36 protein-coding genes and 2 pseudogenes are annotated in these 45,106 nt (G+C 63.9%); 15 read left to right on the forward strand and 23 right to left on the reverse strand.

Annotated elements, in window-relative coordinates:
• From ABIC21_RS18375 to ABIC21_RS18395, 5 genes and pseudogenes are all read right to left on the reverse strand, one after another.
• Positions 1–179 (reverse strand): annotated as a pseudogene (locus tag ABIC21_RS18375) (cupin domain-containing protein); the annotation flags it as partial.
• A 10-nt stretch (positions 180–189) separates the two neighbouring features.
• Positions 190–1,863: a (2,3-dihydroxybenzoyl)adenylate synthase gene (locus ABIC21_RS18380; RefSeq protein ID WP_354351816.1), complete on the reverse strand. Its 1,674-nt coding sequence runs from the start codon at positions 1,861–1,863 to the stop codon at positions 190–192.
• Positions 1,860–3,896, reverse strand: a complete 2,037-nt coding sequence (locus ABIC21_RS18385) for an acetate--CoA ligase family protein (protein ID WP_354351817.1) — start codon at positions 3,894–3,896, stop codon at positions 1,860–1,862. Before ABIC21_RS18385 ends, ABIC21_RS18380 begins: the two co-directional genes overlap by 4 nt.
• Entirely contained in the window at positions 3,889–5,463 is a 1,575-nt protein-coding gene (locus ABIC21_RS18390) for an FAD-dependent monooxygenase (protein ID WP_354351818.1), read from the reverse strand. The genes ABIC21_RS18385 and ABIC21_RS18390 overlap by 8 nt, the downstream gene beginning before the upstream one ends.
• Before the next feature lie 135 nt (positions 5,464–5,598).
• Positions 5,599–6,432, reverse strand: a complete 834-nt coding sequence (locus tag ABIC21_RS18395) for a PaaX family transcriptional regulator (RefSeq protein ID WP_354351819.1) — start codon at positions 6,430–6,432, stop codon at positions 5,599–5,601.
• 170 nt (positions 6,433–6,602) lie between these two features.
• On the opposite strand from ABIC21_RS18395, the gene ABIC21_RS18400 reads away from it, so the two are divergent.
• The 3 genes from ABIC21_RS18400 to ABIC21_RS18410 all read left to right on the forward strand — a co-directional run bounded on the left by ABIC21_RS18400 (position 6,603) and on the right by ABIC21_RS18410 (position 10,615).
• Complete coding sequence (locus tag ABIC21_RS18400; RefSeq protein WP_354351820.1) at positions 6,603–7,961, forward strand: MFS transporter; 1,359 nt, start codon at positions 6,603–6,605, stop codon at positions 7,959–7,961.
• Positions 7,962–8,022: 61 nt separating this feature from the next.
• Entirely contained in the window at positions 8,023–9,474 is a 1,452-nt protein-coding gene (locus tag ABIC21_RS18405) for an aldehyde dehydrogenase (protein ID WP_354351821.1), read from the forward strand.
• A 40-nt stretch (positions 9,475–9,514) separates the two neighbouring features.
• Positions 9,515–10,615 carry an NAD(P)-dependent alcohol dehydrogenase gene (locus tag ABIC21_RS18410; protein WP_354351822.1) on the forward strand — a complete coding sequence of 367 codons (1,101 nt, stop codon included), beginning with the start codon at positions 9,515–9,517 and terminating at the stop codon, positions 10,613–10,615.
• 138 nt (positions 10,616–10,753) lie between these two features.
• Here ABIC21_RS18410 and ABIC21_RS18415 read toward each other — a convergent pair whose 3' ends face one another.
• Complete coding sequence (locus ABIC21_RS18415; RefSeq protein ID WP_354351823.1) at positions 10,754–11,437, reverse strand: NADPH-dependent F420 reductase; 684 nt, start codon at positions 11,435–11,437, stop codon at positions 10,754–10,756.
• 276 nt (positions 11,438–11,713) lie between these two features.
• Between ABIC21_RS18415 and ABIC21_RS18420 the strand changes: the two genes are divergently transcribed.
• Entirely contained in the window at positions 11,714–12,328 is a 615-nt protein-coding gene (locus ABIC21_RS18420; protein ID WP_354351851.1) for a cysteine hydrolase family protein, read from the forward strand.
• Positions 12,329–12,400: 72 nt separating this feature from the next.
• On the opposite strand, the gene ABIC21_RS18425 is transcribed toward ABIC21_RS18420, so the two are convergent.
• Positions 12,401–12,991, reverse strand: a complete 591-nt coding sequence (locus tag ABIC21_RS18425; protein WP_354351824.1) for a TetR/AcrR family transcriptional regulator — start codon at positions 12,989–12,991, stop codon at positions 12,401–12,403.
• An 86-nt stretch (positions 12,992–13,077) separates the two neighbouring features.
• Here ABIC21_RS18425 and ABIC21_RS18430 point away from each other — a divergent pair, with 86 nt between their 5' ends.
• Both ABIC21_RS18430 and ABIC21_RS18435 read left to right on the forward strand, forming a co-directional pair.
• Entirely contained in the window at positions 13,078–13,368 is a 291-nt protein-coding gene (locus tag ABIC21_RS18430; protein ID WP_354351825.1) for a putative antibiotic biosynthesis monooxygenase, read from the forward strand.
• Positions 13,369–13,416: 48 nt separating this feature from the next.
• Positions 13,417–14,517, forward strand: a complete 1,101-nt coding sequence (locus ABIC21_RS18435) for an NAD(P)-dependent alcohol dehydrogenase (RefSeq protein ID WP_354351826.1) — start codon at positions 13,417–13,419, stop codon at positions 14,515–14,517.
• Between the two features lie 134 nt (positions 14,518–14,651).
• Here ABIC21_RS18435 and ABIC21_RS18440 read toward each other — a convergent pair whose 3' ends face one another.
• The 5 genes from ABIC21_RS18440 to ABIC21_RS18460 all read right to left on the reverse strand — a co-directional run bounded on the left by ABIC21_RS18440 (position 14,652) and on the right by ABIC21_RS18460 (position 19,925).
• Positions 14,652–15,317 carry an alpha/beta hydrolase gene (locus tag ABIC21_RS18440; protein ID WP_354351827.1) on the reverse strand — a complete coding sequence of 222 codons (666 nt, stop codon included), beginning with the start codon at positions 15,315–15,317 and terminating at the stop codon, positions 14,652–14,654.
• 284 nt (positions 15,318–15,601) lie between these two features.
• Positions 15,602–16,585, reverse strand: coding sequence for a zinc-binding alcohol dehydrogenase family protein (locus ABIC21_RS18445; protein WP_354351828.1), 984 nt, complete (start codon positions 16,583–16,585; stop codon positions 15,602–15,604).
• Positions 16,582–17,055: a MarR family winged helix-turn-helix transcriptional regulator gene (locus ABIC21_RS18450; RefSeq protein WP_354351829.1), complete on the reverse strand. Its 474-nt coding sequence runs from the start codon at positions 17,053–17,055 to the stop codon at positions 16,582–16,584. The genes ABIC21_RS18445 and ABIC21_RS18450 overlap by 4 nt, the downstream gene beginning before the upstream one ends.
• 64 nt (positions 17,056–17,119) lie before the next feature.
• The gene (locus ABIC21_RS18455; RefSeq protein WP_354351830.1) at positions 17,120–18,169 is read right to left on the reverse strand and encodes a 2,3-butanediol dehydrogenase; all 1,050 of its coding nucleotides are present in this window, start codon (positions 18,167–18,169) and stop codon (positions 17,120–17,122) included.
• A 124-nt stretch (positions 18,170–18,293) separates the two neighbouring features.
• Positions 18,294–19,925, reverse strand: a complete 1,632-nt coding sequence (locus ABIC21_RS18460; RefSeq protein ID WP_354351831.1) for a flavin-containing monooxygenase — start codon at positions 19,923–19,925, stop codon at positions 18,294–18,296.
• 216 nt (positions 19,926–20,141) lie between these two features.
• On the opposite strand from ABIC21_RS18460, the gene ABIC21_RS18465 reads away from it, so the two are divergent.
• Entirely contained in the window at positions 20,142–21,881 is a 1,740-nt protein-coding gene (locus ABIC21_RS18465) for a helix-turn-helix domain-containing protein (RefSeq protein WP_354351832.1), read from the forward strand.
• 29 nt (positions 21,882–21,910) lie between these two features.
• Here ABIC21_RS18465 and ABIC21_RS18470 read toward each other — a convergent pair whose 3' ends face one another.
• Positions 21,911–22,810 (reverse strand): LysR substrate-binding domain-containing protein, encoded by a 900-nt coding sequence (locus tag ABIC21_RS18470; protein ID WP_354351833.1) that lies wholly within the window; start codon positions 22,808–22,810, stop codon positions 21,911–21,913.
• A 436-nt stretch (positions 22,811–23,246) separates the two neighbouring features.
• On the opposite strand from ABIC21_RS18470, the gene ABIC21_RS18475 reads away from it, so the two are divergent.
• Positions 23,247–24,035 (forward strand): SDR family oxidoreductase, encoded by a 789-nt coding sequence (locus tag ABIC21_RS18475; protein ID WP_354351834.1) that lies wholly within the window; start codon positions 23,247–23,249, stop codon positions 24,033–24,035.
• 734 nt (positions 24,036–24,769) lie between these two features.
• Here the strand turns inward: ABIC21_RS18475 and ABIC21_RS18480 are convergent.
• The 4 genes from ABIC21_RS18480 to ABIC21_RS18495 all read right to left on the reverse strand — a co-directional run bounded on the left by ABIC21_RS18480 (position 24,770) and on the right by ABIC21_RS18495 (position 29,524).
• Complete coding sequence (locus ABIC21_RS18480) at positions 24,770–25,750, reverse strand: ABC transporter permease (protein WP_354351835.1); 981 nt, start codon at positions 25,748–25,750, stop codon at positions 24,770–24,772.
• Entirely contained in the window at positions 25,747–26,736 is a 990-nt protein-coding gene (locus tag ABIC21_RS18485; protein ID WP_354351836.1) for an ABC transporter permease, read from the reverse strand. Before ABIC21_RS18485 ends, ABIC21_RS18480 begins: the two co-directional genes overlap by 4 nt.
• Entirely contained in the window at positions 26,729–28,240 is a 1,512-nt protein-coding gene (locus ABIC21_RS18490) for a sugar ABC transporter ATP-binding protein (protein ID WP_354351837.1), read from the reverse strand. The genes ABIC21_RS18485 and ABIC21_RS18490 overlap by 8 nt, the downstream gene beginning before the upstream one ends.
• Positions 28,241–28,369: 129 nt before the next feature.
• Positions 28,370–29,524, reverse strand: a complete 1,155-nt coding sequence (locus tag ABIC21_RS18495; RefSeq protein WP_354351838.1) for a sugar ABC transporter substrate-binding protein — start codon at positions 29,522–29,524, stop codon at positions 28,370–28,372.
• A gap of 475 nt (positions 29,525–29,999) precedes the next feature.
• Here ABIC21_RS18495 and ABIC21_RS18500 point away from each other — a divergent pair, with 475 nt between their 5' ends.
• A complete protein-coding gene (locus ABIC21_RS18500; RefSeq protein ID WP_354351839.1) occupies positions 30,000–31,028 on the forward strand; it encodes a helix-turn-helix domain-containing protein in 1,029 nt (342 codons plus the stop codon).
• A 199-nt stretch (positions 31,029–31,227) separates the two neighbouring features.
• Here ABIC21_RS18500 and ABIC21_RS18505 read toward each other — a convergent pair whose 3' ends face one another.
• Both ABIC21_RS18505 and ABIC21_RS18510 read right to left on the reverse strand, forming a co-directional pair.
• Positions 31,228–32,427 (reverse strand): acyl-CoA dehydrogenase family protein, encoded by a 1,200-nt coding sequence (locus tag ABIC21_RS18505; protein WP_354351840.1) that lies wholly within the window; start codon positions 32,425–32,427, stop codon positions 31,228–31,230.
• The gene (locus ABIC21_RS18510) at positions 32,427–33,674 is read right to left on the reverse strand and encodes a CaiB/BaiF CoA transferase family protein (RefSeq protein ID WP_354351841.1); all 1,248 of its coding nucleotides are present in this window, start codon (positions 33,672–33,674) and stop codon (positions 32,427–32,429) included. Before ABIC21_RS18510 ends, ABIC21_RS18505 begins: the two co-directional genes overlap by 1 nt.
• Before the next feature lie 111 nt (positions 33,675–33,785).
• Here ABIC21_RS18510 and ABIC21_RS18515 point away from each other — a divergent pair, with 111 nt between their 5' ends.
• Positions 33,786–34,682, forward strand: a complete 897-nt coding sequence (locus ABIC21_RS18515; RefSeq protein WP_354351842.1) for a LysR family transcriptional regulator — start codon at positions 33,786–33,788, stop codon at positions 34,680–34,682.
• A gap of 61 nt (positions 34,683–34,743) precedes the next feature.
• On the opposite strand, the gene ABIC21_RS18520 is transcribed toward ABIC21_RS18515, so the two are convergent.
• Positions 34,744–36,576 carry a sigma-54-dependent Fis family transcriptional regulator gene (locus tag ABIC21_RS18520; protein ID WP_354351843.1) on the reverse strand — a complete coding sequence of 611 codons (1,833 nt, stop codon included), beginning with the start codon at positions 36,574–36,576 and terminating at the stop codon, positions 34,744–34,746.
• Positions 36,577–36,582: 6 nt separating this feature from the next.
• Complete coding sequence (locus ABIC21_RS18525) at positions 36,583–37,659, reverse strand: alcohol dehydrogenase (RefSeq protein WP_354351844.1); 1,077 nt, start codon at positions 37,657–37,659, stop codon at positions 36,583–36,585.
• Positions 37,660–37,918: 259 nt separating this feature from the next.
• On the opposite strand from ABIC21_RS18525, the gene ABIC21_RS18530 reads away from it, so the two are divergent.
• The 3 genes from ABIC21_RS18530 (at position 37,919) to ABIC21_RS18540 (ending at position 41,463) form a co-directional block, all read left to right on the forward strand.
• Complete coding sequence (locus tag ABIC21_RS18530) at positions 37,919–38,674, forward strand: glucose 1-dehydrogenase (RefSeq protein WP_354351845.1); 756 nt, start codon at positions 37,919–37,921, stop codon at positions 38,672–38,674.
• Positions 38,675–38,833: 159 nt separating this feature from the next.
• Positions 38,834–39,760: an alpha/beta hydrolase gene (locus ABIC21_RS18535; RefSeq protein WP_354351846.1), complete on the forward strand. Its 927-nt coding sequence runs from the start codon at positions 38,834–38,836 to the stop codon at positions 39,758–39,760.
• Positions 39,761–39,810: 50 nt separating this feature from the next.
• Complete coding sequence (locus ABIC21_RS18540; protein WP_354351847.1) at positions 39,811–41,463, forward strand: flavin-containing monooxygenase; 1,653 nt, start codon at positions 39,811–39,813, stop codon at positions 41,461–41,463.
• 163 nt (positions 41,464–41,626) lie between these two features.
• Here the strand turns inward: ABIC21_RS18540 and ABIC21_RS18545 are convergent, their stop codons facing one another.
• Positions 41,627–42,505 carry a 3-hydroxyacyl-CoA dehydrogenase family protein gene (locus ABIC21_RS18545; protein ID WP_354351848.1) on the reverse strand — a complete coding sequence of 293 codons (879 nt, stop codon included), beginning with the start codon at positions 42,503–42,505 and terminating at the stop codon, positions 41,627–41,629.
• The gene (locus ABIC21_RS18550; protein ID WP_354351849.1) at positions 42,502–43,263 is read right to left on the reverse strand and encodes an enoyl-CoA hydratase/isomerase family protein; all 762 of its coding nucleotides are present in this window, start codon (positions 43,261–43,263) and stop codon (positions 42,502–42,504) included. Before ABIC21_RS18550 ends, ABIC21_RS18545 begins: the two co-directional genes overlap by 4 nt.
• Positions 43,264–43,478: 215 nt before the next feature.
• On the opposite strand from ABIC21_RS18550, the gene ABIC21_RS18555 reads away from it, so the two are divergent.
• Both ABIC21_RS18555 and ABIC21_RS18560 read left to right on the forward strand, forming a co-directional pair.
• Positions 43,479–44,855 (forward strand): NAD-dependent succinate-semialdehyde dehydrogenase, encoded by a 1,377-nt coding sequence (locus ABIC21_RS18555; protein WP_354351850.1) that lies wholly within the window; start codon positions 43,479–43,481, stop codon positions 44,853–44,855.
• Positions 44,856–44,981: 126 nt separating this feature from the next.
• Positions 44,982–45,106, forward strand: a pseudogene (locus ABIC21_RS18560) (3-oxoadipyl-CoA thiolase); the annotation flags it as partial.

Below are 45,106 nucleotides of genomic sequence, written 5' to 3' on the forward strand. Positions count from 1 at the left end.
GGCACCGCCTTGGGCGTCGGGACCATCGGCATGAGGTCCGCGATCTCGGTCCAGAGCGGGATCAGGTTCTCGCGGTCAAAATCCCGGTACAGCTCCTTCAGCTGCGCGGCTTCCTCGGGCGTCGGCTCCGGAGCAGTGTGCCCGGCGGCCACTGATTCATGAGTCGTGTTCTCGATCATGGCTATCCTTCTACTGTGCGTGGGCGCCGGCGGCAGCCAGGCGTTCGGCGATGTCGGCGCGGAGGTCCTTTTTGTTGATCTTGCCGACCTTGGTGGTGGGCAGTTCATCGACGACCACAAGATGCTCCGGGATTTTGAAGGCAGCAACACCGGTCCGGCGCAGCAGCTCCTGGATCTGTTCAAGCGTCACTTCGCGTCCGGGCTTGACCGTGATGTAAAGGCAGAGCCGTTCACCAAGCATCTGGTCCGGCATGGCGACCGCGGCCGCCATGGTCACGTCGTCGATCCGGTAAACCAGGCTCTCGATTTCCTCGGCCGAGATTTTCTCCCCGCCGCGGTTGATCATGTCCTTGTCGCGGCCCTGGACGATCAGGTTCCCGTCGGGACGCCGCTCGACAATGTCACCGCTGGCGTACCAGCCGTTGGCGGTGAAGGCCCGGGCGTTGGCCTCGGGGGCGCGGTAATAGCCTCTGGGGGTGTAGGGCCCGCGGGTCAGGATGGACCCGGGAACGCCGTCCGGCAGGTCCTCGCCGGCCTCATCGACGATGCGGACCTCGTCGGCTTCGGACACGGGGCGGCCCTGCGTAGTGCAGATGATGTCTTCGGGATCATCCAGCCGGGTAGTGTTGATGAGCCCCTCGGCCATGCCAAAGACCTGCTGCAGCGTCGCGCCCAGAACCGGTTTCACTTTCCGGGCAATCTCGTCCGGAAGGCGCGAGCCGCCGACCTGAAGCACGTCGAGGCTGGCCAGCTGCTTGGTGCCTGCTTCCTGCTGGTACTCGATCCATCGCTGGGCCACTGCGGGGACCGCGGTTGAAAGGGTCACCCCCTCACGTTCGATGGCGGCGAAGGCCTTCCGCGGTTCGGGGCTCGGCAGCATGATCACGCGGCCACCGGCGAACAGGATCCCGAGGATGCCCGGGCAGGCCAGGGGAAAGTTGTGGCTCGCCGGAAGGGTGCCCAGATAGACGGTGTCCTCGGTGACTCCGGTGGGAATCGACGTGGCTTTGATGTTGTAGGCGTAGTCGTTGTGGGTCCTGGTAATCAGTTTGGGCAGCCCGGTGGTGCCCCCCGAGAGCAGAAACAGGGCCGGCGAGTCAGGCGACGGCGCAGCGGCGTCCAACCGTGCGCGGGCGCCCGAAACGTCCTTGCCTGGTGCCAGGATGTCCTCGAGGCCAACGTTCAGGGGGTTCGCTGCACCGGAGACGAGGATGATCTCCAGCGACGGAATGCGTGAGGCAAGTTCTTCGGCCATCGCCTGGTGGTCAAAGTCCTTGATCACGTCCGGCACGGCGATGGCCCGTGATTCGGAGAGCTCCGTGAGGAACGACAGCTCATATTGCCGGTGTGCCGGCAGGGCCATCACCGGGATGATGCCGGCCCGGAAACAGGCCAGGGTCAGCACCGTGAACTGCCAGCCGTTGGGCAGCTGGACCATGATGCGGTCGTCCGCTTTCAGGCCCAACTGCAGGAGGCGTTCTGCGGCCGCATCCATTCTGTTGGCCACTTCGGCGTAGCTGAGCCGGACGTCACCGTCCACAATCGCAATTTTTTCCGGCAGCCGGTCGGCCGTGTCGAGAATGTAGGCGCCGAGCGTGCGGTCTTCCCAATAGCCCTTGCTGCGGAATTCGGCCGCGAGGTCCGCCGGCCAGGGGATGGTGCCCTCACTGGTGTGGTTTGTCATTTCATGTCCTCCTCGACATTGATAACTACTGCATCAAGGGCCACGAGCCCGCCGTGGGTCAGGCGCAGGGGGTTGATTTCGATCTCCGCGATTGCGTCGTTCGAAACAAGCGCGTCGCCGAGCCTGACCAGGAGGCCCGCCAGCTCCTCCGTCTCAAGCATCGGCCCGGAACGGAAGCCGTACAAGAGCTCGCGCGCCTGCAGGTCGCCGGGCATACCCTCCGCCACACGGACGGACAGGGGCGCGGAACGGATGGAAATATCGGCGAAGACCTCCGCGGTGGTGCCACCCAGGCCCAGAACGGCGATCGGCCCGAAGACAGGATCACGGCGGACGCCGACCACCAGGTCGATACCGGACGGAGCCATTGCTTCGACGAGGAATTCGCGGGCACCGGCGGCCTCAAGCCCGTCTAGGGCCCGGTCCATGGCCGCGGGGGAGTTCACCCCCAGGTGCACACCGCCGATCTCGGTCTTGTGCAGAACGGCGGCGTCGAGCAGCTTGACCGCAACCGGACCGCCCAGCTCGGAGAGGGCGTCCTGGGCCGCGGCGCGGGTGCTGCAGCGTCGCCGCGCAGGGGTGGCGATGCCGAGGGCGCCGAGGAGTTCCTTGGCGCGGTTCTCGTCCCAGGGCCCTTCCAGTTCCGGCCAGGTGAAGGCTCCGGCTGGTGCTTCGGCGCGCTGGAATTGTCCGCGGGCGTCGTTGACCAGGGCGGTAATGCCGTGGGCCAGCGACGTCGGTCCGCTGACCAGTGGCAGGTCGTGCTGCTGCGCGGACTTCTTCGCGCGTTCCAGGTCGCCGTCGGGGCCGTCGACGCCGATCAGGAACGGCATTGTGCCGGCCACTCCGGAATTGGCGACGGCGAGAGGGAGGTCGGCGACGGGTTCGGTCAGTCCGTACACCGCTACGACATCGATGGCCGGGTCGGAGGCCACGGCGGCCACGACCTTTTCGTAGCCGGGACCGGGGCGGCCGGTGTCCACAGGGTTGGCCTGGAAGGTCAGCGGCGGCAGCAGCGTGCCGATGGTGTCCTGGCTGGCCTGTGCCAGGCGCGGGAGCGTCACGCCGGCGCTGTGTAGGGCATCGGCGATCAACAGTCCGGGGCCCGCCTGCCCTGTGATGAGTCCGACTCCGGGGTCGGCCGCCGGCGCAAGCCTGCGCCCGGCCAGGGCGGTGACAGCGGCCACCAGCTGGGTCTCGTCGTCGACGATCACGGCCCCGGCCTGCTTCAGGACCGCCCGTGTGGTGCGCCAGGAAGTGGCCAGGGCGCCCGTGTGCGACTGGGCGAACTCTGAGACGTCATTTCGCCCGACGACCAAAGCCACGACCGGCTTGACGGCACTGAGGCGTGAAACGGCGTCGACGAGAGCCGGTCCGTCGGCGACTGTTTCCAGGTGCAGGGCGACTGCCTTGGTTTGTTCATCGGAGATCAGGTAGTCGAGCACATCGGGTGCGCTGATGTCGGTGCCCGCGCCGATGCCGACGGCGAGGCTGACGCCCGCTCCTGCGCGCTGCAGGTGGAATGCCAGGACGTGGTTGACTCCGCCGCTTGCCGCCACGACGGCCACCGAACCCGGTTCCAGTTCTGCGACGCCGGGCACGAAGCTGGCGCGCAGGTTGCGGCGGGGCACGAAGAAGCCGGATGTGTTGGGGCCGAGCAGCCGAATGCCGGTCTCCCGGACAGCTGACTCCACCTGACGGGCGAATTCAACGCCGGGACCGCCTGCTTCGGCGAAACCCCCGGCGCAGACGAGGGCAGCCGCGGCGCCGTTCGCTGCACTGTCGCGCAGTGCCTGGGCGGTGGCGGCGGCGGGTACGCAGAGCACTGCCAGATCGGGGCCGCCCGGAATTGCTGCTGCGGCGTCGGCGATGGTGGTGTGCATGCCGTTTTCGCCGCGGCTGTTGACGAGCTCAACGGGAGCCGGGTAGTTGGCCAGCGACTGTGCCATAACGGCGCCGAGCTTTTCCGGACTGGACGAGGCGCCCACGACGATGATGCCGCGGGGTGCGAATAGTGGTGTGAGGCTATGCATCGGTCGCCTCCGTGCCTTCCGTTGCAACGGCGTCGGCCCGGCCGGAGAGCACCAGGGTCAAAGCCGACACCGGTCCCCGGTCATCGACGATGACGCTGGTCAGGCCCCGGCCCAGGCGGGCTTCCTCCGAGAGGAGGATGCGGGTAAACGGATTGCCGCCCCGGATGACAACGGCTGCGGCCCGGGCAGGCAGGAGCTCGAAAGCGGCCGGCAGGCCCGCTTCGGTATCGGGGGCGGTGAGCAGCAGCCCGGTGTTGACATCGGCGTCGACCGGGTTGGTGGTCAGCACCAGGCTGCCGCCGGGACCGGTCAAGGCTACCTGGCCGTCCCGCTCTGCCAGGGAGAGCTGGCGCCGCGCGAACTCGGCGGAACCTGCGGCGAGCGGTGCTTCCAGCGGTGAGCTGCCGTGTTTGGCCAGCCAATCCTGTTCCGCAGACGCAACCAGCTCCGGGTCGCGCTGGCGGATCTTGTCGATGTCGATGCTGCGCGAGAAGAAGTGGAACGTGAACTGGGTCGGGTCGAAGGAGTTGTAGTACCGGGCGAAGTGTTCCCACCAGCTCAGGCCTCCGCGTGCCTGGTTCTGGATCTTGGCCACCTGTGGCTGGCGTTCGGCTTCGTAATTGGTGAAGGCCAGTTCGAGGTCGTCTTGGTTCGCAGCGATTTCGCGGACCAGCGTGATGGCGTCTTCCATGGCCATCTTGGTGCCGGAACCGACGGAGAAGTGTGCGGTGTGGACGGCGTCGCCGAGCAGGACGACGTTGCCCTTGTGCCAGGAGCGGGTGCGCCGGGTGCGGAAGTTGGCCCACCGGGAGTTGTTGGCCACCAGCGGCTCACCGGCGATGTCCTCGGCGAACAGTTTCTCAAGGAAACGCTGGGTCTTGAGGTCGGAGGGTCCAGGCGGCTGGCTGGCATCGAATTCGTCGAGGCCGGCCTTCCGCCAGGTGTCTTCGTCGGTTTCAACGATGAAGGTGCTGAGCTCATCGCTGATCGGGTAACCGTGGACCGCGAAGTTGCCGAATTCACTTTGCCGGTGGACGAAGGTGAGCCCGTTGAACTTGTAGGTTGTGCCGAACCAGATGAACTTGGCCGTTGCGGTCTCGGCGGTGTGGCCCAGGCCGTCGCCGAGCTGTTCGCGGGTGGAGGAGTTGGCGCCGTCAGCGCCGACAATCACATCGAAGCCGTCGAGCTGGGACAGGTCGGGGACGTACTGGCCAAAGCGCATATCGACGCCGACTTCTGCCGCCCGGTCCTGCATGAGCTTCAGGAGGGTCTTGCGGTAAATGGCGGCCATGCCGTTGCCGGCGAAAGACTTCTGTTCACCTTTGAGCCAGATCTCGATGTCATCCCAGTGGGTGCCGTAGTCCCGGAGTCCGTTGCGAACTACGGGGTCGGCGTCGTTGATCCGGTTCAGCGTTGCGTCGGAGAAGACCACGCCAAAGCCGAAGGCGTCAGTTGCCTGGTTCCGCTCAAAGAGCACGACGTCGGCGTCGGGAACGGTCTGCTTGAACAGGGTTGAGAAGAACAGTCCGCCGGGACCGCCGCCAATGCAGGCTATGCGAAGTGCCATCGATGCCACCTTTTAGAGATTTGGGGGAGGACGTGTGCTACGTCTCGTTCTTATTATGTAACGGTTCCCCGCTGATCGTCAACTATTTGTTACATCTCACGGTTGCGACGGACCTTCCGATGATTCCTCGACGAGTTAGGCGACGATCTCCTGCCCTTGCCCGACGGGCTGGCCAATGATGCCGGAGACGAATTCCGTGGCAGCAGGCCCGAGCTGGCGGTGGATTGCACCAAACAGGCTGTACGCCTCGCTGCTGGGCCAGCCCTTGGGCTGCAGCTCGAGGGGCAGGTGGGGGTCCCGGAAAGGGAAGCGGCGGAAGTCGCCGATTATCTGCATCCGCTCGATGAGTGCCGTTCGCCCGTCCTTGCCGGCGTTGGCTGCCTCATCATCAAGGGCGGCGTAGGTGCGGATGAACTGCCGATAGTCCGCACCGATCTGCTCAAGGTCCCAGCATCGAGCGGCAAGGTCCCTGTCCTCCTCGAGGTCGCCGGTCCCGCACCAAAGGGCATCAACTTTGGCCAGCGGATGTTCGGCGGCAATCTCGCGGACCTCGGAGATGAGGTCGTGCGGGCTCAGCCAGGTCGATGGCGACAGCTGGCCGAAACCATGCCACGCAAGCTGCTTGCGGAGCTGTTCCCGGACGGCGCGTTCGGATTCCGGGACCTGGTAAATGGCCATGGTCCAGCGCCCCTCCCACTTTTCGTCCCGCCGCCGGAAGATCCGCTCGCGCCCCTCGTTGAGGATCTCCAGCATGTGGGGGGTGAGGGAGTACACCGTCTCCCGCCCCACGCGCCGGGTGGTGAACCAGTCCTCCTTGCGCAGGCGCGAGAGGTTGACGCGGACCGTGGCCGCCTCAATGTCAAAGACCGCGAGAAGCTCCGTGATATCGGCAAGCCTGACCTCGCTCCCGGCATACCGGAGGTAGTCCCCGAAAAGATCCAGGATCAGGGCTCTGGGTTTCCACTGCATAAAGCTTCTCCAATACTTGCGTGCCCGCGGGACGTCAATCAGGGAAAGTGCAACACCCCTGTTGACGCACAACACATTTATGTTACATTCAGTTGTGGGTCAGGTCACAGCCGAACGACCCCTCATCTCTGGCACAGCCACAACGTCGTGTATATCACCTGGAGTCCCCAATGGCTTTTCAATCGCCTGTCTCACCTCCGGTTCGCCCTCGCAAATCGGCAGCCGCTGTCATCTTTCTCTGCTTCCTGGCCATCGTCTTCGATGGATACGATCTGGTCGTCTACGGTGCCATCGTCCCCAAACTCCTCGCCTACGAACCTTGGGGCCTGACTCCGGTGCAGACCGGCGCTATCGGGAGCTATGCCCTGGCCGGGATGTTCATCGGAGCCATCCTGATCGGCTACCTCACTGATATCGTCGGGCGCCGGAAGGTCATGATGGTTTCCATCGCCTCCTTCTCGCTGCTGATGCTGCTGACCGCCTGGGCGCCGACGCCCGAGCTGTTCGGTTTGTTCCGCTTTCTCGCGGGTCTGGGCCTGGGCGGTGTGATCCCGACGGCGATTGCACTGACCGTGGAGTTCTCCAAGTCCAACCGTCGCAACTTCAATAACGCCCTGATGTTCTCCGGATACGCCGTCGGCGGGATCCTCGCCGCACTCCTCGCCCTCGCCTTCCTGCCCACGCTCGGATTCCGGGGCATGCTGGCACTCGGCGGCGTACCACTCATCGCAGTCGTCCCTCTGCTGTACAAGTTCCTTCCCGAATCACCGGCGTTCCTCGCCGCCAAGGGAGACCGGGTGCAGGCGGAACGCATCATCTCCGAATACGGGTTGGAGCCGCTGCCCGAAGTTCTGGCACAAGGGGACGCGCCCGTGCGCGGCCGTTTCCGCACCCTGCTGACCGGGCGTCTGCTTCGTGCGATGATCCTCTTCAGCCTGGCCGGTGTCTGTGGCCAGACCCTCGTGTACGGGCTCAATACCTGGCTGCCGCAACTCATGGTCATCGCCAAATACTCGCTGGCCTCCTCCCTGACATTCCTCCTGACCGTCAACATCGGCGCCGTTGTAGGCGTGCTCGTTTCCTCCCGCCTGGCAGACCGCTTCGGTCCCCGGCCCGTTACCGCCACGGCCTTCGCGAGTTCCGGACTGGCGCTGGTCCTGATGGGAACCGGCGTCATGCCGCTTCCGGTCATGTACCTGCTGGTCGCGGTGGTCGGCTTCGGGTCAGTGGGCGCCCAGATCCTCGTGAACGGATTTGTCGCAACGTACTTCTCCGGCGCAACCCGGGCGACCGCCCTGGGCATCACGCTCGGCGTCGGACGGATCGGGGCCGTCCTGGCCATCTCGGGCGGCGGCGTGCTGGTGGCCGCCTCACTCGGCAACTTCATCAACTTCTCGGTCTGGGCGATAGCAGCAGCCATCGGCGTCGTCGCGGTCCTGACCGTACCGCGCCTCCCTGGCACCCCATCCACGGGCATTTCCTCGGCGACGTCTGAGCCGCACGTATCCAACAGCACCATCAAACACTAAGAACCCTTTTGCCGAGCCGGAGCCCCGGCTGCCCCGGCCGCATCCAAACCTAGGAGTCCACTTGCAAACTCAACTCATCATCGACAACCAGCCCCGGAACGGCCGCGAGGGCAAGACGTTCGAGCGGCGAAACCCGGTGACGGGCGTACTCGTGACCGAAAGCGCGGCAGCCGGCGTCGACGACGCGCTCGACGCTGTCGAGTCGGCGTCACAGGCCTTCAGCACCTGGTCAACCACCGGCCCCACCGAACGGCGGGCTGTGATGCTCAAAGCCGCCGACATCATGGAGCGGCGCGGCCCGGAGTTCATCGAGACAATGATGTCTGAAGTTGGTGCAGCTCAGCTCTGGGCCGGGTTCAACGTCTTCCTCACTGCGCAGCTCTTCCGTGAAGCAGCCGGGCTCGCCACCCAGATTCAGGGGGAGACCCTCCCGACGGACAAGCCGGGTACCCTCTCTATGACGGTCCGGCAGCCCGCCGGGGTTGTTCTCAGCATGGCCCCCTGGAATGGAGCAGGCGTGCTTGCTGCCCGGGCCATTGCGTACCCGATCGTCTGCGGCAACACGGTGGTCTTCCGTGCCTCGGAGACCAGCCCGAAGACCCATGCGATCATTGCCGAGGTCCTGCACGAGGCCGGACTTCCGGCCGGTGTGCTGAACTTCCTGACCAGCACCGCGGAAGACTCCGATCGGGTTGTCGAATCCATCATCGCGCACCCGGCGGTCCGCCGGATCAACTTCACCGGCTCAACGGCAGTGGGGCGTATCATCGCCGAAAAGGCGGCCCGGTACCTCAAACCGGTGCTGCTCGAGCTTGGCGGCAAGGCACCGTTTGTCGTCCTCGATGACGCTGACGTCGACGGCGCCGTCAATGCGGCCGTCTTCGGCTCCTTCCTCTACCAAGGCCAGATCTGCATGTCGACCGAACGCTTCGTCGTTGACGAGAGCGTGGCCGACGAGTTCGTTTCCAAGTTCGCCGCCCGCGCAGCGCAGCTGGCCGCCGGAGACCCGCTGACCGACGAAGCCTGCATCGTCGGGCCCATGATCCGCGAAGAGTCGGGCCCCAGGATCAACGGCCTCATCGATGATGCACTGGCCAAGGGAGCGGAACTTGTCGTCGGTGCCCGTGCCGACGGTGCATCGATGCCGGCCACCATTATCGACAAAGTGCGGCCCGAAATGTCCATCTACGATCAGGAAACCTTCGGACCGATCACCACTGTTGTCCGCGTTTCCGGCGTCGAAGAGGCGGTCCAGGTCGCAAACGATACAGAGTACGGTCTCGCTGCGGCCGTTTTCGGCGCCGACAGCACCCGGGCATTGCAGGTTGCCATGCGGATCCAAGCAGGACACGTGCACGTCAATGGGGCAACCGTTCAGAACGAAGCCCAGGCTCCCTATGGCGGCATGAAAAACAGTGGCTACGGCAGGTTCGATGGCAGGGCCGTCATCAACGAGTTCACCGAGCTGAAGTGGATCACAGTGGAGCAGTCCGATCAGCCGTACCCCTTCTGAACCAGAGCCCGAGGCATCCGACAAAAGGAACGAAATAACTATGCAGGTAACCGCAGCAGTGGCCCGGGAGCCACGGCAACCCCTCACAATTGAAGAACTTGAGCTGGACGATCTGCGCCCCAACGAGGTGCTCGTAAAAATGGTGGCCTCAGGTGTCTGCCACACGGACGCCATCGTGCGTGACCAGGTGTATCCCACACCGCTGCCGGCCGTCCTTGGGCACGAGGGGGCCGGGATTGTCGAGAGGATCGGCGATTCGGTCACCACGGTTCAGCCGGGTGACCACGTCCTGCTCGCTGCCGCCTATTGCGGCAAGTGCGACCTCTGCCGGTCCGGCCAGATGGCCTACTGCGAGAATCTCTTCGCCGCTGACTTCGGGGGCCGGAGGCCCGACGGGACCACGGCACTGAGCAAGGACGGCGAAGTGATCTCCTCCCACTTCTTCGGCCAGTCGTCGTTCGCGACCTACGCCAACGTCGTCGAGGAAAGCGTGGTCCGGATCGACTCCGACGTCCCCCTGGAGATCGTTGCCCCGCTCGGCTGCGGCATCCAGACCGGAGCCGGCGCAGTCCTCAACGAACTCAAGCCCACGCTGAACAGCACCCTTGTGGTCATCGGGACCGGCGCCGTCGGATCAGGTGCCATTATGGCCGGCGGGATTTCAGGGTGCGCCCGTATCATCGCCGTCGACATCCACACGTCCCGGCTCGACCTCGCGAAGGAACTGGGAGCGACGGACGTCATCAACACGAAGGAAGCTGACCTGACGGAGGAGATCCTCCGGCTGACGGGCGGGCGTGGAGCTGACTACATTGTGGACACGACCGCCCGGCCGGAGCTGCTCCGCCAAGCGGCCGATGCCCTGGCCCTCCGGGGCACGCTGGCGCTGGTCGGCGCCGCCGCACCCGGAACCGAGGTCTCGTTTGAGATCGGGCTGTGGCTGGTCAAAGGATGGACGTTCAAAACGGTAATCCAGGGAAGTTCCGTACCGCAGGTGTTCATTCCCAAGCTCATCCAGTTGTGGAAAGACGGCCGTTTCCCCATGGACAAGCTGATGCGCAACTACAGCCTGGATGAAATCAACCAGGGGTTCGAAGATTCAGCCAAGGGCACGGTCATCAAGCCTGTCATCGTGTACTAGCCACTGGTTTCACTCCAGTTGCACTGGCAGTGAACATCCGGGACGAAAGAGGACGACGGCGGGGAGTTCCCGCCGTCGTCCTCTTTTTAAGTAGATGTCAGGTTTTAAGTAGATGTCAGGGCCGCTGTGGGCCCGCCGCTACTTGGTGACCTGAAGTCCGGTGTCCCAGTTGAAGTCGGCGAACTCCGGGTTGGCCTGCATGGTCATGAGGACGAACTGGAAGCCTTCCAGTTCGCGGGCGCGCTTGAGCGGACCGACGACCAGGGGCCGCATGCCGCCGGCGCTGACGAAGCTGCTGACTGCCTCGTTGGCTTCCGCGTTGTCCCCGGCGATGAAGACGTCCAGCGGGTGTCCGCCCGACTCGCCGGCCACCAGGGTGCCGGCGAAGGTTGTGTTGAATGCCTTGACGACGTGGGCATCGGCGGGGGCAAGCTGTGCGATTTCTTCGGCGGCGGAGTTTCCGGGCTCAACAACCAGGGAATCGAAAGTCGCGAAGTTCACCGGGTTCGTAATGTCCACAACGGTTTTGCCGGCCAGGGCAGCGCCATAAGTGCCGACCACGGACTTGGCTGCGTCGAACGGGACGGCCAGGACCACGATGTGGCCCTGCGGGGCGTCGGCGGTGGTGCCGAAGGTGACGCCGGCGCCGAGCTCGGCGGCCAGTTCCTGCGCCTTGCCGGCGTCCTGTCCGAGGATCTCGACGGTCAGGCCGCCGGCGAGGGCCCGGGTTGCGATGCCGCGGGCCATGTTGCCGTTGCCGATGATGGTGAGGGTGGTCATTGGAGTCTTCTTTCCGAGGATGCGGGCCAGGAGGGATTTCATCAGATCCTGTTTCTCTTGTGGAGCATTGCTTGAAGCTTCAACTAAATGTACAGGCATTAGCTTGAAGCGTCAAGCATTTGGAGTGGGCCTGAATCTATGCTTCCATGGAATATAGTTCTGCGGAATGTATGGCGCTATGCGGATTCGCGGCGCTTCCCGACGCAGCGTTGGGGGAGTCCCGGGCCGCTCCGGCCCCCGCATTCCCTGGAGCCTTGCTCTAGTCCTGTCAACAAAGTAATGGATCGGCGTGGGTCGATCGGAAGCCTGAGGTAAGTGATGTTCACGCTCGATAGCCGCTCGACTGCGGTCCTGGTGGTCGACATGCAGAACGACAATCTCCATGAAGACGGGGCGTTTGCGGGCACGGGGGCGGCGGCGCACGCAGTCCAGCAGGGTGTCGTCCCCAATGTGATGCGCGTACTGGACGCCGCGCGTGCTGCCGGCGCCGCGGTCTTCCACAACCGCATCGTGGTCTATCCCGGCCGCGATGTCGGCGGTGACAATGCTCCCATCTTCCGGATGCTCGGCCCCGAGTCTTTGAAGGTGGGCTCGTGGGGAGCGTCCGCCGTCGGGGGGACCGGGCCGGTCGGTGACGAGATCGTGATCGATCGGATCCGGATGAGTGCATTTAACGGCACTCCCTTGGACATCATGCTGCGGAACCTTGGCACGAAGACAGTGGTCGTGGTGGGCGTGTGGACCAACATGGCCGTTGAGCACACCGCAAGGGACGCCGCAGACCACGGCTACCGCGTGGTCGTCGTCTCCGATGCGACGTCCAGTATCAATGCTGAGTGGCAGGAAGCCGCTCTCGGATTTGCGCTCACTAACATCGTCGAGATAGTCGACACGGATGCCGTGGAGACCTCATTCGCCACGACAGCGAGATAGGGGCGCTGACCCGGAAATTAGGTCGGCCCCGGCTCCTGCAGAAAGACTGCCGCCAGGTCTACGGGCCTTTAGCTAGGAAGGCCCGCGGACCAGGCCTTCGGCGTCTCCGGCGAGCAGTTCGCTGGTCCGCATGATGGACGCGCGCCTGCGTTCCGCATCCGGCGTGCCGGTTATGACAAGGTGGACATTCGGGCTCGAAACCCAGGCGTGACAGAGAGTTACGATCGTCAGCAGCAGGTCTTCCGCCGCGGTCTCGCTCGCCGCGGGGAGCGCACCCCGGATTTCGGTCACTTTATTGGCTGAGCGGAGGGCGCGAATCTCGGCGCCGACCGGATATCCCCGCTCCAACCCCTCCCAGAAGGTGAGCCTGGCGAGACTCGGGCGGCTCCTGGATAGATCAAAGTACCGGCCCGCGAAATCGGCGATGGCAGCAGGTCCCTCGCCGACGATCGGAAGGTCGTCGAGGGCAGTGACGAGCTGGCGGGTGAGTGCCGCTTCAAAGAGTTGGGCCTTGCCGCCGAAGTAGAAGTAGATCCGTTCGCGGTTGCACCCTGAGTTCCGCGAAATCTGGTGAATGCGCGCACCGGAGAAGCCGCGTTCTGAAAACTCGGCGATGGCCGCATCAAGAAGTTTCTCCCGCGTCGCGTCAGTGTCCCAGGCCATGCACCCAATCCTATCTCCAACCGTTCGTTTGCTTTTGCCTGAGGTGTCTCAGTAGCATCAAATCCAACCGTACGTTTGGAGATTGAGTGAAACACGAGGGCAAGGCTCTGGCAGCCGATGAAACAGACGCGCATCATCACCGGACCGTCGGTATGGCCTCCGTCCATGTGCGGGCCGTTGTTACCTGGCTGGCGATTTTCCCGCTGGCCGCAGCGGGCATGAGCGTGCTGGCAGCATGGGCGCCGGAGTGGCCTCCAGTGCTGCGCGCTCTCACGCTCACCCTGGTAGTCGTCCCTGCGGCCGTCTACTTCGCTGTGCCCCGCCTGCTCTCGATCCAGGCGCGGCTGAGCGCGAACCGCACTTCGCGGATTCGTTAACCTCGCCGGGGTGATTCCTATCCCGGCGACAATTTTGAGGAGTTTCCCATGCAGATAACTGCAGCGGTCGCGCGCGAGCACGGCTCACCCTTCACCGTCGAACAGCTTGAGCTGGACGCCCTGAGGCCCAATGAAGTCAGGGTCCGCATGGTGGCAACCGGAATCTGCCACACGGACGTACTCGTTCGGGACGGGGTCTATCCGACGCCGCTGCCCGCCGTCCTCGGTCACGAGGGAGCCGGCATCGTCGAAGCGGTCGGCGATTCGGTGGTATCCGTGATTCCTGGCGATCACGTTGTATTGGCTGCCGCATACTGCGGGCACTGCAAGCGTTGCCGTAACGGCCAGATGGCTTACTGCGAGAACCTTATGGCTGCAGACTTCGCTGGGCGTCGTCTCGACGGCCAAACGTCGCTGAGCAAGGGCGACGAAGCCATTTCGTCCCACTTCTTCGGCCAGTCGTCCTTTGCGACCTATGCAAACGTTGTCGAGGAATCGGTCGTTCGTGTGGACAAGGACGTGCCGCTTGAGCACCTTGGCCCCCTGGGCTGTGGCATCAACACCGGGGCGGGAACTGTGCTCAATGAGCTCAAACCGGAGATCGGGTCTTCGCTTGTTGTTTTCGGCGCCGGCGCCGTCGGCTGCGCCGCTGTCATGGCGGCGCGGATCGCGGACTGTGCCATTGTTGTCGCCGTTGACATCCACGACTCCCGGTTGGAACTCGCCCGGGAACTCGGCGCGACGCACGTCATCAATTCAAGGACCGACGACGTCGCCGCGCGGCTTCGTGAAATTACGGAGGATGCAGGCGTCGACTACGTCGTGGACACCACGGGCCTGCCCGCGCTCCTGCGCCAGGCGGCCGATGCCCTGGGAGTTCGAGGAACACTCGCCCTCGTCGGCGCCGCAAAACCTGGTACGGAGGTCAGCTTCGAGATCGGCGCGTCCCTCGTGAAGGGCTGGACCTTCAAGACCGTGGTCCAGGGCAGTTCTGTGCCGCAGGTGTTCATTCCCCGGCTGATCCAGCTCTGGAAGGACGGCCGGTTCCCGTTCGAAAGGCTCGTCAGTGACTACACCCTTGATGACATCAACCAGGGCTTCGAAGACTCCAGGAGCGGCAAGACGATCAAGCCGGTCATCATCTTCTGACGAAAACGCCCGGCTGGGAGAGTCCCAGCCGGGCGTTTTGGTCGGAGGTGCGGAGGAGGCGGCGGGACGCGCCTCATCCGACCATTCACCAACCTTCGTCTGCGGTTGGCGGTTTCTCCGCTGTGACCGGGGTGCTATGAATTCAAGAGTTCGTGGATCCAGCCCTCGAGCTCAGCAAGCGTCTGACCGGTGATGTGGTGACCTCCGGGGTCCCGGCGGGCGTGGACGCGGGCTGCGGAGTCCGTGAGCAGGTACTGCCAGGTGCGGTCCAGCAGCTCCCGTGGAATGACTCCGTCCTGATCTCCCTGGGCGACGAAGACCGGAAGGCCCGCCAATTGCGCGGGCGTGACGGGGACCCCGGCGTCGAACGGCAACGTGCCATACAGAATGGCCGCTCCGGAAAAGCGTTGCGGATCGCCAAGTATCAGCCCGCCCGCGAATGCTGCGCCCCCGCTGAAGCCCACCAGCACGACAGGCCGTCCGTCCGGGGCAGCAGTATCGAGCCAGTTTCGGAACCACGCCATGGAAACAGTCAGCGACTCCGCAATCGGGCGGCCGATGCCACGGTTGGCAAACCATGCATAGCCGCCGCCCTCGCCGATGGGCGCCCGAACTGCTGCGTAGGCGGGGCCGGGCGGCAGTTGGTCGGCGAGGGCAATGATCTCACGCTCGCTTGAGCCGCGGCCATGCAACAGCACCACCAGTGGCGCCGCCGGATCGGATGAGCCGGCGGTAGCCACCACATGGGATGGGTTCGAGGATGGCTCTTCCGCGGCCGTTGGCTGATCGGGGACTCGCATGATGGCTCCTGCTCGGGTCGTTGTACTAGAGGCTTGTTGAAGCTTCAACCATCATTGGCGGTCGGATATTCCCAGATCAATTCGTGGGATCAGACACGCGCCACAACAGGTAGAGCTGCTGAGGCCTTCGGCAGTGCATCGGGGCGTTGGGGCGGGCAGCAGTCGGTTGCCGGCGGGTGTGCCGGGTACACAGGGGGACGGCCTGAAAGGGCAAGAGATGGCATGGGTTTGAGGCATGGGAGAACCCGGCCCCGCGAAGTGAGGGCCGCTCCGGTTCGGAGACTTTAGGTGGTGACGACGAGTTTGCCGCTGGTGCGGCTTTCCTCCATGTCGGTGTGGGCCTGGACGATGTCATCGAGGGTATAGACCTGGCCGATGGGGACGATTGCGGTGCCGTCGCTGACGGCCTGCAGGAAGTCCTGGAGCACGCTGCCGGGAAGGTCGTCGGCTCCGCCTGTGTAGGAGGTGAGTCGGACGCCTCGGGGGATGTAATCGATGGGATAGAAATCCGGGATGGTCCACTGGTTTGAGAGCATGCCGGTGAAGCAGGCGACGCCGTGGACCCGGGTGGCGTGCAGCGTGTCGCGCAGCGTCGGGGAGCCTACGAGTTCGAGGGCGGCATCCACGCCGTCGGGAACAATGCGACGCACGGCGGCGGCAAGGTTTCCGTCGTCGATCAGGACGTGGTCGACGCCGATCGCGGTGAGTGCCTCCCGCTTGGCCTCGTCGCGGGTCGATGCCAGGACGGTAAGTCCGCGGCGTTTGGCAAGGATGGCGGCCGCCATGCCGACGGACGAGGTTCCGCCGCGGATGAACAGGCTCTGGCCGGGCATGATGTCCAGGCCAACGGTGAGGGAACCGTGCGCGGTCTGGAGCATCTCCGGGATGGCGCCGATGACAGGCCAGGGCAGTTCGGATTCGAAGGGAACGACCTGGCGTGCCGGCACACACGTGTACTCGGCATAGCCGCCGTCGAACACGCGGCCCATGCCGCCCATCAGCGTGACGACCTTTTGCCCGGCGCCGAACTCCCCGCCGGGGGAGTGCACCACCTCCCCGACGGCTTCGATCCCGGGCACACGCGGAAAGGTGACGCCGTCCGCCAGGCCCATGCGGGTATGAAGTTCCGAGCGGTTGAGCCCGAAGGCCCGCACGCGGATGAGCACCTGACCGGGCCCGGGCGCAGGAATGGCCCTTTCCCGAATGACCAGAGCCTCAGCCGGCCCGGGGCCGTCCAGAACAACTGCCCGCATGGTGCCGCCGCTCACTGCCCGGCCACCTTGGAGTCCGGCGCGGGCCGTTGCGCATTGCGCAGCCGTGTCAGGAGTTCGAACAGTGAGCCAGCGTCCTGCGTGGTCAGGGCCGGGGTGAACCAGCGGGCAAGTTCTGCCTCGACCACCTTGCGGGCCCGATCAACCACCGTTGCCCCGGCCGGTGTGAGTTCAAGGAGCGAGGAGCGCCGGTCGCCCGGGTTCATCTTCCGCGAGCAGAACCCCGCCGCCTCTATACGATCAACGAGCTTGCTGGCGCCGCCCACCGTGATGGACAGCGCCGACGCAATGTCGAACACCCTGCACGTGCCGGCGGACGCAACGACAACCATCGCCTCGTACCTGCCGAGGGGAAGGCCGCATTCATCGCGCAGGCGGGCATCAACCGCGTCCCACAACTCCGTTTCGAGCCGGGTGAGCGCACTGAACAGCGGATAGAAGGCAGCGGGGTCGTCTCTGGAGTCCATGGGTCAAGACTAGCAAATAGATTCCATGGAAGATACTTCCTTGTTTTCTACTTTGTCGATGGGATCAGAGAGCAGGATCGACCAGCAGCTTCATTTTCTGCCCCGCCCGGAGCTTCTCGAACCCTTCCTGGACCACTCCGCTGAGGGGGATGTCCTCAACCCACCCTGTCGTCTTGTAGTGACCGTTCGCCATGAGGTCGATCACCGCCGAATAGTCAGCCCCGGTGTAGCAAATGGTCCCCTGGATGCGCCGCTCCCGCAGCACGAGGTTGATGAGCGGCGTCGGGAGAGGCTTTTCATAGATCGCCACGCTGACCAGCGGCCGGCGTTCCCCGAGGCATTCCAGGGCTGATTGGACGGCAGGTGCAACCCCGGCGGCGTCGAAGGCCGCGTCAACACCGTCCCCGTTGGTCCGGTCGGCAATGAGTGCGGTCACGTCCTGGCTGCTGGGATCCAGCGTGCGTGCGCCGAGCGCCTCAATGGACCTTCGGCGGGTCTCCGACGGTTCAATGACGTCGATTTCGGTCAGTCCCATCCCGCGGAGGGCAAACCAGATGCCGATGCCGATAGGCCCGGCGCCATAAATCAGCGCGCGGCTCTGGTCGTTGACTTCGCCCATGGTCGCGGCGTGATATGCGACGGACATCGGCTCCACCAGTGCACCCATTTCGAGCGAGACGTTCTCGGGGAGTTTGTGCACCTGATTGCTTGGCACGACTGTGTACTCTGCCATTCCGCCGTCGGCCATCAGCCCATGGAACCCGATCACGTTGCACAGGTTGTAGTGCCCGCTCCTGCACGGCCGGCACACGCCGCAGCGGTAAATGGGCTCGACCGTGACCCGGTCACCCTCGAGGACATCGGTGACGTTCTTACCGACTTCCGTCACCACGCCGGAGAATTCATGGCCCAAGGTCAGGGGCAGGCATTGGCCCGTGAGGGGGTGCGGATCGGTCGGAGGAATGAAGATCGGGCCGTCGTAGTACTCATGAAGGTCGGTACCGCAGATTCCGTTCCGGCTGACCTTGATCTTCACCTGGCCTTCGCCGGGAGACGGTTCCGGAACGTCCCGGATCTCAAGTTTGTTCTTGCCGTAATAAACCGCTGCGCGCATGGCGCCTCCTAGTTGTATGGGGGCATCAGATGATGCGGATCAGAATCGCGTTCGCCAACTCGCAGGACAGCCCGGGACGGGCGGCGTGACCGCTGTCCGTCCCGGGCTCTCCCAGCAGTGCCGATCAGGCAGGCGTCAGCGCTTTGCTGTCGGTCATGAAATTCGGGTACTTGTTCGAGGCTTCGTCGGCGAGGATGGAACGGTACTGCTTGATGCCGCCGAGGTAGAACATCACGGTCCGCTTCTTGCCCGGGATGTTCGCCCCGAAAATCCACGAAGCGGCCTGGGGGAAGAGGGTCTGATGGGCGATGTCCGAGCAGGTCTCTGTCCAGTCAGCCTCAGTGTCGGCCTTGGCTTCGATCCAGCCGGTACCGGAGCTCGACACATGGCCGATAGTTTCGCTGATCCACTCGACCTGAGCCTCGATCGAGGGCGGAAGGTTGGTGAAGGGGCCGTTGGGGCCGAGGATCATGAACATGTTCGGGAAGCCACTGGTTGCCATGCCGAGATAGCTGGTCGGGCCGCCTGCCCAGTGTTCCTTCAGCGTTTCGCCGTCCCGGCCACGAATATTGACTCGGACGTAGTTGCCGTCCACAGCGTCGAAGCCGGTGGCGCAGATGAGAACGTCAAGTTCGTGCAGGGTTCCGTCAGCTGTGACGATGCCTTGCTCCGTCACCTGCTCGATCGGGTTCTCTTTGACGTTCACGAGGGAGACGTTTGGGCGGTTGAACGTTTCGTAGTAACCCGAATCGCACAGCGGCCTGCGGGCGTAGAGGTCCGTCGGCGTCAGTTTTCGGCGGGTCTCAGGGTCCTTCACGATATCGGCGATCTTCCGGCGGATGAACTTCGCCGCCTCTTCGTTGGCTTCCGGGTCAGTGGCGATATCAGAGAAGGTCTCGAACATGAAGCGGAACCCTCCGCCTTCCTCCCAGGTCTGCTGGTAGATGCGTTCGCGCTCTTCCGGGGTGACGCTGAACGTCGGAACGGCGCTCTCTACGAAGCCCATGGCGACGGAAGAGTTCCGGACCTGGTCCCAGTTGGCCTCAAAGTTGTCCCGGTGCCCCTGCTGTTCCTGCAACGTAAGTTCGCGGTTGCCGGCAGGCACGCTGTACTGCGGGGTGCGCTGGAACGAGGTCAAGTGGGCAGCGATGGGTGCGGTGGCCGTGATCACCTGGTTGCCGGTGGAACCATTGCCGATCACGCCGACACGCTTGCCGGCCAGATCCAGGTCCTCGGGCCAGGCGCCGGTGTGCACCAGGCGGCCCTGAAATGATTCCATCCCGGGGAATTTGGGCAGGTTTGTCGCGGAGAGCAGTCCGAGACCCGTGACGAGGAACCGGGACTGGAACGTGACACCCTTGTCTGTCCGCACCTTCCAGATGCCGGCTGCTTCGTCGAATTCAGCGTCAGTCATGCCGGTTTCAAGCTCAACGTGTTCGCGGAGGTTGTACCGGTCCACGACGCCATTCAAGTACGCCAGAATCTGGCGCTGGGGCACATATTTGGTGTTCCACGGAGTCTGCTTGTAGAGCTCCCGATCGAACGAGTACTGGTAGACGAAGCTCTCCGAGTCCGACAGGGCGCCGGGGTACTTGTTCCAGTACCAGGTCCCGCCTACGCCTCCTGCGCGGTCAATGGCGACGGCGTTGAGACCGAGTTCGTTGCGCAGCTTGTGCAGCATGTAGATGCCACCGAAGCCTGCTCCGACGACGAGTGCGTCGAGCTGGTAGATCTTCTCGGGGACGGCGTTGTCCATGATGTCATTTCCTCCGACTAATTGGGCTCTGTGAGATAATTCACTTTGTAGTTACCAGTCTGTGGTGGCACAACAAGGACGCGGTGTCTCGATTTGGGACACTTCCGTTCGACCCGAGATTCCGCGATTGATACCCTCTCAGCACTAATCGCGAGTGCTGACGAGTGCTGATTGGCCGACATCCGGGTTGGCGGATGACATTGCAAAGGGGCAGATATGTCCGATCCGGTGCGGGAAGCGCGGGAGCAGCTGATTCGCGTTGGCCTCACTGGAACCTATGGGGCCAACGATGCGGTGCCGGACCTGATCGTGCGCAGTTGGCGCCGGTCGCTCAGCAGCGCCGTCGAAAGCTCGGTCCCGTCTCAACGTTTTCAAGACGTGGATACGGACTCTCTGCTGTGCCGGGCTGCAGTTCCTGTGCTCGATCGTTGGCAACACCAGCTGGCTGACACTGGGACCACACTCTTCCTCAGCGACCGGGGCGGCAGCATCGTTGCCCGGCGAACGAGTGACAACAGTGAGCGACGGCGCCTCGACAGCATGCACGCGGCGGAGGGCTTCGACTACTCCGAGGAATCCATTGGCACGAACGGCTTGGGCACGTCCATGGTCGAGAAGCGCCCGGTTTTCGTCAAGGGGAGCCAGCACTACAACGACGCCTTGACCGCCCTGGCGTGTGCGGCTGCGCCCGTCTATACACCGGCCGGTCTGGTCGTTGGCTCAGTCTCGCTGGGCGGCCCGCTCGAGGCTGCCAGCCCGATCATGCTGTCGCTGACGCGGGAGATCAGCCAGCAGATTGAGGAGAGATTCCGGGCGTCCTCCCGGCCCCAGGATCTCGCACTTGCGATGTCCTTTATGCGTTTCAGCAGCTCACAGCGTCCTACGGTGGTGATGGATCGAGAGTCCATCCTGGCTAACACGCCGGGTCTGCCCTACGTCAGTGTCGCGTCGCATGTCATGCTCTGGGAAGTGCTCAAATCCCACGACTGGTCATCCAGCAACACACTGCGTCGTGAATTGGAGGCAACCTCCATCGAGGTCACGGCCCGGAGGGTGGTGGACGGGCCGCGTGAGCACTACGTGGTGCACTTCTCCGATCTGAGCAACGCGTCCGACAACCCGTCTGGGCTGGCCTTGCCTTCTGGGGCACGGCTTGAGGGCAAAGGCGCGCCGGCACCGAGCAAGACTGCTCCGGCCGTTGTCCTGGTAGATGGACCGCGTGGTTCTGGACGCGCGACGGTCGCCGGGAGGCTGCGTACGGAGTGGGGAAGTACGGCGCGTTGTGAAGTATTTGTCCTGTCCGCCGGGGCGGCTACTCCGTGGAGGGCCATCGAGGACCTCCTGGCAGGCGGTACCGACGTGCTGATCCGGCGGATCGAGGACCTCGCTGAAAACGAAGTTGGGGACTTGGCCGCTGTCGTCGAGCGACACCGGCAAGCCAGGTCCGATGGGCAGCGCGCAAGCAGCCTTCTGCTGACGTCCTCGCGAGATGACGCTGCGCCAGCCGTTCGGGCTTTTGTTGACACCACCGGAACCGAGGAGCGTATCGATGCACTGGCCCGGACCCCGGAAAGGATCCCCGGCCTGGTCAAGGCCATCCTCAACGTGGTTGACCCGGAATCGCGGCACACCATCTCCCCGGCTGCCCTGCAGTCCATGGTCCAGTGGAACTGGCCCGGCAATGTCGCCGAACTTGCCGACACTGTAGCCGCCCTGATTGGGGATGCGAAAGGCTCGGTCATCGAACGTCGGCATTTGCCGAAACATCTGCAGCAGGCGCCCCCGCGACGTCACATGAGCATGATGGAGACGGCGGAGCGCGGGGCCATCATCAGGGCACTCGACGCCGCCGGAGGTAACAAATCGGAGGCCGCGGCCCTGCTGGGTATGGGGAGGTCCACACTGTATCGGCGGCTGCGCCAGCTTGGCCTCGATACGGGAGAAGGGTCGATCTGATTCCGATGGCCCCTGCCCGGCGGAATGCATCAGGCCGTGGTGTCGCCGTCGAGGCTGATGACTTCTTCCAGCACAGCCTGTAGTGCCGGACTTGTATCGTTGCGGCGCCATGCTGCCCTGAGGTCGACATCGGCGGTGGAGTCCTCGAGCGGAATGAACACAACATGCGGATCTGTCGCATTCCGCGCGACAGACGCCAATGTTAGATGGCACCCGACTTCGGCGCTTACCAGCGCCAGTGCGGTCTGCGTGTCAGGGGCCACCTGAACGATGTCGGCGACAAAACCGTTGGCATGGGCTAGCCGCCGAAGCCGATCTGGCAGGACGGCGCCCTCGAAAGGCGTCAGCGATATGAAGGCCTCAGCGGCAAGCCGCCCCATTGCGATCCGGCGTGAGCCGGCAAGCGGATGAGTGTCGGGCATTGCCACCACGAGGGAGTCCCGCATGACCACACGAGAGGACACCTCTGCCGGGATGACGTCCCATCGTCCCAGCGCGATGTCCGTCTCCCCTTGCACCAGTTTTTTCATCGCAGGCTGGGCGAAATTCTGGCTGGACAGCTCCAGCTGGATCCTTGGCCTGTTGGACTTCACCTGCCTGGCGAGTCGGGCCACCAGTTGGTGGGTAGAGACGCCAGCAAAAGCAATTCGCACCATTCCGGCCTCGCCGTTGTCGGCGGACCGGACGGCCTCCTCGGCTCGGCGAAGGGCCTCGAAAACCTCGGTGACAGGGGCGACCAACGCCTGCCCACTGGACGTGAGCTTCACGGAACGGGTGTTGCGGTCCAGCAGGCGCGTTCCGAGTTCAGTTTCGAGCTGTTTGATGATCCGACTCAGGGGCGGCTGGGTCATGTTTAGGCGTTCGGCAGCCCGCCCGAAATGGAGTTCCTGTGCCACGGCAAGGAAAGCCCTCAGCTGGCCAACGTCCATGTTCAGCTCGCTCTTCTCGTTTTCCCACCATTTTCATTATTGAGTAAAAGGTATCACTGGAAACCTATTTGCGCGCCGGAAGTGCAACAATTGTTGCTGCCCGACGTGGGGCCAGCTTTCCGTGCAAGTTTGGGGAGACGGGCCGAGCGGGCTACCAAAAGGTGTGTGCAAGGTTTGAACACTTCGGTCTTCAGCAAGGAAGCGTCTTGCAGGATGAGGAAGTGCCGCAATCGCGGGACATCCCCCGGCTCACCGACGAGCTGATGGGTGATTACAGATGAACGCCGGGAGGCAGACGGTGCGCGGCTGACTAGTGGCGCTGTGAAAGGGTCAAGGCTCCGGCCTTGGACTTGCCAGCGCAGGGCAGCCCCAACGCGGCCCGGTCGGTCTCCGCACATCTGCTCTAAGTACTCCCACAAGAGCTATAGGAGACAACATGTCACGTCGTGTAGAGGATCGCAGCATCCTAGTTACAGGTGCCGGCAGCGGTATGGGTCGCGTTATCGCCCTCGCGCTGGCAGGCGAGGGAGCGAGCGTCACACTACTCGATCTAAACCTCGACGCAGCAAAAAGTGTCCAGGACGAGATCACCGCCACCGGCGGCAGAGCTGTCGCCGTTTCCGGTAACGTCGTCAACCGAACCGACGTCGCGATGGCCGTTAAAACCAGCGTGGAGTCGTTCGGCCGGCTTGACTGCATGTTCGCCATCGCGGGCATTATCAAGCCGACACACTTCCTCGAGACCACCGAAGAGAACTTCCGCAGCACGCTCGACGTGAACGCCTTGGGAACCCTTATCTGCCAGCAGGAGGCTGCCAAGCAGATGATCAAGCAGGGCGACGGCGGCAAGCTCATCGTCACGTCCTCCATCGCAGGCCGTCAGGGCTACCCGAACTTCGCGTCCTACTGCGCGAGCAAGTTCGCGGTGACCGCTCTGAACCAATCAGCCGCCCACGCACTCGCGAAGCACAAGATCACATCCAATGCCTTTGCCCCCGGTGTCGTGGACACCCCGCTGTGGAAGAAGCTGGACCTGGACCTCATGGACATGGGCGATTCATCCCGTCCCGGCGAGGCCTTCGAGTCGTTTTCCGGAGCGAACCTGATCGGTCGCAAAGGTGTCCCTGAGGACGTGGTGGGCACGGCGCTCTTCCTCGCTTCCTCGGACTCCGACTACATGACAGGCCAGACCATCATGATCGACGGCGGCATGGTCCTCGTGTAACCGACTGAGCGCCGTGCCACCCGATGGTCCCGGGTTCGTGAACCCTTAAGCCAGGGCACAGCGGGTGGCACATTATTGTCCATAGCTGTGCCTGTGGCCCGGTCGCGTTTGCCCGCCGCGACCGGGCCACGGTCGTCAGCAGCCCCTGTCGTCGGCATTGAGACTTCCCCAGATACAGACTCTGGCGAGGCATCCCTTGCCCAGTGCAGCGCCGGCCGGGCTGGGCAACCCAGCCTTGAAGACCGGCTGCCGTCACGGACCAGCCCCCCGCCGCATTCGGCTCCGCGGATCCCTGGATGCCCGCGACAACCGCGGTAAACGTGGGTGCGGGTTCCTGGGGCACGCAGCGGGATACCACTCCATCTGCGCGCGCTTCGACTAGGGAATGTCGCTCTACTCGAAGCCCTCAGGCAGCAGGTCGTGAGGCCGGATGCGGCTCGCCTGGTTCAGGCTCGAAGCCCTCGTCCCCAGATTGGTGCCCCGGACCGACGACAGCGTCACCCGGGGCGGTCTCAAAATCCTCAGCGCCGGAATCGACGGGCCATGCCTATGGGTTGAGCGGTAACAATATAGATCCCATGGCGACAGATCCCAGGGCCCCTTCCCCACAGGTACCGCACACACAACCGGACTTCCATCAAAGGTCTATCGCCGGGTCATTGCAATGACCCGGCGACGCCGCCTGCAGAATCGGAGGCGCCGCCGGAATCAACTGCCCGAGGTCAGTGAAGTTCTCAGGCGACAGCCAGGTGTGGCAGGCGCCTCTGCGTGGATGCCCTATAGGCGATCGCCTTCGAGATGGCGAACTCCAAGAGGATCACGACCAGAAGGAGGACGCCCGTGAACAGTTCGGTCACGAAGGCCTTGACACCGATGGAAGACATTCCCGCAGCGAGGACCGCGGTGATGGCGATGCCGAACGCGACGTTGATCATGCCGCCGCGCCCTCCGGTGAGGCTGATTCCGCCGATGAGAACTGCCGCCAGCGCCAGAAGGAGCATGTTTGCCAGTCCGTCCGGCGTCGCAGACCCGCCACGGAACGACGACAGTGCCCCGGCCAGGGCGCCGCATCCACCGGAAATGGCGAAGGCGAGCACCAGGCGCGACCTGAGCTTGACTCCCGAGGCGACCGCTTCCTGCCGGGCTCCGCCGATCGATGAGATCTCGCGGCCCCACCGTGTCCGCGACAGGAAGATGCCCAGAACGGCGAGCACGGCGATCGTTGTGAGCGACAGAGGCGTGAAGACCCAGATCCGGACCATGAGCGCATCGCTCAGCCTGTAGTCGGTGAGGGTGACCGGGACGCCATCGGTCGCCAACCAGGTGGCGCCGCGGAGCAGGATCAGCGTTCCAACCGTGAACACGAGCGAGCTGATACCCAGCCGTGCAATCACCCAGCCTTGGAGCGAGCCGAGCAGCACTCCCACGACTGTGGCGATGAGGATGCTCGCTATCAGGCCGAGGCCTCCGAGCTGCACGGCGATCGCCCCTGCAAATGCGGCCATTGAGGCGACGGAAAGATCGAACTCGCCAGCGATCATCGTCACCGCCAGTCCGGCCGCGATGACACCGAGCGGGATGAGTCGTTCGAGCGACGAGAACAGGGCAGCTTCCCCGCGAAAGCCGGGTGAGACCATCACCATGATGCCGACGACCAGCAGGAGGACGACTATTTGGAGCGAGTACTTAAGGAAGAATTCCTTGGCTGCATTCATCGTGTACTGACCTTTCTGAGAACGTGAAGAACTACCACGAGCACCACGACGATGCCTCCAACGAGAAAGACGCGCCAGCCGTTGTCGAGGCCGTGCAGGAGCATGATATTTCCCAGGGCCACGATAAGCAGCGCGCCGAGCGCGGACCGGGTGGGGGATCCTTCGCCGCCGGATACGGCGGTGCCTCCGACCAGAACCGCCGCGATAACGTCCATGGTGAGTCCGGCAAGGTCATTGGCCTGCATCTGATGCAGCTGTGAGGCGTTGAGGGCGCCGGCGACTCCGAGGCCAACCCCAAATGCGATGAAGGCCCAGATCGTGGTGGCTTGGGGAGAGATGCCACTGTTCCTGGCGGTGGCGCGGTTGGCGCCCAGGAGGTGGATGTTGCGCCCGATCAGCGTGTGTTCGGTGAGGAACCAGGCAATGGCCGTGAAGAGCACGAAGATGTAGACAGGCAGCGGGATTTCCAGGAAGTTCCACGTTGCCAGCCATGCCACGTCCACACTGCCCGCGGTGACCACGGCGCCCTTGGTAGCGATCGCCACCAGGCCATAGATGACCGAGCCCACGGCGAGGGTGGTGATGACGGGGTTGAGTCCGGCGCCGACGATGAGGCCCTGCATGATCCCCAGCGTCACCGAGAGCGCGACGGCGGCGCCGAGCCCGGCCAGCGCCGATCCGGTCAGGCCGGACACCGCCAGGAACACAATGCCGGCGAGCACGGTGGAGGACGCGATGCCGAGTGAGAAGAAATTGCCGGAGATCGTGATCGCAGTCATCGAGACAGCGATGATTCCGACGATGGAGGTATTGATCAGGATCGCGCGAATATTCGCAAAGGTGGCGAAATCGGGCGTGCTGATGGCGGACGCGATGAACACCGCCGCCAGGAGCAGCGGGAGGGTGTAGCTGTTGACGAAGCGGATGACGCTGCCTCTGGGTGGTCGGGCGGTGAAGTTGGCGGCAATGCTTGCTGTACTAGTCATGATTCGCATCCTCACGGTGCATTACTTCGCGGACGAGGGCGGATTCGGTCCACTCGCCTGCGGGTCGGATAGATGTTTGTTCGCCGCGGAAGTAGGTGGCGATCGTGTCGGAGAGGCCCAGGATTTCGTTGGTGTCCGAGGAGCTGACGATCACGCCTACCCCAGAGTCGCTGAGGCGCCGAAGCTGGGCGTAGATATCGGCGCGCGCACCGATATCCACGCCGCGGGTGGGCTCCTCAACGAGGAGGACGCGGGGGTTGATTCCGAGCCATTTGCCCAGGGCCACCTTTTGCTGGTTCCCGCCCGAAAGCGTTCCCACGTTCGAGTTCATGCGTTTGACGTCGATGGCGAAGTGCGAGGCGTAGCGGTTTGTCTCGTCGGCTTCCTGGCGGGCGCTGACGAACCCTACGGCGGACAGCCGGTGCAGCCAGGGCGATGACAGGTTCCGGCGGATCGGGACTCTCGCGAAGATTCCGTCCTTTTTCCGGTCTGCGGAGCAGTACGCAACGCCGGCCGAAATTCCGTTCTGCCTGCCGCGGGTGTTAAGCGTCTGGCTGTCCACGAGAACTTCCCCGGAGACGATCTCGCCGACGCCGGCAAGTGCCTCCATCAGTTCCGCTGTTCCCGAGCCGAGCTGCCCGGTCAGGCCCAGGATCTCACCGCGTCGGAGGGTCAGGTTGATCTCGGAACGGAGCTCGGGAATGCGGAGCCCGCGTGTCTCCAGCACGACTTCACCGACCGCCGCGGATTTGCCCGGATAGAGGTGGCCCAGCTCCCGGCCGATCATCTTGGCGACGATCGTCTCGACGTCGAGCTCTTTGACCTCCAGAGGGGCCTCGCTCTTGCCGTTGCGGAAGACGGTGACGCGGTCAGCAATCTCGAAAACCTCACCCAGCCTGTGGGTGACATAGACGACGCTCCGCCCCTCCGATGCGAGACGCTTGACGGCATCGAGTACGCGGACGATCTCAGCGTCCGAGAGGGCTGCGGTCGGTTCGTCGAAGATGATGACCTTGGCGTCCCTGGCCAGCACGCGCGCGATCTCCAGAAGTTGCATCTCCGCAACGGAGAGTTCCTCGACCGGCGTGGAAGGGTTCAGGCCGGCGAGCCCGACGCGCTCAAGGATCGCGACGGCGTTTTCGTTTAGTCTGCGGGGGCTCCACCACCAGGGCGTGCCCTGCTGGCCGAGCACGAGGTTCTGGGCCACGGTCATGGTTCCGACTGTGCTGAACTCCTGCTGGACGACGGCGATCCCGGCCGCCTGTGACAGCGAGACGCTGGAGATATTTGTCGGGGTTCCGTCGATTTCGATGGAACCCCTGTCGGGTGAGACGAGGCCTGAGATGACCTTGACGATTGTGCTTTTGCCGGCGCCGTTCTCACCCAAGAGGGCCATGACCTCGCCGGCCCGGAGTTCGAAATGCACGTCCGAGAGGGCGTTCACTGCCCCGTAAGACTTGAAGATGCCGCTCGCCTCAAGGCGAAGGGGAGTGCTTCCAGTCATTCGTTTCTCCTAGGTTTGCAATGTGTGGCGCACGGGGCGCGCACGAGATGGGTGCGGAGCCTCGGACAGCTCCGGTGGTGGGACGTATCCGAGGCTCCGCGATTGGGGGCGGACTCCAGTTAAGGGGTCCTATTTGCCCATCAGCTTGTCGAACGAGAGGCCCCAGATGTCGAAGGAGGCATTGTTCTCGGCCGTCACTTGGGGATTCATCATGTACGTGGCCGTGTGGGGGGCCTCGACCTTGAGTTCAGGCTTGGTCGCCGACGATTCGATGGTGACGTCGCCGGACTGCACCTGGCCGGTGGCGATGTATTGCGCGGCGGTCCGGACCACTAGTGCTCCCTCGATCACCGGGGACTGCAGGGTGGCGGACCAGATCTTGCCGCTGCGCAGGTTGGTCATGTCGCCAGAGGAAGTTCCGGTGATCAGGATGACGTCCTTACCCGGCTTCAGCCCGTTCTGCTCCAGCGCCTGCACCACACCGTTTGCCACGTCGTTACTGTGTGCGTAGACGATGTCGATGCCCTGTCCGAGGAACCGCGGAATGACCTGGCTGGCTGCTTTGAAGCCGCCCTGCGCGTCAACGGTCGGGGTGGGTTCGACAGCGAGCATGTTGAACGCGCCCGGGGTGGCTTCTGCGAAGGCTTTCTCCCGGTCGTCACCGGCCGCGTACCCGGCAGTGAACCGGATCTCGACGACGTTGGGCTTGCCGTCGGGACCGTGGAACTTGGCCCCTTCAGCCTTGAGCTTCTCGACGGCGGCGAGCGCGTTGGCTCCGGCTTCCCTGCCGATGCCCGTGTCCGAGACCCCCGCGTATGCGGTCACGTACTTGGTCGCTTCCGGCGTGACCAGGTTGTTGAACTGGATGACTGGTGCCTGCGCGGACAGCAGCCGAATCGAGTTCGTTGCAGCGGCGGCGCCAGCCGGCCACATCAGCACCGCGGCCGCACGCTCACCGGTGGCAAGCCATTCCTGGACCTGCTGGTCCTGCTCGGTCTGGTCCCAGTTGTTCTCGACAATGTTGACGGTGTAGTTGAGGGCTTTCGCCTCGTCCTTGATGGACTGCGAGGCGGCCGCCAGGTAGACGTTTGAGGTCGACGGCATGAAGACCTTGAGGAGAGCGCCGCCGCCATCCGTGCTGCCGGTGCCTTTGCCTTGGGACGCGGCAGGGGCGCCCGGGGCGGCGCTGGAGCTGGTGCTGCATGCAGCGGTAGAGGTGAGAAGGCCGGTAGCGAGGACCGCAACGGCGATCTTTCGCCATGCGCGGGCATACGAAAAATGCATGTGTCTATGCTCCTTTGAATAGAGTGAGTAAGCGGGCTTGAACGCCAGGAATAACGCAGAGCGTCAGGATTTTCCTCATCGGCGATTCGTGGAGATGCTCCACGGAATCAGGTGCGACCGAGCCGGACCCGTTCCTGACCTGGTCGCAGGACAAACCCGAGTTCTAGGATTCTTGCGCGGACTAGCACCTGAATCCGTGCCCTGTACAGAACTTGAACATTGGTCCGCGAATCAGACTTCGCCGATTCCATCGGTCCTTTAGCCCGTTCGCTCGTTCGGGCACCAAGGAGGGCTGCCGACCGTGGTGTCCCTGCCCCTCAACTCCGCGAACCACCCGCCAGGGTGGGGTTTCAGCAAAGTGTTGGTGGGTCAAAGTGTCCAATGTTTGAACAATTTGGCCGTGGGGCCGAACCTGATTGTGGGTTATGTCACACTTGAAGGATGCCGCTCATGACGTCGACAGGGGACAGTCAAATTGACCGGCACCAGTTCAGCCTGTGAAGCGGAGTTGCTCGCGCCCGGCTGGACCATGCCATCAAACGCAATGACGCGGAGGAACAACAAGATGTCGGATTCGGCCGAGGAGCAGTTGTCTCTCCTGAAAGTAGCGCGAAGAGCCATCTCCTCGACGCAGGAGGCACTTGAAGGGACTACGACTTGGCTGGCCATTACTGACGCTGATGGAAGGGTGACCTACGAGTGGGCAGCTGCTCCGAGCCTGCGTCGTCACCTTGCGCGCGCAGATGTAACGGAGGGCGCCGACCTGGCCCAGAGTTCCGCGGGCACGAATGGAGTGGGTGTCGCGCTTGCGACCCGCTCCTCCACCGTTGTTCGAGGCACCGACCACCTGGATGAGCGCATGCACAACCTCGTCTGCGCAGCGAGCCCGGTCCTGCACCCAATTACGCGAAAACTTCTCGGCGCCGTCAACGTTACGTGCCTTGCCGGCGAGCCGAACCCGCATCTGAAGATTGCGCTCAACATGCTGCTGACCGGCATTCAGGATTCGCTGACCCGCCTGTCCCGCGCCCGCCATCAGCGGCTTCTTGATGCGCATTTGCGCGTGAAAGCTGGAACGGGCGCGGCCGTCATTACACTGGACCGTTACACCATGATCGCCGAGGATGGTCTCGGCGGCCTGTCGTTTGATCGAGAACAGCTGTGGCACTACGTCGAAGAGGCAGGACCCTTCACCAAAGAGTTTGTCCTGCCCACCGGCGTTCGTGCGCAGATCGTGCCCGTGATGCCTCCCAGGACCGCGGAGGGCTGCTCATTGGTGCTCAGCCGTCTGAGTGTCGCAAGCCTTGCTGGCTCGCACGTGAAAGGTTCCGACGCCGGGCCCCGGACGGTAGTCCTGCCCGAGCTGAGCCAGCTGGAGCTGGCCGAGCGGGAGATCATCGCATCGGTGCTAAGGGAGTGCCGCGGAAACAAATCCGACGCTGCAGAGCAACTTCGCATCGCACGCGGGACGCTCTACGAGAGAATCCGTCGGTACGGACTGTAAGGTCCGACCGCCAGCTGCGCGCGCTGATCGCCGGCCGGCAGCCCGCGCCTGACTCCGTGTCAGAAATGTGCCCGATTTCCGCAGCCCGGTCCCCATACGAAAGCACGGCCACCCTGTCGGATGGCCGTGCTTCTTAGTGCAGCAGTTCCCTATGGAGGGGGGCCGGAACTGGTACCTAACCCTGCCGGCGTCGGTTTCGTCAGGAGAAGGCTGAGATGCCGGTGATCTCACGGCCCAGGATCAGGGATTGGATGGAATCCGTCCCTTCATAGGTATGGACCACTTCCATGTCGGTCAGGTGGCGTGCCACGTGGTGTTCCAGCAGGATCCCGTTCCCGCCAAACATGTCACGCGCATCCCGGCACAGCGTCCGCGCTTTGTCCCCGGTGAACATCTTGGCCAGGGAAGCCTGTTCGTTGCTGAGCCGGCCCTCGTCCTGAAGTGCCGCGGTACGGAAGCAGATCAGCTGCATGGCCGTGAGGTCCGCAAGCATGTTGGCAAGCTTGTTCTGCACCAGCTGGTAGCTGGCAATCGGCTTGCCGAACTGCACGCGTTCCCGGGCGTACTGGACCGCCATCTCATAGGCGGCGGTGGCGTGGCCCAGCGATTCCCAAGCCACAGTGCTGCGGGTGGTGTTGAGTACCGCTCCGACGTCGCGGAAGGACTTCGACTTGGCCAGCAGGTTTCCGGCGGGGATCCGCAGACCGTCGATCTCGATCTGCGCCTGCTGGATCGCCCGCTTGGCCATCTTTCCCGTGATGGCCTCGGCACTGTATCCGGCGGGATAGCTGCCGTCGTCGTTCTTTTCCAGGACGAAGGCCTTCACCTTTTGGTCGGTTGTGTCCCGGGCCCAGATGATGACGAGGTCCGCCACGTGGCCCAGCCCGATCCAGCGTTTGGATCCGTTGATGACGTAGTGCTCGCCGTCGAGCCGGGCGGAGGTTTCCAGGGCGACGGAGTCGGAGCCGTGGTCCGGTTCGGTCAGCGCGAACGCGCCCAGCTTCTCCAGCCTTGCCATGGCAGGCAGCCAGCGCTGCTTCTGCTCGTCGCTGCCGAGGAGGTTGATGGTGCCCATCGCCAGCCCGGAGTGGACCGCGTTAAAGGTGTTGATGCTGCCGTCACCTCGCGAGAGTTCCATCGCGACGAGGCCGGTCTGCAGCCGGGTCAGCCCGGGGCAGCCATAGCCCTGGATGGCTGTGCCGATGATTCCCAGCCCTGCGAACTTTGGCACCAACTGATACGGGAAGTCCGCCTTCTCCCAGTATTCGTTGATGATGGGCTTGACGTCCTTTTCGACAAAGGACCGGACGCTGGCGATCAGCGCACGGTCGGTGTCATTGAGGTAGTCGTCCAGTGCGTAGAAGTCGGAATTGACGGAAACGTCCGTTGCGGTGGTCATCAGTGCTCCTCGTGGGATCGGGTGGGAGTGCCGGCAAAGACGCCGGCCAATTGGTTCTCGTCGTCGCCGAGCCAGGCGCGCACCAGCTCCGCGCCGCTGTCGAGATCGGGCGGCGTGAGGTCGTAGCTCACCGGGGTCTTGGACAGCCGGATGGGGTTGCGCACCCCGGGCTGAGCACTCTTTCCGTGCCCCACGGTCACGACAGGCTCCAGCCCGATCCGTTCGGCGAATTCGATCCCGGCACGCAGATCCTGGATCGGTGCGCAGGGGAGCTTCGCTTCGGTAAATATGTCGAACCACTCCGAAGCGGTCCGGGCCGAGAGGCACTCCACCAGGAGCGGCCGCAGTTCGGTGCGGTTGGCGCTGCGGAGCGGAGCCTTTTCGAAACGCGGATCTGTGGCAAGCGCCGGCCGGCCGATCGCGGCGCAGAAGGTGCGGAACTGGGAGTCGTTGCCGATCGCGATCACCAGCTTCCCGTCGCCGGTGTCGAAAGGCTCGTAAGGGTAGATGCTCGGATGTTCGTTTCCCAGCCGGACGGGAACGGTCCCGCCCAGCACGACGGCGGCCGTCTGGTTCACCATGCCGGAGAGGGCAGAGGACATCAGGTTCATTTCCACCAGTTGGCCTTCTCCGATGCGATCCCGGTGCCGGAGTGCGGCGAGGATACCGATGCAGGCGTGAAGTCCGGTGATGACGTCGAACACCGCAACTCCGGAACGGAAGGGCCCTGTGTCCGGCGCCCCGGTGAGGTCCATCAGTCCGGACAGCGCCTGGATGAGTAGGTCGTAGCCTGGGAGTTGGGCACCCCCGGCGGTCCCGAAGCCCGTGATCGAGGCGTAGACAACGTCCTTGTTGGTAGCCGCGACTGTGTCGTAGTCCAGGCCGTAGCGCACCAAGTCTCCTGGCTTGAAGTTTTCGACGACGACGTCGGCCCGTTCCGCGATGCGCTGCGCCGTCCTGCGGTCGTCCGGATCCCGAAGGTCGAGTTTGATGGAGGTCTTGTTGCGGTTGATCGACAGGAAATACGTTGAGTCATCGCCGCGGGTGGGCGGTTTCCATGCCCGGGTCTCGTCCCCGGCCGGGCTCTCAATCTTGATCACAGTTGCCCCGAGATCTGCCAAGAGCATAGTGCAGTACGGTCCGGCCAGCACCCTGCCGAAATCGGCGATCACGATGCCGCTGAGCGGGCCGCCTGCACCGCGGCCGAATGCCGACGTCTCAGAGGTGGCGGAGTGTTGGCTGTCCATCAAAAGGCTCCTTGCATAGGGTTCTCTCCCTCAACCATGACCGACAGCATTGCTATCCGTCCAATACTTATTGATGGCCTTTTTGTTGCGCCAGGTGCAATAATCACTTGCATGGAGATCCAACAGATCCGCGCTTTCCTGGCGGTTGCAGAAGAGCTGCACTTTGGCCGCGCAGCGGAGAAGCTGCACATGGCCCAGCCTCCGGTCAGCCGCAGCATCCAGCAGCTGGAACGGGAGCTGGGAACCCGTCTGTTCGACCGAAGTACCCGCAGCGTCAAGCTGACCGGCGCCGGAGAGGCGTTCATCGGGCCGGCAACGGACATCATCGATGCCACCCGCCGGGCGAGCATCGCGGTCCACGCGGCAGACAAAGGAGAAGTCGGGCGCGTCCGGGTCGCCTATGCCGGCGCCTCCACCCATACCCTGGTGGGCCGGCTCGCCAGAGAGGTCCGGCGCGACCACCCGGGCATCCAGATCGAGCTCTTCAGTCAGAACTTTGCCCAACCTGCCATGGACCGTGTGGTCAGTGGCGACGTGGACATCGCCCTCGGTCGTTGGGACTACATTGCTGCCGGGATTGAAACGCGCCTGCTTGCAGCGGAGGACCTCGTGGTCGCCGTCCCCGCGAGCCACCGCCTTGCCGGCGCCGGTGAAGCCCGGATGGCTGACTTCCGCGGCGACACCTTCGTTTCACTGCCGCCTCATGCCGGGGCGGTGCTGAACGACAGGCTCCGGCGACTAACGCACGCCGCCGGGTTCGAGCTGGACATCGTTCAGGTGGTCCCGGATTCCTGGACTGCTCTCTCCTTGGTCGGGGCGGAGGTAGGCTGCACGCTCACGCTGTCCTCGGTGGCCGAGGCGGTCACGGACCCCCACGTGCGTTTCGTGAAGGTCATGGACAAAACGATTCCGGTGGAGCTGCGGATGGCCTGGCGCCGGGACCATTCCAGCCCTGCCCTGCGGGCAGTACTGGAGCTGGCCGAGCGGATCCTGCCCGGCGCCGGCTGACCCGAACCCGGATGACGGGCGCCGAACTAAGGCGGCGTCTTGACGGTTGTCTTTGACCCGGTCAGGGGGCCATGAACTCCGGCGTCTCGATGCCCAGGGCACGGAGTTTCCGATAAAGGGTGGTTCGGCCCATTCCCAGGGCTTCCGCAGCGACAGAGCGGTTCCCCCCGCTCTGTTCCAGGGCGGCAACGATCGCGTCGCGCTCCAGGGATTCGAGTTTGGACAGGGTGCGCCTGCCTGTGTTCCTGAGATGTTCCGGGAGGTCATTGGCCTGCAGCACGCGACCGGGATGGGCACGCCCCAGCGACTCGAGGGTTGCGCGCAGTTCTGCGACGTTCCCCGGCCACCGCCAGCGCATGAGCCCCTGCAGCGCGACCGCGGAGAGCGTGGATCTGTCGGCTGGCGCGGCCGCATCCAGGAAATGCGCAGCCAGCACGGGGATACGTTCCTTGGTTTCGGACAGCGTTGGCACAGTCACACGCGCAGCGATTTGTGAGACGACGTCCGAGACGAAGTCCGGGCACGCCTCGGGATTCATGGTCAGAACCAGCCGGGCCGGAGAAGGAGCTGCCGGGTCTTGGCCTGCCGGAGGGTGCGCCGGCTGCTGGCGCACCGCCGCGTCCAGGGCCTTGAGCCTGTTCAACTCGCTCCGGGGCAGATCCTCAAGATGCCGCAGGATAACGCTTCGACCGTCTGCGATGGCTTCACTGGCGGTCTGGAACCAGCTGGCATCCTTTTCTTCCGGTAGGAGGCAGGCATCGAGGATCAACGGACCCGGACCGGAGTCCTGTCCGTTGAGCCAGGCGAGCGTGTGATGAAGCTTGCCGGAGCCGCCCTGCCCGCACACGGCGATCGCCCCGGGTCCCTGGCCCGCCCGGTCAAAGGCAGTGCGTATAACGTGCGGAAACGCAGCCCCTACACCCGAAGAGTCGGTGCCGGGCAAATCGGCATCGACCTTCCGCGGAATGCTCGCGGCATCAGGTATGCGTGAGAGCTCCAACGCGAAGGCAGAACTCCCGCCGGAATCGTCGATCCGCTGGACGGTGGCGTCCACATTCAGGGACGGTATCTCGATGGTTTGTTTGGCGCCGGTCCACTCGAGACCGCGCAGCTGCTCCCACAGTGTGGTGTGCAGTTCACTACTCATGACCGCCAGACCGGAAATGTTGGTCATCACAGCCTGGGCATCGAGCATGATGACCGGGGCTCTGGAGGAGCTCAACCGCAGCTGGGACATTCCCAAGGCGAGTCCCGTTGCGCTGCCGAGGTCGAGCAAACGCCGTTCGATCTGGCTGCTCGCTTCCCGGGACATGGCCAGCATGAGCGGGTTGTCCAAACCGGTGTCGCAGGCGAAGGAAATGGAACCTATCACGCGGCGCGTAACGGGGTGCATGATGGGCGCCCCTGCGCAGGCCAGCGGGGACAGTGCCTCGTTGAAATGCTCCGCTCCCCGGACAAACACGGCCTGGCGTCCTTCGATGGGCGTGCCGAGCCCGTTGGTCCCGACCGAGCGCTCCGAAAAATTGAACCCTTCCGCGGCATAGGCCTCGTCGAAACGGTTGCCGTGTGCCTTGTCGCCGAGCCTGCGGGCAATAATCTGGCCGGACTGGTCACTGAGGAACAAGGAGATGCCCATACCGCTGAGGCTTTGCAGCCAGTGGTCCATCACACTCTTGGCCGCACGGATCAGGATCCCGTCCGGATCGAAATCATTGACGAACAGAAATGCCTCGGGCCGCGCCGAAGCCTCCACGCCGATCGAGCGGCGCCAGCTGTGTTCGATGTCCGGGGAGACGATTTCCGCCAGCTGTGTCCCATCCCGGAGGCCCCGGCGGATGAGGTGTTCCCGGGCAGCGCGAAGGGCATCGTCGGGAACGTTGCGCGGGTTTTGCATGGCTGGTTAGCCCTGGGCACCGTCTGCCGCGCGCAGCACCACGCGTCCGGGGACGCCGCCCTGCGTGAGCTTGTCCAGGTTCTCGCCCACAGATCCGGCGGAGAGCTCGGCGTCGATGATCGGAATGTGGGGAATCGCATCCTGCTTGGCCAAGGCGACGAGCTGGTTCAGCTCCTCGGGGTTGCCCACAAAACTGCCTCGGATCGTGAGCATCTTAAGGGCCATGAGTGCGGTCGGGACCGTCAGTTCGCCGCCGAAGAGCCCTACCTGAACCAGTTGGCCACCCTTGCGCAGGGAGTCGAAGGCTACGGGCGCCGTTTGGCTGTTGTTCACGAAGTCGATGACGGCTGCTACCGGGCCTCCGTTTGCGCCGATAATCTTGGCGCTGAGACCTTGATCGGTGGATTGAACAGTTGTGCTGGCGCCGACCTCACGGGCCAGCTGGAGATTCCGCTCCGAAATGTCGACGGCGCAGATGGCCTGGTGCCCCAGCGCGCTGAGGGTAGCGATGGCGGTGAGCCCGACTCCGCCGGCGCCAATCACCACAACAGGTTCGTCCGGCCCCAGCGGGAGGACTTTGTTCACTGCGCTGAAGGCCGTCAGGCCCGAGCACGCCAGCGTCGCCGCCCAGCTGAGGTCCAGGCCCTCGATGTCCACGAGGTACTTTTCGTCGCGGACCAGGATCTGCTCGGCGTAGCCGCCGTGCTCCGTGACTCCAAGGTTGCGTCCGTTGGCGCAGACGTTGTCGCGGCCGGCCAGGCAATCCCGGCACGTGCCGCAGCCAATCCAGGGATAGACCAGCCTGACGTCCCCGGGTTTGGTCCCGTGTACAAGGTCCCCGACCTTCTCGACGACACCGACGACTTCGTGCCCCATGACCAGCGGGTAAGTGACGCCCCGGTCCACGAGCTTCAACGCTCCCCGGCTGCCCAGGTCGTACGAACCCTCACGAAGGTGGGTGTCCGTGTGGCACACGCCCGAGCGGATCACCCTCAAGAGGACTTCGGTTCCCGTCGGCACCGGGTCCGGCAGTTCGATGTCCTGGATCTCGGGGCTGTCTCGGAAAACGGCAAAAGCGTGCATGGTGACCTCGCATCGTTGCGCTGACTGTATTCATTCAAGGATGGCACCCGCGCTGATAGGAATCCAATACCAAATCACGGCGTCGTTTATGCGCAGGGGGCAACAATCGAAGCCTTCGCCGAATGCTGGCGGTGATGCGCTGTTCCAAATCGGCACACCATCGTGAGATCCACGTCACATAAGAATTGACTACCCCGTTTGAAGGGTCCTCGGCCCGGAGGAACCGGGCCCACGTTGTCGCATTCAAAGGAGAATGACCATGGCAGGACGCATGTCAGGAAAAGTTGCACTCATCACGGGAGCCGCCCAGGGTATGGGCAGGTCGCACGCCCTGCTCCTCGCCGCAGAAGGGGCCAAGGTCGTCGTCACGGACGTCCGGGAAGCCGCCGGAAAGGCCGTGGCAGAGGAGATCAACGACGCCGGGGGTTCCGCGCGCTTCATCACGCACGATGTCACCCGGTCGGACGACTGGCAGCGTGTGCTGGACGAAGCCGTGAATGAATTCGGCAAGCTGGACGCCCTCGTCAACAATGCCGGCATCCTCATCCTCAAGCCCCTCGACGAGACAGATGAGGAGGAATGGGACCGCACCCTAGATATCAACGCCAAGGGAACCTTCCTGGGTTGCAAGCTGGCGGCGCCTGCGCTTCAGGCAGCCGGTGGGGGCTCCATTGTGAACATTTCCTCGATCTACGGGCTCATCGGGGCACCCAGTGCCGCGGCCTACCAGGCTTCCAAGGGCGCAGTGCGTCTGCTCTCCAAGGCTGCCGCGGTCGATCTTGCCAAGTTCGCCATTCGGGTCAACTCCGTGCACCCGGGCGTGATTGACACCGAGATGACCAAGGAACTGATGGCTACACCGGAAGGCGCGAAGGCACTGTTGGGAACGACCATCCTCGGGCGGCCGGGACGGCCGGAAGAAGTCTCCCAGGCCGTCCTCTTCCTCGCCTCGGACGAATCGTCGTTCGTCACGGGTGCGGAACTCGTCGTTGACGGCGGCTACACCACGCAGTAGCTCCCGGGCGGGTCCGGTGCCGGCCCGGTGTTTCAAAGTGGAACACTGGGCCGGCGCAAATGTGATCCACGCTATATCTAGCGGCAAAACGCACCAAGATTCCGATCCATCAGCCCCCCGGGCAACGCTCGGAACGCTCTCCATACGAAGGAGTATGAGATGACAATCTCGACCGAAGCAGCAGTGACTGAAACTTCCCAGGCGACCGATCCCCTCCGCGACCTCTACGCGGACTGGTCCAACATCATCGCCACCACCCCCGATCTGACGATGCGCCTGTTCCGCAGCATCTTCGACGAGTGGCACCAGCCCACCCGGGAACCCGAAGCAGTCACCTACAAGGAGGACGTCGTCGGCGGAGTCCCCGGCATCTGGGCCTTCCCGGAAGGTGCCGACCGGACGAAAGTGCTGCTCTACACCCACGGCGGCGGCTTCGCCGTCGGCTCGGCCTCAAGCCACCGCAAGCTGGCCGGCCACGTGGCCAAGGCAGTCGGCGTTGTCACCTTTGTCCTGGACTACCGCCGCGCCCCCGAGCACCCGCACCCCGCCCAGGTCGAAGACGGCGTGGCTGCCTTCAAGGCCCTCGTCGAGAGCGGCATCCACCCTCACGACATCACGACCATCGGCGACTCCGCCGGCGGCAACCTTGCGGTCGCCATCTCCCTGGCGCTCAAGGAGCAGAGCGAGCCGCTCCCCGGCCAGGTCATCGCGTTCTCGCCGTGGCTGGACATGGAAAACAAGGGCGAAACCCTGATCTCCAACGACGCCACGGACGCGCTCATCTCCGTGCCGCTGCTCGAGGGCATGATCGCAGGCGTGCTGGGCGATTCCGTCAGCCCGCAGAACCCGCTGGCCAACCCCCTCTACGCCGACTTCACCGGGTTCCCGCGCCTATACATCACCGCAGGCTCGGTCGAATCCCTCCTGGACAACGCCACCCGCCTGGCCGCACTGGCCGAGGCCGCCGGCGTCGACGTGACCCTCTCCATCGCCGAGGACCAGCAGCACGTCTTCCCGTTCCTCGCCGGCAACTCCGAGGTCGCCGACGCCGAACTCGCCCGCATCGCCGGCTGGTACAAGTACTGAGCCCCGGCCACCCCACAACACAAGACCTGAAATACAAAGGAGTATCCATCATGGCTGAAAACCACGGGCAAACTGCCCTCGCCACCTCTCCCACCTTTCCCGCCGAACTCGACGCTGTCGTCGTCGGCGCCGGATTTGGCGGCATCTACATGCTGCACAAGCTGCGCAACGAACTCGGACTCAACGTGCGCGCCTTCGACCGCGCCGGCGGCGTCGGGGGCACCTGGTACTGGAACCGGTACCCGGGCGCCCTGTCGGACACCGAGAGCTATGTCTACCGCTACTCATTCGACGACGAACTGCTGAATGAGTGGGACTGGACCCACAAGTACGTGACCCAGCCGGAAATCCTCCAGTACCTCGAACACGTTGTGGACCGCTATGACCTGCGCAAGGATATTCAGCTCAACACCGGTATCACCTCCGCGCACTACGACGAGTCGGCCAACCGGTGGACCATCGGCACTGACACCGGCGAAACCATCACGGCGAAGTACATTGTCAACGGCCTCGGCCTGCTCTCGGCCACCAATATCCCCAACATTCCGGGTATCGACACCTTCGAAGGCGAGATCTACCACTCCGGCGCCTGGCCTGAGGGCGTGGACCTGACCGGCAAGCGCGTCGGCGTGATCGGCACCGGCTCCACCGGCCTGCAGATCATCACCGCCATTGCACCCAAGGTCGGACACCTCACCGTCTTCCAGCGCTCACCGCAGTACAGCGTCCCCGTCGGCAACACCACTGTCACGCCGGAATACGTGGCGTCCGTCAAGAAGGACTACAGCAAGATTTGGGAACAGGTCCGGGGTTCCGGCGTCGCCTTCGGGTTCGAGGAAAGCACCGTTCCCGCTATGAGCGTCTCCGCAACGGAGCGGCAGGCTGTCTTCCAGAAGGCCTGGGAAACCGGCGGCGGATTCCGCTTTATGTTCAACACCTTCGGCGACATTGCCACGGACCCCGACGCCAACGAGGCCGCGGCAGCATTCGTCCGCGGCAAGATCGCCGAGATCGTCAAGGACCCGGAGACGGCCCGCAAGCTCACTCCGACCGACCTTTACGCCAAGCGCCCCCTGTGCGACAGCGGCTACTACGCCACATTCAACCGGGACAACGTACAGCTGGTGTCAGTCAAGGAGACACCGATCGTCGAACTGACGCCCACGGGCATCAGGACCTCGGACGGCGTGGAGCACGAGCTCGATGTTCTGATCTTCGCCACAGGCTTCGACGCCGTGGACGGAAACTACACACGGATCGACATCCGGGGCCGCGGCGGCGAGACCATCCAGCAGCACTGGGAGCATGGGCCCACCAGCTACCTCGGCGTCACCACAGCAGGATTCCCGAACATGTTCATGATCCTTGGCCCCAATGGCCCCTTCACCAACCTGCCGCCGAGCATCGAGGCCCAGGTCGAGTGGATCTCACAGCTGATCAACGACGCCGAGACCGGACAGGTTGCCTCTGTGGAGCCGACCGCAGAGGCCGAGGAAGCCTGGACACGGACCTGCCAGGAGATCGCCGATATGACGCTCTTCCCGAAGGCCGACTCCTGGATCTTCGGCGCCAACATCCCGGGCAAGACGAAGACCGTCATGTTCTACCTCGGAGGCCTCGGCAACTACCGGAACAAACTCGCCGAAGTCCGCGAAGCCGGCTACGAAGGCTTCGAGCTGAAGGTGCTCGCTCCGGCGGAGTAGCAAGCGTCAAACGCCAGAACGGCGGCTGCCACCCTTTGGGGATGTGGCAGCCGCCGTTCCGTGTTGGCGGCAATCCGTACTTGGACGCCCTCGCGGCGTCCCGTTGCGCCGAAAAAGGGAGGCAAGCCATCGAACGCTTGCCTCCCACACTCGGGCCCCGCAATTAGGAGTAGTCGTAGAAGCCTTTGCCGGACTTGCGTCCCAGTTCGCCGCGCGCCACCATGTCGCGGAGGATCTGGGGCGGGGCGAAGCGTTCGCCGAGCGTTTCGTGCAGGTATTCGGCGATTCCAAGGCGGACGTCCAGTCCGACGATGTCCGTGGTTCGCAGGGGTCCAGAGGCGTGCCGGTAGCCGAGTTCCATGGCGGCGTCGATGTCCTGCGCACTGGCGACGCCCTCTTCGAGCATTCGCATGGCCTCCAGTGCCAGTGCGACGCCCAGACGCGAACTCGCGAAGCCAGGAGCGTCGTTCACCACGATGGGCGTCTTGCCGAGCCCGCGGACCCAGCCGCTGGCGGCGTCGGCTAGTTCGGGGGCGGACTGCGGGCCAAGGACGACTTCCACCAGCGCTGACGCCGGGACCGGATTGAAGAAGTGCAGCCCGCAGAGCCGCTCCGGTCTGCCGAGGGTGGCAGCCAGCTTGGTGACCGACAGTGAGGAGGTGTTGGTGGCGATCCAGGCATCCGCGCCAAGGTTGCGCTCAACGTTGAGCAATGCGGACTGCTTCAGATTGAAATCCTCAGGGACGGCTTCGACGACCAGACCGGCGCTGCCGAAGTCGGCGGCGTCCGTCGAGACTTCGAACCGGCCGAGAATCGAGTCCAGATCCTCCGATACTGAAGCTCTCTCAATGGCCTTGGCCAGCGTCCGGGTGACGCGGTCGAGGGCGGCGGCGGCAGCTGCCGCGTCACGTTCGACGACGGTCACCTCGGCTCCGGAAACAAGGAAGGCATGGGCGATGCCGGCGCCCATCCGGCCTCCGCCGAGAACACCTACCCTCTTGGGGACGCTGGGGGTTTCGGTCAGGGAGGTGGGGACGGTCATTTGCTGGTTCCTTTGTGGTTTTTCCGGTCGAGAAACGCCTGCATCCGCTCAAACTTTGCTTCCGATTCAAAGAGGATGCCCTGGGCGAGTTCGTCGATGGCCGGGTGTGCGGATCGTGGTGCCTGCAGGACACTCTTGGTGAGACGGACCGCGAGCGGATCCTGGGTTTGGATCCTCGCTGCGAGGGCAAAGGCTGCTGGGATGAGCTGGTCTGGGTCGTGTAATTCACTGACGAGCCGAACAGCCAGCGCCGCTGCGCCGTCGAGCACTTTTCCGCTGAGCAGTATTTCCTTCGCCAGGGGCTCGCCCACGAGTTCCACAAGGCGCCAGCCCGCGCCGGCGGCAGCGAGGATGCCCAGGCCGGTTTCCGGGTTGCCGATCCTGGCCCGTGGCGTGGCGATCCGGAAGTCCGCTGCGTAGGCCAGTTCAGCACCGCCGCCGAGCGCAAAGCCGTCGATGGCTGCGATGACGGGCATCGGCAACTTGGAAATTCTCTGGAAGAGGCCGGAATTAATGCCGGCCAGTGCGTCGTCTCGGCGCCGTTCGCGGAGCTCGGCGATGTCGGCCCCGGAGGCAAAGATGCCGCCGGAGGGGATTTGCGCCCCGGAGAGGATGAGGATTTTGGGCTTCCGCTCCAAATCCGCGCAGACGGAATGCAACTCATCGACCATGTGCTGGTCGATGGCGTTGCGTACTTCAGGTCTATTGAGCTCGACATGGACGGTCGCGCCCGCATCGTGGATATTGATGGTCTTCACCCGCCCACCTTCGCATCGCCAATTACCCAGAGTCCAATACCTAATGAACGCTAAATTATTGCGGAAACGTAATAACTGGAACCGCGGCCGGGGGATCCGTCATTGATTCAGAATCAACATTGATCATGCTGAGAATAAGTATTGGACTGCATAGGCGGAAGCTGGGATCGTGATTGCTAAGACCAAGGACGCACCATCAGGAAGAGATTTGGACAATGAGCAACTACGCGACCATCAACCCGGCAACCGGAGAACGCGTTGCCGAGTTCCCGACCCTCTCTAACGAGGAAGTCCAGGAAGTGCTCAAGCGCTCCTTTACTGAATACCGTTCCTGGCGCTCCACTCCGCTGGCCGAACGCGCGGCGGTCCTGAACCGCGTCGCCGAACTGCACCGCGAACGTTCCGAGGAGCTCGCCGCCCTGCTGACCCTTGAGGTTGGCAAACCGATCGCCGAGGCCCGTGGCGAAGTTGCCCTCGTGGCCTCGATCTACGCCTACTACGCGGATAACGCCGAGCGCTTCCTCAGGGATGAACCCCTGGACATCAGCGGCCCAGGTTCAGCCGTCGTCCGCACTGAACCCATCGGGCCGCTCGTCGGTATCATGCCCTGGAACTTCCCCTACTACCAGGTCGCCCGTTTCGCCGCCCCCAATATCGCGCTGGGCAACACCGTGATCCTCAAGCACTCACGCAACTGCCCGCAGTCGGCGCTGGCCATCGAAGCGGTGTTCCGCGATGCCGGGCTGCCCGCGGATGTCTACATCAATGCGTTCGTCACCAGCGGCCAGATCGCGACCATGATCGCAGACCCGCGGGTACAGGGCGTCTCCCTGACCGGCTCCGAAAAGGCCGGATCCGCCGTGGCGGAAGTCGCCGGACGCCATATGAAGAAGTACGTGCTGGAGCTGGGCGGTTCCGACCCGTTCATCGTGCTGCCGGATGCCGACCTGGACAAGGCCGTAGCCGGCGCCGTGGCGGGCCGGATGTACAACGGCGGCCAAGCCTGCACAGCGTCGAAGCGCTTCATTATCGTCGGCGACATCTACGACGAGTTCCTGCGCCGCTACACCGAGGCCATGGCCAAGATCGCGCCGGGCGATCCGACTGATGAGAAGACGACCTTCGGTCCGCTGTCTTCCCGGGCCTCCGTGGACGACATCGCGGAACTGGTCCAGGACGCCGTCTCCAAGGGCGCGACAGCTGTCGCGGGTGGGGGCGCACCTAACCAATCAGGCGCTTATTACCCCGCAACGGTCCTGACCGGTGTGACGCCCGAAATGCGGGCATACTCGGAAGAGATCTTCGGCCCGGCGGCTGTGGTTTACCGGGTGGACTCTCCCCAAGCTGCCATTGACCTGGCCAACGACTCACCCTTCGGCCTCTCAAGCTCCATCTACACCGCCGACGTCAAGGCCGCACAGGAGCTTGCCGAACAGCTCGAAACCGGCGCGGTCTGGATCAACAGCATCAGCCGAAGCGCCCCTGACCTTCCGTTCGGCGGGGTGAAGCGGTCCGGCGTTGGACGTGAACTGGCGCAATACGGAATCAACGAATTCGCCAACAAGAAGCTCATCCGGATCCCGTCAGCCTAGACCCGCCCGAATCGCTGCCGCTGGCAGAAGCCACCAGCGCGCCCACATAGCTGGCAGCAATGGCCGTTTTTAGTCCTCAAAACGGCCCCAGCTGCTTGGTTATGCCCGACAGATTTTAGAGGAATCATGAATCACGCTTTTCTGTACGACGCAGTTCGGACCCCGTTTGGGAAGTTCGGCGGCGGGCTCGCCGGTGTCCGCCCGGACGACCTCGCCGCCCACGTGATCGGTGAGGCCGTGAAGCGCGCGCC

The sequence above is a fragment of the Pseudarthrobacter sp. PvP090 genome, from assembly GCF_040547365.1.
Taxonomy (GTDB): domain Bacteria; phylum Actinomycetota; class Actinomycetes; order Actinomycetales; family Micrococcaceae; genus Arthrobacter.

Coding starts and splice junctions, on each gene's coding strand:
- ABIC21_RS18505 (WP_354351840.1), bottom strand. CDS start 32,427: ATGACCACCGCAACGGACGTTTCCGTCAATTCCGACTTCTACGCACTG.
- ABIC21_RS18400 (WP_354351820.1), top strand. CDS start 6,603: ATGGCTTTTCAATCGCCTGTCTCACCTCCGGTTCGCCCTCGCAAATCG.
- ABIC21_RS18535 (WP_354351846.1), top strand. CDS start 38,834: ATGACAATCTCGACCGAAGCAGCAGTGACTGAAACTTCCCAGGCGACC.
- ABIC21_RS18525 (WP_354351844.1), bottom strand. CDS start 37,659: ATGCACGCTTTTGCCGTTTTCCGAGACAGCCCCGAGATCCAGGACATC.
- ABIC21_RS18545 (WP_354351848.1), bottom strand. CDS start 42,505: ATGACCGTCCCCACCTCCCTGACCGAAACCCCCAGCGTCCCCAAGAGG.
- ABIC21_RS18530 (WP_354351845.1), top strand. CDS start 37,919: ATGGCAGGACGCATGTCAGGAAAAGTTGCACTCATCACGGGAGCCGCC.
- ABIC21_RS18520 (WP_354351843.1), bottom strand. CDS start 36,576: ATGCAAAACCCGCGCAACGTTCCCGACGATGCCCTTCGCGCTGCCCGG.
- ABIC21_RS18540 (WP_354351847.1), top strand. CDS start 39,811: ATGGCTGAAAACCACGGGCAAACTGCCCTCGCCACCTCTCCCACCTTT.
- ABIC21_RS18385 (WP_354351817.1), bottom strand. CDS start 3,896: ATGCATAGCCTCACACCACTATTCGCACCCCGCGGCATCATCGTCGTG.
- ABIC21_RS18475 (WP_354351834.1), top strand. CDS start 23,247: ATGTCACGTCGTGTAGAGGATCGCAGCATCCTAGTTACAGGTGCCGGC.
- ABIC21_RS18440 (WP_354351827.1), bottom strand. CDS start 15,317: ATGCGAGTCCCCGATCAGCCAACGGCCGCGGAAGAGCCATCCTCGAAC.
- ABIC21_RS18455 (WP_354351830.1), bottom strand. CDS start 18,169: ATGCGCGCAGCGGTTTATTACGGCAAGAACAAACTTGAGATCCGGGAC.
- ABIC21_RS18415 (WP_354351823.1), bottom strand. CDS start 11,437: ATGAAATCCCTCCTGGCCCGCATCCTCGGAAAGAAGACTCCAATGACC.
- ABIC21_RS18380 (WP_354351816.1), bottom strand. CDS start 1,863: ATGACAAACCACACCAGTGAGGGCACCATCCCCTGGCCGGCGGACCTC.
- ABIC21_RS18515 (WP_354351842.1), top strand. CDS start 33,786: ATGGAGATCCAACAGATCCGCGCTTTCCTGGCGGTTGCAGAAGAGCTG.
- ABIC21_RS18555 (WP_354351850.1), top strand. CDS start 43,479: ATGAGCAACTACGCGACCATCAACCCGGCAACCGGAGAACGCGTTGCC.
- ABIC21_RS18425 (WP_354351824.1), bottom strand. CDS start 12,991: ATGGCCTGGGACACTGACGCGACGCGGGAGAAACTTCTTGATGCGGCC.
- ABIC21_RS18410 (WP_354351822.1), top strand. CDS start 9,515: ATGCAGGTAACCGCAGCAGTGGCCCGGGAGCCACGGCAACCCCTCACA.
- ABIC21_RS18485 (WP_354351836.1), bottom strand. CDS start 26,736: ATGACTAGTACAGCAAGCATTGCCGCCAACTTCACCGCCCGACCACCC.
- ABIC21_RS18435 (WP_354351826.1), top strand. CDS start 13,417: ATGCAGATAACTGCAGCGGTCGCGCGCGAGCACGGCTCACCCTTCACC.
- ABIC21_RS18470 (WP_354351833.1), bottom strand. CDS start 22,810: ATGGACGTTGGCCAGCTGAGGGCTTTCCTTGCCGTGGCACAGGAACTC.
- ABIC21_RS18465 (WP_354351832.1), top strand. CDS start 20,142: ATGTCCGATCCGGTGCGGGAAGCGCGGGAGCAGCTGATTCGCGTTGGC.
- ABIC21_RS18395 (WP_354351819.1), bottom strand. CDS start 6,432: ATGCAGTGGAAACCCAGAGCCCTGATCCTGGATCTTTTCGGGGACTAC.
- ABIC21_RS18390 (WP_354351818.1), bottom strand. CDS start 5,463: ATGGCACTTCGCATAGCCTGCATTGGCGGCGGTCCCGGCGGACTGTTC.
- ABIC21_RS18460 (WP_354351831.1), bottom strand. CDS start 19,925: ATGGACAACGCCGTCCCCGAGAAGATCTACCAGCTCGACGCACTCGTC.
- ABIC21_RS18420 (WP_354351851.1), top strand. CDS start 11,714: ATGTTCACGCTCGATAGCCGCTCGACTGCGGTCCTGGTGGTCGACATG.
- ABIC21_RS18480 (WP_354351835.1), bottom strand. CDS start 25,750: ATGAATGCAGCCAAGGAATTCTTCCTTAAGTACTCGCTCCAAATAGTC.
- ABIC21_RS18490 (WP_354351837.1), bottom strand. CDS start 28,240: ATGACTGGAAGCACTCCCCTTCGCCTTGAGGCGAGCGGCATCTTCAAG.
- ABIC21_RS18450 (WP_354351829.1), bottom strand. CDS start 17,055: ATGGACTCCAGAGACGACCCCGCTGCCTTCTATCCGCTGTTCAGTGCG.
- ABIC21_RS18510 (WP_354351841.1), bottom strand. CDS start 33,674: ATGGACAGCCAACACTCCGCCACCTCTGAGACGTCGGCATTCGGCCGC.
- ABIC21_RS18495 (WP_354351838.1), bottom strand. CDS start 29,524: ATGCATTTTTCGTATGCCCGCGCATGGCGAAAGATCGCCGTTGCGGTC.